Origin of the sequence: Streptomyces sp. NPDC007945, assembly GCF_042958885.1 — a bacterium.
Classification (GTDB): Bacteria; Actinomycetota; Actinomycetes; order Streptomycetales; family Streptomycetaceae; genus Streptomyces.
In genome coordinates this window covers 1114682-1165012 of sequence record NZ_JBIBJV010000002.1, presented here as the reverse complement: position 1 = coordinate 1165012, position 50331 = coordinate 1114682, and the positions used below count along the sequence as shown (strand labels likewise).

Here is a 50331-nt window from a genome sequence, read left to right as displayed (position 1 = left end):
CTGCTCGACCGGCTCGACGCCGCCGGCGTCGAAGCGGACGAACTCACCGTGCACACCCCGGACCTGGACGACGTCTTCTTCGCCCTCACCGACTCGACCGCCGCCCTCCCCGCCCAGCCGAAGGAGCCCGTCCGATGAGCACCCTGTCCCTCGCCGTCCGCGACTCGTCCACCATGCTGCGGCGGAACCTCCTGCACGCCCGCCGCTACCCGTCGCTCACCCTGAACCTGCTGCTGACGCCGATCATGCTGCTCCTGCTCTTCGTCTACATCTTCGGAGACGTGATGAGCGCCGGGACGGGCGGCGCGGACCGCTCCGCGTACGTCGCCTACCTGGTGCCGGGGCTGCTGCTCATGACCATCGGCTCCACCACCATCGGCACCGCCGTCTCCGTCGCCAACGACATGAACGAGGGGATCATCGCCCGCTTCCGGACGATGGCCGTCCACCGGCCGTCCGTGCTGATCGGGCACGTGGTCGGCAGCGTCCTGCAGTCGGTGGCGAGCGTCGTCCTCGTCGGGGCGGTCGGGGTCGCGATCGGCTTCCGCTCCACCGGCGCCACCGCCCTCGAATGGCTCGCCGCCTTCGGTCTCCTGGTCGCCTTCGCCACCGCGCTCACCTGGATCGCCGTCGGCATGGGCCTGGTCTCGCCGAACGCCGAGGCCGCCTCCAACAACGCCCTCCCGCTGATCTTCCTGCCGCTCATCTCCAGCACCTTCGTGCCGATCGAGCAGATGCCCGGCTGGTTCCAGCCCATCGCCGCGTACCAGCCCTTCACCCCGGCGATCGAAACCCTCCGGGGCCTCCTCCTCGGCACCGGGATCGGCCACAACGGGTGGCTCGCCCTCGCCTGGTGCGCCGGCCTCACGGTCCTCGGATACGTCTGGTCCACCAGGACCTTCGGCAAGGACCCCAAGTAGCGTTCCCGCCCCGCGCCCTCGCCCCGCACGCCCACGACCGAAGACGAAGCGGACCGGCCCGATCCTGTCGAGATCTGGCCGGTCCGCTGTTTTTCGGCCTTCCGCGCTCCTTGATCATTGAGGTGGGAACACGCCGCCGAGGAACGAACGGGAACGAGGGGGAGCCACATGGCCCTGGAGATGCGCGACCGCTGCGAGCGCTGTGGGGCGGCCGGGCTGCCCGCCGACGGCGACGCCCGGATCTGCTCGTACGAGTGCACCTTCTGCGTCCCCTGCGCGCAGGAGATGTCCGGCACCTGCCCCAACTGCGGCGGCGAGCTCCTGCCCCGCCCGCGCCGCCGGGCGCGGCAGGGTTAGCGGACCACGTCGAAGACCTGCTTCTGGATGCCGTTGGAGTACGTCTCGTGCTCCACGAGCCGCAGCTTCTGCGCGTCCTTGTCGGCGGTGCTGAAGAGGCGCTTGCCTGCGCCGAGGAGGAGCGGGAAGACCAGCAGGTGGTAGCGGTCGATCAGGCCCGCGTCCGCGAGGGCGCGGTCGAGGGTCGCGCTGCCGTGCACGATGATCGGGCCGCCCTCGGTCTCCTTGAGGGCGGCGACCTCGTCGAGGGTGCGCAGGATCGTGGTCGGGCCCCAGTCGGAGACGAGGTCGTCGTCGGTGAGCGTGGTGGAGACGACGTACTTCGGCATCTCCTTGTAGTCGGCGAAGTCCGCCATGCCGGGCCAGACCGGGCTGAAGGCCTGGTAGCTGACGCGGCCCAGCAGCATCGCGGTCGCCTCCTGCTGCTCGCGGCCCTTGATCTCGTACGCCTCCGGGACGAAGTCGATGTCCTTGAAGGTCCAGCCCGCGTTGCGGTAGCCCTCCTCGCCGCCGGGGGCCTCGACGACGCCGTCGAGGGAGACGAAGGCGGAGCTGATGAGAGTGCGCATGTCGGTGCCTCGGTTCTCGGAGTTCCTGCTGTCGTTTTCATGTTCCAGGACCGGGGGTGTCCGCGAAACTCATCGGCCACGCCCCCCGTTGTTTTCAAGCAAGCACGCTTGATTGTTTTCGCGATCGCTGCCATGCTCCGACTCCTCAGGCCCGTCCTCCCGAGGGGAGCGCACCGTGTCCGACCCCGCCGACGTTCTCGCCGATCTCCGTGCCGAAGGCGATGAACTCGACGCGATCGTCCGTGAGTCGAGCGACGAGCGGTGGCGGCTCCCGACGCCCGCGCCGCGCTGGAGCGTCGCCCACCAGATCGCCCACCTCGCCTGGACCGACCGGGCCGCGCTGCTCGCCGTGACGGACGCCGAGGGGTTCGCGGCGGAGGTGGAGAAGGCGCTGGCCGCGCCCGAGCGGTTCGTCGACGACGGGGCCGAGGAGGGCGCCGCGCTGCCGCCCGCCGAGCTGCTCGCGCGATGGCGGGAGGGGCGGAGGCTCCTCGACGAGGCGCTGCGGCAGGTGCCACCCGGCGGGCGGTTCCCCTGGTACGGGCCGCCGATGAGCGCCACGGCGATGGCGACGGCCCGGCTGATGGAGACCTGGGCGCACGGGCAGGACGTCGCCGACGCCCTCGGAGTCGTACGGCGGCCGACCGCCCGGCTGCGGCACGTGGCCTGGATCGGCCACCGGGCCCGTGACTACGCGTACCTGGTGCGCGGCGAGCAGCCGCCCGCCGAACCGTTCCGGGTCGAACTCACCGGCCCCGGAGGGGAGTCGTGGGCGTACGGCCCCGAGGACGCCGCCCAGCGGGTGAGCGGGGACGCGGTCGAGTTCTGCCTGCTCGTCACGCAGCGGGTGCACCGGGACGACACGGCGCTGCGCGCGGAGGGGCCGGACGCGGAGCACTGGCTCGGCATCGCGCAGGCCTTCGCCGGTCCGGCGGGACCGGGGCGCGGCCCCAAGGGGGCGGCGTCGTGAGCGTGTTGAGGATCGGGAACGCTTCCGGGTTCTACGGCGACCGGTTCGGCGCCGTCCGCGAGATGCTGACCGGCGGCCGGCTCGACGTGCTCACCGGCGACTACCTCGCCGAGCTGACCATGCTGATCCTGGGCCGTGACCTGCTGAAGGACCCGTCCGCCGGGTACGCCAAGACCTTCCTGCGGCAGATGGAGGAGGGCCTCGGGCTCGCCCACGACCGGGGCACGCGGATCGTCGCCAACGCCGGCGGACTGAACCCGGCGGGGCTCGCGGAGGCGCTGCGCGGCCTCGCCGGGAGGCTCGGCCTGCCGACGCGGGTCGCGCACGTCGAGGGCGACCGGCTGCCCGGCGAGGCGGGGGTGCTGACCGCCAACGCCTACCTGGGCGGGGCGGGCATCGCGGCCTGTCTGGAGGCCGGCGCGGACGTCGTCGTCACCGGGCGGGTGACGGACGCGGCGCTCGTCACCGGGCCCGCGCAGTGGTGGTTCGGGTGGGGACCGGAGGAGTACGACCGGCTCGCCGGGGCCGTCGTCGCCGGACACGTCCTGGAGTGCGGCGCGCAGGCCACCGGCGGCAACTACGCCTTCTTCCGCGAGCACGACGCGAAGCTGCTGCTGCGGCCCGGCTTCCCGCTCGCCGAGGTCCACGAGGACGGGTCGGCGGTGGTCACCAAGCACCCCGGCACCGGCGGGATCGTCGACGTGGGCACCGTCACCGCGCAGCTGCTGTACGAGACCGCCGGCGCCCGGTACGCCGGACCCGACGTCACCGCCCGGCTCGACTCGGTGCGGCTGACGCAGGAGGGGCCGGACCGGGTGCGGATCGACGGCGTGCGGGGCGAGGCGCCGCCGCCCGCCCTCAAGGTCGGGCGCTGCCGGCTCGGCGGCCACCGCAACGAGGTCGTCTTCGTCCTCACCGGCCTCGACGTGGCGGCGAAGGCCGCGCTCGTCCGCGAGCAGATCCACGACGCCCTGGCGCAGGACCCGCCCGCCGACGTCCGCTGGGACCTCGCCCGCACCGACCGGGAGGACGCCGGCACGGAGGAGACCGCGAGCGCGCTGCTGCGGCTCGTCGTCCGCGACCCCGACCCCGAGAAGGTGGGGCGGACCCTGACGGGGGCGGCGATCGAACTGGCCCTCGCCAGCTACCCGGGCTTCCACGTGACCGCCCCGCCGGGCCGGGGCGCCCCCTACGGGGTCTTCGAGACGGCGTACGTGCCCGCCGGGGACGTCCCGCACACGGCGGTGCTGCCCGACGGGACCCGTGTCGCCGTGCCCGTACCGAAGGCGACCCGCGCCCTGGAACCCGTACCCCCGCCGGACCTTCCCGAGCCGCTGCCGCCGGGGCCCACCGTCCGCGTGCCGCTGGGGCGGATCGCGGGGGCCCGCAGCGGCGACAAGGGCGGGGACGCGAACGTCGGGGTGTGGGTGCGGACGGAGGCGGAGTGGCGGTGGCTCGTCCACACGCTCACCGTCGACCGGTTCCGCGCGCTGCTGCCGGAGACGGCGGACCTGGCCGTCACCCGGCACGTGCTGCCGAACCTGCGGGCGGTGAACTTCACGGTCGCCGGGATCCTCGGCGAGGGCGTCGCCTCCCAGGCCCGCTTCGACCCCCAGGCCAAGGCCCTCGGCGAATGGCTCCGCTCCCGGCACGTGGACGTACCGGCGGAACTCCTGCCGGCCCGGCGCACCGATGCGCGGGAGGGGCCTCGGGCCGCCGACCCGGAACTCCTGCCGGCGGCCGGCGGCCCCGGAGGCCCGGACGTTCCGGCGGGGCCTTCGTCGGCGGGCCGGACCGAAGTCCCGGCGGGCCGGACCGAAGTCCCGGTGGAGCCTCCGCCGGTCCGTCCTCCCGGCGACCCGGAAGGACTTCCTGCGGGCAGCGGCCCCGGAGGCCCGGAAGGACTACTGGCGGACAGCCGTCCCGGCGGCCCGGACGGGCCACCGCCGACCCACCCCGACCTCCCGGAGGGACCCGCGTGACCGTCCTCGCCTCCGCCCTCGACACCGGCGGACCCGACTACCAGGAGCATCGCGCCGCGATGCTGGAGAAGCTCGCCGCGCTCGACGCCGAGCACGCCAAGGCGCTCGCCGGCGGCGGCGACAAGTACACCGCCCGGCACCGCGGGCGCGGCAAGCTGCTCGCCCGCGAGCGGATCGAGCTCCTCGTCGACCCCGACTCGCCCTTCCTGGAACTGTCCCCGCTCGCCGCCTGGGGCAGCTCCTATCCCGTAGGGGCGTCCCTGGTCACCGGCATCGGGGTCGTGGAGGGCGTCGAGTGCCTGATCACCGCCAACGACCCGACCGTGCGCGGCGGCGCCTCCAACCCGTGGACGCTGAAGAAGGCGCTGCGGGCCAACGAGATCGCGTACGCCAACCGGCTGCCGGTGATCTCGCTCGTCGAGTCCGGCGGCGCCGACCTGCCCTCCCAGAAGGAGATCTTCATCCCCGGCGGGGCGCTCTTCCGCGACCTCACCCGGCTCTCCGCCGCCGGGATCCCGACGGTCGCGGTCGTCTTCGGGAACTCGACGGCCGGCGGGGCGTACGTCCCCGGCATGTCCGACCACACGGTGATGATCGAGGAGCGGTCGAAGGTCTTCCTCGGCGGCCCGCCCCTGGTGAAGATGGCGACCGGCGAGGAGAGCGACGACGAGTCCCTCGGCGGCGCGGCGATGCACGCCCGCGTCTCCGGCCTCGCCGACCACTACGCCGTCGACGAGGCCGACGCGATCCGGCAGGCCCGCCGGATCGTCGCCCGCCTCAACCACCGCAAGCACCACGCGGACCCCGGCCCGGCGGAACCGCCGAAGTACGACGCCGAGGAACTGCTCGGGATCGTCCCGGGCGACCTGCGGACGCCGTTCGACCCGCGCGAGGTGATCGCCCGGCTCGTCGACGGTTCGGACTTCGACGAGTTCAAGCCGCTGTACGGGGCGTCGCTGGTGACCGGATGGGCGCGGCTGCACGGCTACCCGGTGGGGATCCTCGCGAACGCGCAGGGGGTGCTGTTCAGCGCCGAGTCCCAGAAGGCCGCGCAGTTCATCCAGCTCGCGAACCAGCGGGACATCCCGCTCCTCTTCCTGCACAACACCACCGGCTACATGGTCGGCAAGGAGTACGAGCAGGGCGGCATCATCAAGCACGGCGCGATGATGATCAACGCGGTGTCGAACTCGAAGGTCCCGCACCTGTCCGTCCTCATGGGGGCGAGCTACGGCGCCGGCCACTACGGCATGTGCGGGCGGGCCTACGACCCGCGGTTCCTGTTCGCCTGGCCGAGCGCCAAGTCCGCCGTCATGGGGCCCCAGCAGCTCGCAGGCGTCCTGTCCATCGTGGCACGGGCGTCGGCGGCGGCGAAGGGGCAATCGTACGACGACGCGGCCGACGCCGGGCTGCGGGCCATGGTCGAGGCGCAGATCGAGTCCGAGTCGCTGCCGCACTTCCTCTCCGGCCTGCTCTACGACGACGGGGTCATCGACCCCCGCGACACCCGCACGGTCCTCGGGCTGTGCCTGTCCGCGATCCACACGGCACCGGTCGAGGGCGCACGCGGCGGCTTCGGCGTCTTCCGAATGTGAGGCCACTGATGACCAGGCCACTGACGACGAGGCCACCGATGACCAGGCCACCGATGGCGAGGCCCCTGATGATTTCGACCGTCCTCGTCGCCAACCGCGGCGAGATCGCCTGCCGCGTCTTCCGCACCTGCCGCGAGCTGGGCATCGCGACCGTCGCCGTGTACTCCGACGCCGACGCGGACGCCCTGCACGTGCGGGAGGCGGACGCGGCGGTACGGCTGCCCGGGGCGGCGCCCTCGGAGACGTACCTGCGCGGCGACCTGATCGTGGCCGCGGCGCGCGCGGCGGGCGCGGACGCCGTTCACCCCGGCTACGGCTTCCTCTCCGAGAACGCCGGCTTCGCCCGGGCCGTGACGGAGGCCGGACTGCGGTGGATCGGCCCGCCGCCCGAGGCCATCGAGGCGATGGCCTCCAAGACCCGCGCCAAGGAACTCCTCGGCATCGCGCCGCTCGACCCGGCGGCCGTCACCGCCGCCGACCTGCCCGTCCTGGTGAAGGCGGCGGCGGGCGGCGGCGGCCGCGGCATGCGGATCGTCCGCGAACTGCACGACCTGGAAGGTGAGTTGAAGGCCGCCTCGGCCGAGGCGGAGAGCGCCTTCGGGGACGGCGAGGTGTTCGTCGAGCCGTACGTGGAGGACGGACGCCACGTCGAGGTGCAGATCCTCGCCGACACGCACGGCACCGTGTGGGCGCTGGGCACCCGCGACTGCTCGCTGCAGCGGCGGCACCAGAAGGTCATCGAGGAGTCGCCGGCGCCCGGTCTGCCGGCCGCGCTCGTCGAGGAGCTGTACGGCGCCTCGGTGGCGGCCGCCGAGGCCGTCGGGTACGTGGGCGCGGGCACGGTGGAGTTCCTGGTCGCGGACGGGCGGGCGCACTTCCTGGAGATGAACACCCGCCTCCAGGTCGAGCATCCGGTGACCGAGGCTGTCCACGGCGTCGACCTCGTCGCCCTCCAGCTCGCCGTCGCCGAGGGCCGCGCCCTGCCCCCGGAGCCGCCCGCCGCCCGGGGCCACGCCGTCGAGGCCCGCCTCTACGCCGAGGACCCGGCCGCCGGGTGGGCCCCCCAGACGGGCCGCCTGCACGCCTTCGCGGTGCCGGGAGGAGGCGGCGGCACCTGGCGCGGGAGCGGTGCGCCGGGGGCGGACGGCGTGCGGGGGGCGGGCGATGTACCGGGTGCGGGTGCGGGTCACATGCCGGGTGTGGGTCGTGTGACGGACGCGTCCGCCCTCCCCGCTCTCCCCGTCCTGCCCGGTGTCCGGGTCGACACCGGGTACGCCTCCGGGGACACCGTGCCCGTGCACTACGACGCCATGCTCGCGAAGGTCGTCGCCCACGCGCCGACGCGCGCCGAGGCCGTCCGCAAGCTCGCGGGCGTCCTGGAGCGGGCCGTGATCCACGGCCCGGCCACCAACCGGGACCTCCTCGTCGCCTCGCTGCGGCACGAGGAGTTCCAGGACGAGGGCCGGCTCGACGCCGGCTTCTACGACCGGAACCTGGACGCGCTCACCCGGCCCGCCGAGGGCGGGACGGCGTACGCGGCCGTCGCCGCCGCCCTCGCGGAGGCGTCCCGCAACGCCGGCCGCTTCGGCGGGGGTTGGCGGAACGTCCGCTCGCAGGACGAGATCCGGACGTACGAGGACGGCACCGAGGTCCGCTACCGGCCCACGCGGGACGGCGGTTTCGAGGTGCTCGCCCCGGAGGGGGTGCGGGTCGTGAGCGCGGCCCCCGACCGCGTGCGCCTCGAAGTCGCGGGCGTGGTCCGGGACTTCGTGGTGGCGGCGTACGGCGACGGCACCGTCCACGTCGGCCACCACCGCCTCACCCCCCGCCCCCGCTTCACCGACCCGCGCGAGCGGACCCTCCCCGGGTCGCTGCTCGCGCCCATGCCCGGCACCGTCGTCCGGCTCGCGGACGGCCTCGCCGTCGGCGGCCGGGTCGAGGCCGGGCAGCCGCTGCTCTGGCTGGAGGCGATGAAGATGGAGCACCGCGTCACCGCTCCCGCCTCCGGCACGCTCACCGCGCTCCACGCCGCCCCCGGCCGCCAGGTCGAGGTCGGTGCCCTGCTCGCCGTCGTACACACCGAAGACGTACCGACCGATGCACAGGAGGACCCGACCGTATGAGCACCGACATCGAGCCCCGGGAGCACACCGAGCTCCGCGCCGCCGTCGCCGCGCTCGGCCGCCGCCACGGTCCCGGCTTCGACCGGGCCGCGCTGTGGGCGGAGGCCGGGAAGCTCGGCTACCTGGGCGTGAACCTGCCGGAGGAGTACGGCGGCGGTGGCGGCGGCATGGCCGAGCTGTCCATCGTCCTGGAGGAGGCCGGGGCCGCCGGGGCGCCGCTCCTGATGATGGTCGTCTCGCCCGCGATCTGCGGCACGGTCATCTCCCGCTTCGGCACCGACGGGCAGAAGGAAACCTGGCTGCCCGGGCTCGCCGACGGGTCGAAGACGATGGCCTTCGGCATCACCGAGCCCGACGCCGGCTCCAACTCCCACCGCATCACCACCACCGCGACCCGCACCGAGGACGGCTGGGTCCTCAACGGCCGCAAGGTCTTCGTCTCCGGCGTCGACATCGCCGACGCGACCCTGATCGTCGGCCGCACCTCGGACGCCCGCACCGGCAACCTGAAGGCGTGCCTCTTCATCGTCCCGCGCGACACCCCCGGCTTCGGGCGGCGGCACATCGAGATGGAACTCGACGCGGACGAGAAGCAGTTCGAGCTGACCCTCGACGACGTGCACCTGCCGGCCGACGCGCTCGTCGGCGACGAGGACGCGGGCCTGCTCCAACTCTTCGCGGGGCTCAACCCCGAGCGGATCATGACGGCCGCGTTCGCGATCGGCATGGGCCGCTACGCCCTCGAACGGGCCGTCGGCTACGCGAAGGAGCGACAGGTCTGGAAGACGCCGATCGGCGCCCACCAGGCCATCGCCCACCCCCTCGCGCAGGCCCACATCGAGCTGGAACTCGCGCGCCTGATGATGCAGAAGGCCGCGCGGCTGTACGACGCGGGCGACGACTTCGGCGCGGGCGAGGCCGCCAACATGGCGAAGTACGCGGCGGCCGAGGCGTGCGTGAAGGCCGTCGACACGGCCGTGCACACCCTCGGCGGCAACGGCCTCACCAAGGAGTTCGGCCTCGCCCGGCTGGTCACCGCCTCACGGGTGGCACGGATCGCCCCGGTCAGCCGCGAGATGATCCTGAACTACGTCTCCGCCCACACCCTGGGCCTGCCCAAGTCGTACTGAACGGACACCGAGGGAGGGGCCGCCTCACCGCTCCGGGAGGGCGGGGCCCCGGGAGGGCGGGGCCCCGGGAGGACGGAGCCCCGGCCGGTCCGGCGGCCGACCGGCCGGGCGCCGCCGCCCACGGCTGCTCATCGGCCAGGGGGTGGGATTCCGCCCACGGGCGGGGTTCCGGTGACAGGCGCGGTCGCGGCGGCGGAGGGGATTCCGGCGACCGCCTGACGGTTGTGAAGGTCCTGTGTACGATCCGGGCCCACGGCACCCCGCTCGGTGCCGCCCTCCCCGTAGGCCCCTGGAGCCGCGCGTGTACCCGCAGCAGAACCCGTACCAGCCCGCCCCGGCATGGCAGCCGCCCCGACGCTGGTGGCAGCACCCGGCGCTGATCATCACCCTGCTCGTCGTCTTCCCGCCTGCGGGCATCGCCCTGGTCTGGCTCTCGCGGTGGACGAACCGGGCGAAGATCGTGTCGACGATCGTGTCCGCCCTGTGGTTCGTCGTGGCACTGTCCATGGACCCGCCGGCGGAGAAGAACACGGACGACCCGAAGCCGGCGGTGACGGTGACCGTGACCGTCACGCCGACCCCCACGCCGACGGTGGAGCCGACGCCGACACCGACGCCCACCCCCACGACCCCGGCCGAGCCGACGACGCCGACTCCCACGCCGGAGCCGACGACCGAGCCCCCGACGACGGAACCCCCGGCACCCACCAGGCAGGCCCCCAAGCCGACCACGCAGGCCCCGAAGCCCACCACCCAGGCCCCGAAGCCGAAGCCCACGCAGGTGACCCAGCCCCCGGAGACGGCCGAGCCCGAGCCCGACCCGGAGCCGTACTACGCCAACTGCACCGCCGTACGCGCCGCCGGCGCCGACCCCATCCGCCGAGGCGACCCCGGCTACGGCAGCCACCTCGACCGCGACGGCGACGGCATCGCCTGCGAGTGACCCGCACCGGGCCGCCCCGGCCCGGTCAGCGGGATCAAGGGGTCCAGACCCCCGTCGCGGCCGTGGACCTGACGTACTCCGCGAAGTCGCGGGGCTCGCGGCCGAGCGCCCGCTGGACGCCGTCCGCGAGCTCCCCGAAGCGACTGTCGGCGATCCACTCGAAGAGCAGGTTCAGGAGCGCGGTGAAGTCCTCCGGCAGCCCCGCACGGTCGGCTCGGGCAGCGAACTCCGCGGGGGAGAGGGGCCGGTAGCCGATCGGCCGACCGGTCGCGCGGCTCAGCTCCTCCGTCACCTGGTCAAGGTCCAGCAGCCGCGGGCCGGTGAGCGCGTACTCCGCGCCGGCGTGGCCGTCCTCGGTGAGGGCGGCCACCGCCACGTCGGCGATGTCGTCCGCGTCCACGTAGGGCTCGACGCCCTTCCCGGCCGCCCACGCCACCTCGCCGTCGAGGACCTGGCCGCGGAAGAAGGCGTCCTCGCTGAAGTTCTGCGCGAACCAGGCCGGCTTGAGCAGCGTCCAGGCCGCCCCCGACTCGCGCACGGCCCGCTCGCAGGGCAGCTTCTCCTCCCCCTCGGGCACGACCCACTCGCGGTGCGAGAGCAGCACGAGCCGTTCCACGCCCCGGTCCGCCGCCAGCTTCGCGAACTCCCGCATCAGCTCACCGGCGTCGGCCGTCATCGAGTCGACGAGATAGGCCGCGCCGACGCCGTCGAGCACGGGCTCCCAGGTGTTCCGGTCGTGCCAGTCGAAACGGGCGGGGCCCTTGCGAGAGGCGACGCGGACGGGACGGCCGCGCCGGCGGAGGCGCGAGACGACGCGGCGGCCGGTCTTGCCGGTGCCGCCGAGGACGAGGAGGGGCCGGGTGTCGGTGTGGTGGTCGATCGTCATGCGACCAGTCAATCCGGGGCGGATGAGCGCCGGAATGGTCCAGGAGCGCAGGGGGATACGCGTCCGTCTCACGCGGTGGTGACGGGTCGTGACGGGATCCCTAGACTCGCCTCCATGGACCCGCTGACCAGCCTTCTCCAGGAAGTCCGTTCCTGCGGCGCCGTGTTCGGTCGCAACCTGCTGGAGCCGCCGTGGGCCGTCCGCTTCGCCGACCAGGGGGCCCTGACCCTGGTGACGCTGCTCAGCGGGGAGGGCTGGATCGTGCCGGAGGGCCGGCCGGGGCGGGAGGGACTGGAGGGCCCGATGCCGGAGCGGGGGGTGGTGCCGGTGTGGCCGTCGGACTCGATCTCGGCGACGGCGACTGCGACGGCGTCTGCCCCGGTCTCGGCGTCCGCGTCCGGATCGGCGTCGGTGCGGCTCGGGCCGGGAGACGTGGCGGTCGTGACGGGGCCCGAGCCGTTCTCGGTCACGGACGATCCGGCCGCCGGGACCCCACCGCTCTTCGTCGTCCACCCGGACCGCTGCACGACGGCCGACGGCTGCGACATCGGCGAGGAAGTCATCCTGGGTTTGCGCACCTGCGGCAACAGCGAGGACGGGCCGACCGTCCTGCTCACCGCCTCCTACCAGGCCACGAGCCGGGTCTCCGAGCGGCTGCTCGGCGGCCTGCCGCGTACGCTCGTCGTCCCGCGCGACGCGCCCGACCCGGTCCTGGAACTGGCCGCCGTCGAGACCGGACGGGACGCCCCGGGACAACAGGCGGTCCTCGACCGGTTGTTGGACCTGCTCCTGCTCTCCACCCTCCGCGAGTGGTTCGCCCGCCCCGAGGCCTGCCCGCCGGGCTGGTACCGGGCCATGGGCGACCCCGTGGCGGGCCGGGCGCTCCGGCTGATCCACGCCCGGCCGGAGCGCGCGTGGACGGTGGACGCGCTGGCGGCGGAGGCCGGTGTCTCGCGCGCGACGCTCGCCCGCCGCTTCACGGCGCTCGTGGGCCGACCGCCGATGGCGTACCTCACCGAGTGGCGGCTGACGCTGGCGGCCGACCTGCTCGCCCGCACCGACGCGACGGTCGCGTCGATCGCCCGCCAGGTCGGCTACCGCACCCCCTTCGCGCTGAGCGCCGCGCTGAAGCGGGTCCACGACACGCGCCCGGTGGAGCTCAGGACGGCGGCCGGACGCCGATAAACCAAGCACGCGTGCTTGATTGTTTCACGGGGGGCTGACAAGGTCTCCCCAAGCGCTGACGGGGCACCCGACCGGGACGGGTCCGGCGGTTCCGCGCGGGACCGGTGGACTCGGCTGATCCGTTGGTTCCGGTGGGGCCAGCGGTTCCGGTGGTTCCGGTGGTTCCGTGCGGGGCTTCGGTCTCGTCCACGGGGCTTCGGTCTCGTACGGGGGCTTCGGTCTCGTACGGCCCGGGGGCTCCCCAAGGGGTGTCCGCGGCAGCGATCCTGGCGACCACCTTCCACCCACCTCTCCAGGGGGCCACGCATGGTGTTCCACAGCGAGTACGAGCCCGTTCCCACCCTGTCCCTCCCCATCCACGACGCCGTCCTGGGCCGGGCCGCCGCGTACGGGGACGCGCCCGCGCTGGTCGACGGGGCCGGGGAGCTGACCCTGTCGTACGCGCAGGTGGACGCCTTCCACCGGCGGGTCGCCGCCGGGCTCGCCGAGGCCGGGGTGCGGAAGGGCGACGTACTGGCCCTGCACAGCCCCAACACCGTGCTGTTCCCGGTCGCGTTCTACGCCGCCACCCGCGCCGGCGCCGCCGTCACCACGATCCACCCGCTCGCCACCCCCGAGGAGTTCGCCAAGCAGCTGCGGGACTCGGCGGCGCGCTGGATCGTCACCGTCTCGCCGCTCCTGCCGGCCGCCCGCGCCGCCGCCGAACTCGCGGGCGGCGTCGAGGAGATCTTCGTCTGCGACGCGGCCCCGGAGGGGGACGGGGCGCGGTCGCTCCAGTCCTTCCTGGCCTCCACCGCGCCCGAGCCGGAGGTCGCCGTCGACCCCGTCGAGGACGTCGCCGCGCTCCCGTACTCCTCCGGCACCACCGGCGTCCCCAAGGGCGTGATGCTCACCCACGCCTCCATCGCGACGAACCTGGCGCAGCTGGAGCCGTTCATACCGATGGGACCGGGCGACCGGATTCTCGCGGTCCTTCCCTTCTTCCACATCTACGGCCTCACGGCCCTGATGAACGCGCCGCTGCGGCAGGGCGCCACCGTCGTCGTGCTGCCGCGCTTCGAGCTCGACACGTTCCTCGGCGCGATCCAGAAGCACCGCATCAACGGCCTGTACGTGGCTCCGCCGATCGTCCTGGCGCTCGCCAAGCACCCGGCGGTCGCCGCGTACGACCTGTCGTCGCTGGAGTACATCGTCAGCGCGGCCGCCCCGCTCGACGCGGCGCTCGCGGAGGCGTGCTCGGCGCGGCTGGGGCTGCCGCCGGTACGGCAGGCGTACGGCATGACCGAGCTGTCGCCGGGCACGCACGTCACGCCGCTGAGCGCCGAGAACCCGCCGCCCGGCACCGTCGGCAGGCTGCTGCCCTCCACCGAGATGCGGATCCTCTCGCTCGACGACCCGTCGAAGGACGCGGCGGCGGGGGAGGAGGGCGAGATCGCCATCCGCGGGCCGCAGGTGATGAAGGGGTACCTGGGGCGGCCGGAGGCCACCGCCGAGATGATCGACGCCGACGGGTGGGTGCACACCGGCGACATCGGACGGGTCGACGCGGACGGCTGGCTGTACGTGGTCGACCGGGTGAAGGAACTGATCAAGTACAAGGGCTTCCAGGTCGCCCCGGCCGAGCTGGAGGCGCTCCTCCTCACCCACGACGGGGTCGCCGACGCGGCCGTCATCGGGGTGACGGACGCGGAGGGGATGGAGATCCCGAAGGCGTTCGTGGTGCGGCAGCCGGACGCGGCCGGGCTGACCGGCGAGGACGTCATGGCGCACGTGGCCGCGCGGGTCGCCCCGTACAAGCGGGTCAGGGCCGTCGAGTTCATCGACGCGGTCCCCCGAGCGGCCTCCGGGAAGATCCTGCGGCGCGAGCTGCGGGCCCGCTGAACCCCGGAGAGCCGAAACCGAAGCAGGACGTCGAGCCGAGGCCGGGCGCCGAGCTGAGGCCGGGCGTCGAGCCGAGGCCGCGCGTCGAGCCGAGGCAGGACGCCGAGGTGAGGCCGGGCGTCGAGCCAAGCCGGGCGTCGAGCCGAGGCCGGACGTGAGCTGAAGCCGGGCGGGAAGCCGAATCCGGGCGTGCACCCGAGGCGGACGGGAAGCCGAAGGCGGATGGGAAGCCGGAGGCGGACGGGAGGCCGAGCGGGCTTCACGCCGAAGGCGAGTGCTGACGAGTCGAGAGAGTCAAGAGAGTCGAGGAAACCCCATGAGCCTGATCGCCGTCACCGAGGAGCGAGGGGTCACCACCCTCGCCCTGGACTCCCCTGACACCCGCAACGCCCTCTCGGCCGCGCTCGTCGCCGAACTGGCCGAGGCGCTCGCGTCGGCCGGGAAGGACCCGACCGTGCGGGCGGTGGTGCTCACGCACACGGGCTCCACGTTCAGCGCGGGCGCGGACCTGAAGGCGCCGCCGAGCCCGTACGCCTTCGTGGACCTGCTCCGGCAGGTGGTGGAGCTGCCGAAACCGGTCGTCGCACACGTCACGGTCGGCGGCCGGGCCCGCGCGGGCGGCCTCGGGCTGCTCGGCGCCTGCGACATCGTGGTGGCGGGGGAGGGGGCGGACTTCGCGCTCACGGAGGTACGGATCGGGGTGGCGCCCGCGGTGATCTCGCTGACCCTGCTGCCGCGGCTGGAACCGCGCGCGGTGGCCCGCCACTACCTGACGGGCGAGCGGTTCGGCGTCCCCGAGGCGCGGGCGATGGGTCTGGTCACCGCAGGGGAGGAGGAACTCGGGGCGATCCTCGACGGACTGCGGGCGGGTTCGCCGCAGGGGCTGCGCGAGTCGAAACGGCTGGTCACCGCTAAAGTCCTGGAGGCCTTCGAGTGCGACGCGGAGGAGCTGGTGCAGCGATCGGCGACGCTCTTCGCCTCCGCCGAGGCGCGCGAGGGCATGACGGCCTTCCTCGAACGACGGGACCCCGAATGGCGGCTGTGACCGCACCCCGACAGGACGGACCTCCGGACCGGGGGCCGAAGCAGGACCGCAGCCGGGCGACGCGGCAGCGGCTCCTGGAGGCCGCGGTGGCCTGCCTCGCCGAACACGGCTGGGCGGGGTCGACGGTGGCCGTGGTGGCCGAACGGGCGGGAGTCTCGCGGGGCGCGGCCCAGCACCACTTCCCGACCCGCGAGGACCTGTTCACGGCGGCGGTCGAGTACGTCGCGGAGGAGCGTTCGCAGGCACTGCGGGCGCTGCCCACGGACGACCGGGCGCAGACGGTCGCCGCGCTCGTCGGCCTCTACACCGGCCCCCTGTTCCGGGCCGCCCTCCAGCTGTGGGTGGCGGCCTCGAACGAGGAGCAGCTCCGCGCCCGCGTCACCGAACTGGAGGCGCGGGTGGGCCGCGAGTCCCACCGGATCGCGGTGGAACTGCTCGGCGCCGACGAGACGCGCCCCGGTGTCCGCGAGACCGTCCAGGGCCTCCTGGACATGGCCCGGGGCCTCGGCCTCGCGACCCTCCTCACGGACGACACGACCCGCCGCGCCCGGGTGGTGGCCCAGTGGGCCCGTCTGATCGACGAGGCACTGGGGGACGGCCGGTAGGCGCCCCTCCCCGGGCAGCGCGCCCCGGGCAGCGTGCCCCCTGGGAAGCGCGCCCCTGGGAAGCGTCCCCCGGCGTGGCGACCCGCCGGTCCTCGGGACGCGGCGGGCCCGACCCCAAGAGACTGCGGGGGCCTCAGGACACGCGGGGTCTCAGGACACGCGGGGTCTCAGGTCCCGCGGGTCCTCGGGACGGACGCGGCGGGTGTCGGGTGCGACAGTCCTCAGGGCACACGGGACACGCGGGCACACGGGACACGCGGGCACACGGGACACGCGCGCCCCCAGGACGCGTCGGGCGTCAGACGCCGGGGATCTCCCGCGCCCGGAAGGCGGCACGCACCGCGGCCTCCGCGTCGGCGCCGTACATCCGCCGGGCGGTCTCGACGGTCGTCCGCGCGGCGGCCTCGAAGGAGGTGTCGGGGGCGAAGCCGAACTGCGCGTTCACGATGATCCGGTCGGCGGTGCGGGCGCCGAGGGACGTGCGGATGTCGAGGAGGGCGCGGGACCAGATCTCGCCGTCGGCGTGGACCTCGCCCTCGCGGTCGGCGTAGGTCTTGGTGCCGTCGAGGCGGCGCAGGCAGTGCGGGGCGGCGGAGTAGCCGGTGGCGTCCCAGTCGGCGACGCACGCCTCCTCGGCCTTCATGGGCCAGCCGTACTTCCGGATGGCGTGGTTGCCGACGGCGACGGCGAGGTAGTCGCCGAAGGCCTCGCCGATGGCGCCGGCCTCCGCGGAGGTGCCGAAGCCGGGGACCTGGGCGTGGTGCACGGCGTGGCCGTACTCGTGGAGGACGACCTCCGCGTCCTCGGCGTCGTCGACGCCGCCCTTGCCGAAGCGGATCTCGGCCTTCTTGTCGGTGAAGTAGGAGTTGTCGGCGCCCCACTGGTTGAGGCGGACCGGCTGGACGCGGTCGTTGGCGCCGGGCAGCTCGGTCCCGAAGCCGAGGCTCTGCAGGTACTCCTGGCCCTCGTTGACCCAGAAGTACGCCATGACCTGCTCGAACTCGTCGTCGGAGCGGTCGTACGAGGCGGCGTCCGCGACCGACGCGGGCTTGCCGGTCTCGGAACGGACGCTGACCCACTTCCCGGACAGCCCGCCGCTCGCGTCGAGGTTCCGGAGGGTCGCGAGGGCGTAGGCGGAGGCGGGGACGTCACCGGCCGCGTCCTTGTGATCGGCGAGGCTTTGATCGCCGGTGGCCTGCACGGGGTTGACCATGAACACCCGCCCCTGCGGCGCGGACGCGGCGGTGGCACCGGGCGAGGGGACCAGCGCCCCGGCGACGGCCAGCGCGCCGACGGCGGCGGCGAGGAGGCGGCGGGGCGTGCGACGAGCGGTCTTGGGCATCGGGACATCCTCCTGCGCGCGGGCGCGACAACGAGACGATTGGCATGCGCGTGACACGCAAGGCGCCGATCCTCGCGCACCCCCCACCCCCCTGAACACCCCCCGCACCCCTGCACACCCATGTGACGCACCCCACACGCGCCCCTACGGGCGCCGCCCCCCTCCCGACAGGCCACCGCGCCCCTGAGGGCGGGCGCGCCCGCCGTCCCTGTGGGCAGGTGTCCCGCAGGGAGATGGCCCGCAACGGCGCGGCGGGTGGACACCCACGACAGAACGGCTTGGGCGCCCACGGCGGAACAGCGCGGGCGCTCCCGGCAGAACGGCGTGGGCGCCCCCGGCAGAACGGCGCGGTCGCCCCCGGCGGAACAGCGCGGTCGCCCCCGGCGGAACAGCGCGGTCGCCCCCGGCAGAACGGCGCGGGCACCCCCGGCGGAACAGTGCGGGCGCTCCCCACAGCACCGTGGGCCGTCGCCCCGTGTGGTGCGGGCCACAGGCGAATGGGGGTGGGCGCAGTACGCTGGTCGCATGCTCCTGCTCGTTCGCCGCCGCCACGTGGACTTCGTCCGCGTCACGAGCATGAGCTGTCGCCGCGCCGCCTGACCCCAGGGGCACTCACCCTTCCGCCCCGCGGGGTCCCCATCCGACCCCTGTCGACCGGCACCCGCGGCCCCCGCCCCACCCCGGCGGCCGCCCCGGGACCCGTACACCCGCGGACGCACCCATGAGCCTCAGCGCCACCACCGCCCCCGTCACCACCTCCTACGCCTCGCAGCTCCCGATCGTCGACCTCTCCGCCGCCGACCGCGGCCCCGACGCCCGCCGGCTGCTCCACGCCCAGCTGCACTCCGCCGCCCACGACGTGGGCTTCTTCCAGCTGGTCGGGCACGGCGTGACCGAGCGGGAGACCCGGGCCCTCACCGACGCCATGCACGCCTTCTTCGCCCTCCCCGAGGCGGACCGCCTGGCGATCGACAACCTGAACTCGCCGCACTTCCGCGGCTACACCCGGGTCGGCGACGAGCGCACCCAGGGCGCCCGCGACTGGCGCGACCAGCTCGACATCGGCGCCGAGCGCCCCGCCCGCGCGCCCGCGCCGTGGGAGCCGCCGTACTGGTGGCTGGAGGGCCCCAACCAGTGGCCCGAGGCCCTGCCGGAGCTGCGTACGGCCGCCCTGCACTGGATCGACCGGCTCAGCGGCGTCGCCGAGAAGCTGCTGCGCGAGCTGCTCGCCTCGATCGGCGCGCGCGAGGACTTCTACGCCGACATCTTCGGGCCCCGCGCCCACCCGCACCTCAAGCTGGTGCGCTACCCCGGCAGCAGCGGCGAGGGCGACGACCAGGGCGTCGGCGCCCACAAGGACTACGGCTTCCTGACCCTGCTGCTCCAGGACCACGTCGGCGGGCTCCAGGTGCAGCGGGAGGACGGACGGTTCCACGACGTGCCGCCGCTGCCCGGTGCCTTCGTCGTCAACCTCGGTGAACTCCTCGAAGTCGCGACGAACGGCTACCTGATCGCCACCAACCACCGGGTCGTCTCCCCGCCCGGCGCGACGGAACGCTTCTCCGTCCCGTTCTTCTACAACCCGCGGCTCGACGCCCGGATCGCCCCGCTCGACTTCGCCTACGCGGACCGCGCGCCCGGCGTGACGGTCGACCCCGCGAACCCGATGTTCGCCGAGTACGGCCGCAACGAGCTGAAGGGGAAGGTCCGCGCGCACCCGCTGGTCGCCGCGCGTCACCACGCGGACCTCCTCCTCCACGGCCAGGACCTCCCGGCCTAGGTCGGTCAGCCCGTGATGTCCGCGTAGCCCTCGATCTCGCGCGGGTCCCGTCGGCCGGGGCCCGTGTAGCGGGCCGAGGGGCGGACCAGGCGGCCGGTGCGCTTCTGCTCCAGGATGTGCGCCGACCAGCCGGCGGTACGGGCGCAGCTGAACATCGACGTGAACATGTGCGCCGGGACCTCGGCGAAGTCCAGCACGATCGCCGCCCAGAACTCGACGTTCGTCGCGAGGATCCGGTCCGGGCGGCGGTTGTGCAGCTCCTCCAGGGCGGCCTTCTCCAGCGCGGCGGCCACCTCGTAGCGCGGGGCGTCCAGCTCCTTCGCCGTACGGCGAAGGACTCGGGCACGGGGGTCCTCGGCGCGGTAGACGCGGTGGCCGAAGCCCATCAGACGCTCGCCCTTGTCGAGGGCCTGCTTGACGTACGCCGTCGCGTCGCCGGTCCGCTCGATCTCCTCGATCATGCCGAGGACGCGCGAGGGCGCGCCGCCGTGCAGCGGGCCGGACATGGCGCCGACGGCGCCGGAGAGGGCGGCGGCCACGTCGGCGCCGGTGGAGGCGATGACGCGGGCGGTGAAGGTGGAGGCGTTCATGCCGTGCTCGGCGGCCGAGGTCCAGTACGCGTCGACGGCCTTGACGTGCTTCGGGTCCGGCTCGCCGCGCCAGCGGATCATGAACCGCTCGACGACGGACTCGGCTTTGTCGATCTCGCTCTGCGGCACCATCGGAAGGCCCTGGCCGCGCGCGGACTGGGCGACGTACGAGAGGGCCATGACGGCGGCGCGGGCGAGGTCGTCGCGGGCCTGGTCGGCGGAGATGTCGAGGAGGGGCTTGAGGCCCCAGACGGGCGCGAGCATGGCGAGCGCGGACTGCACGTCGACCCGGATGTCGCCGGAGTGGACCGGGATCGGGAACGGCTCGGCGGCCGGCAGACCGGGGTTGAAGGCGCCGTCGACGAGGAGGCCCCACACGTTGCCGAAGGAGACGTGGCCGACGAGGTCCTCGATGTCGACCCCGCGGTAGCGGAGCGCGCCGCCTTCCTTGTCGGGTTCGGCGATCTCGGTCTCGAACGCGACGACTCCTTCGAGGCCCGGTACGAACTCGGACATCAGGCGGCTCCTTCTATCGATGATCGATCAACCGAACGGGGGCGGCTGGAGAAACTCAACAGTCGTCCGACCGAAGAGTCTGTACGGTTCCGATGATGCGGGGAAGCGTGACATCCGGCACACTGCGCCGAATCGGCGACGAAGGATTGGCGCCCCGCCGTGGTGGGCACACTGCGCCGCTGCGGCAGGATGGGCCCGTGACCGACGCCCTGGACCCCGCCGCCATGCGCGAGCAGTACCGCACCAAGGAACTGACCGCGGCCGATCTCGCCCCCGATCCGATCCGGCAGTTCGCGTCCTGGTTCAAGGAGACCGCCGCCAGCCCGGCGATCCACGAGCCCAACGCCATGGTCGTCTCGACCGCGACCCCCGACGGCCGCCCCTCGTCCCGCACGGTCCTGCTCAAGCACTACGACGACGCCGGCTTCGTCTTCTTCACCAACTACGGCTCGCGCAAGGGCACCGAGCTGGCCGCCAACCCGTACGTCTCGCTGCTCTTCCCCTGGCACCCCCTGGCCCGCCAGGTCATCGTCACCGGCCGCGCCGCCCGCACCGGCCGCGACGAGACCGCCGCCTACTTCCGCACCCGCCCGCACGGCTCCCAGCTGGGCGCCTGGGCGAGCGAGCAGTCCTCCGTCATCCCCTCCCGCGAGGAGCTGCTCGCCCGGTACGAGGAGTTGGCCGCCCGCTACCCCGACTCCGAGCAGGTCCCCGTCCCACCGCAGTGGGGCGGCTTCCGGGTCGTCCCGCAGACCGTCGAGTTCTGGCAGGGCCACGAGAACCGCCTCCACGATCGCCTGCGGTACGTCCGGGAGGACGGCTCCTGGCGCGTGGAACGCCTGGCGCCCTGACCGTCGCCCGTAAATCCCTTGTGGCCCTCCCGGAGGGTTCGTAGGGTGGTGGCACACGCGAAAGGAGGTGATCCGAAAACATGGTTTCTTTTCGGACTCGTGAGGTGACTGCGGGCTAAGGCCTGCCGTCGCACGATGTGCACCTCGGCAGGCCAGCTGCCGAAACCCAAGCAGTCACCCGACCCGTGGGCCGCCGGTAAGTCCGGCCGGCTCCCGTCCGAACCTAGGCGGACGGGACCAAGGCCCACGGGTCGTCTGCGTGTCCGGCCCTCCGCGGCCCGCCGCCCTCAGGCGTCCCGCCGGCGCATCGCCCCCCATCCGGCGAGCAGCGCCGCGGCCGTCCACAGCGCCGTCACCCCCAGGCCCGTCCACGCCCCGAGCGTCCCGAGCGGCTCCTGGAAGAGAATCTGCTGCCCGGCCCGGTCCGGGAGCCAGGTCGCGGCGCCCTCGGAGACCCCGCCGATGACGAAGGACACGATGAGGATGAACGGGATGAGGATGCTCAGCACCGCCACCGCACTGCGCAGCAGGAACGTCAGTCCCATCGAGAACAGCGCGATCAGCGCGAGGTAGAGCCCGGCGCCGAAGCAGGACCGCAGCGCACCCGGGTCGCCGATGCCTATCGCGTACTTCCCCAGGAACGCGTTGGCGGTGAAGAACATGACGAACCCGGCCACCACGCCCATGCCCAGCGCGGCCGACCCCACGACCGCCACCTTCGCCCCGTAGAGCAGGCTCCGCCGAGGCACGGCCATCAGCGAGTTCCGCAGAGCCCCGTTGAGGAACTCGGAGGAGGCGGCGGTGGCGCCGAAGGCGATCGCTGCGATCTGCACGAAGTTCACCGGGTAGTAGATCCAGAACAGCGGGTCGATCTCGCCGGTCTCCGCCTCCGGTTGTCCTATGGCGGGGAAGACCGCCAGGGCGATGCCCAGCGCGGCCACGACGACGGCCAGCAGCGAGCCGAAGCTCGACCGGATCGACCGGATCTTGATCCACTCGGAGTGGAGCACGGCGGTGGGGGAGAGAGCGGACACGTCAGACCTCCTGCGGGGTGAGGGCGGTGAACTCGGCGGCATCCGAGGTGAGGGCCAGATACGCCTCCTCCAGCGAGGCGCGCTCGTCGGCGAGCTCGAAGACCGGGATGCCCTCGCGGGCGGTGACAGCGCCGATCTCCTCGGCCGAGGCGCCCTCCACCATCCACCGGCCGTCCCGGTCGGCGGTCTCCCCGACCGCCCACCCCCGTGCGAGCAGCGTCGCCTTGAGCCGTATCGGATCGCCCGTCCGCACCCGCACCCGCGCACGACTGTGGGCGTCGATGAACTCCCGCATCGGCACGTCCGCCAGGAGCCTCCCCCGGCCCAGCACCACCAGGTGATCGGCGAAGGTCGCCGTCTCGTTCATCAGATGGCTGGAGACCAGGACCGCGCGGCCCTCGTCGGCCAGCCGGCGCAGCAGCTCGCGGATCCAGACGATGCCCTCCGGGTCCAGGCCGTTGGCCGGCTCGTCCAGCATCAGCACCCCCGGGTCACCGAGCAGCGCGGCGGCGATGCCGAGCCGCTGCCGCATGCCCAGCGAATAGCCGCGTATCCGACGGCGGGCCGCCGGCGCCAGACCCGTCTCCTCCAGCACCTCGTCGACCCGGCGGGCCGGCAGGCCGTTGCTCGCGGCGAGGAAGCGGAGGTGGTCGCGGCCGGTCCTGGCCGGGTGCGCGGCCTGCGCGTCGAGGAGCGCGCCGACCGTCCGCAGCGGCTCGTCGAGCGTCACGTACGGCCGGCCGCCGATGGTGGCGGTGCCCGACGTCGGCCGGTCGAGGCCGAGGACGAGCCGCATCGTGGTGGACTTCCCCGCCCCGTTGGGCCCGAGGAAGCCGGTGACGCGCCCCGGCTCGACACGGAACGTCAGCCCGTCCACGGCCCGCGCCGCACGCCGACCGCCGTATTCCTTCGTGAGGTTCGTGATGTCGATGCTGGTCATGGCTCAAGACTCGCGGCCCGGCCGCTCCCTGCCATCCCCTGCCCGAGGGGACCGTCTCCCCCGTGCGGGGGAGCCGCGTCAGGTCCGCCGCTGCGAGGATGGCGGGATGTTCCTGCGACCCCTCATCCGGGCGGTCACGTACACGCGATGGCTGCATCTGGCGATCGGCGCGATCGTGCCGATCGCCGCCGGACTCGTCTACCCCGGCCTGTCCTCCCCGTCCCTCCTCGACTGGCTGATCGCCGCCGCGCTGCCGATCCCGCTCGTCGCGGCCGTCGCCCTCATACCGTCCGCCCGCCGCGCCGAGGGGCTGCAGGCGCGCCTCATGCTCTTCCCCGGCAAACACGCCAGGGTGCGGAGCGCCGCGCACGCCGAGGGCGCGGCCACCGGCATCTCGGCGGCCCCGTCCACCTCCTGGGCGGACCGGGGCAGGACCGCCCTGTGGCTGGTCTTCCGCATGGAAGCGGGCCTGGTGGCCTGGCTGCTGACGATCTGGCTGCTCCAGTGCACGCTGACGCTCCTCGACACATCGGTGGAGGAGCCGGTGATCGGTTCCCTGACCCCGCCACAGGGCCTCGGCTCGGTGGCCCTGGCGCCGCTGCCGCTGCTCGCCCTCCTCACCGTGATCGTCGGGGGCGGCCGGCTCGGCACCCGGGTCTCCCTCCGCCTGCTCGGTCCGTCGGTGAAGGAGCGCATGACGGCCCTGGAGGAGCGGACGGAGCGCCTCCTGGAGCGGAACCGGATCGCCCGCGAGCTCCACGACTCGCTGGGCCACGCCCTCACCCTGGCCGTGGTCCAGGCGGGCGCCGCCCGCGCGGCGAAGGACCCCGCGTTCACCGACCGCGCCCTCGCGACCATCGAGGAGACCGGCCGCGCGGCCCTGGAGGACCTGGAGCGGGTCCTCATGCTGCTCCGCGAGACCGGCCGCCGCCCGGCCGGGGCGAGCCCCGGCCTCGACGAGGCCGCGCGCCTCCTCGACTCGGCCCGCTCCTCCGGCGCCCGGGTGGAGGCCGAGATCACCGGCCCCGTCGAGGAACTCCCGGGACCCGTCTCCCGGGAGGCGTACCGCATGCTCCAGGAGGCCCTGACGAACGCGTTGCGGCACGCGGGCGAGGTCCCCGTCGCCGTCCGCGTCGCGGCGGAGCGCAGCCGGCTGCGCCTCCGGGTCACCAACCCCCTGCCCGAGGGGAGACCCCCCGCCGTCCCCGGCTCCGGCAGCGGCCTGCGCGGCATCCGCGAGCGGGCCGCCCTCCTCGGCGGTGAGGCCAAGTCCGGTGTCAAGGACGGCGAGTGGCGCGTCTCCGTGGTCCTCCCGCTGCGCTGAGCGGCCTGGCTCCGACCCCTAGGCTGACCGGATGACGATCAAGGTCCTCCTCGTAGACGACGAACCCCTCGTGCGGGCCGGCCTGCGGGCCGTCCTGGAGGCCCAGCAGGACATGGAGGTGGTCGGCGAGGCCGCGGACGGCGCCGCCGTCGTCCCCCTCGTCCGCAGCCTGCGCCCCGACGTCGTCGCGATGGACGTCCGCATGCCGCTGATGGACGGCATCGAGGCCACCCAGGCCGTCCTGCGCACGGTCGACGACCCGCCCAAGATCCTCGTGGTGACGACCTTCGAGAACGACGAGTACGTGTACGGGGCGCTGCGCGCCGGCGCGGACGGGTTCCTCCTCAAGCGGGCCCGCCCGGCGGAGATCGTCCACGCGGTCCGCCTCGTCGCGGAGGGCGACTCGCTCCTCTTCCCGGCGGCCGTCCGCGCCCTGGCCGCCTCCTACGGTCAGGAACGGCCCGCCAACGAGGCCCACGAGGCCCTCGTCCGGGCGAATCTGACGGACCGGGAGGAGGACGTCCTCCGCCTCATGGCCCGGGGCCTGTCCAACGCGGAGATCGCGGGCCGGCTGATCGTCGGCACGGAGACCGTCAAGTCCCACGTGAGCGCCATCCTGGCGAAACTCGGCGCCCGGGACCGCACCCAGGCGGTGATCGCCGCCTACGAGTCGGGCTTCGTCTCCCCGACCTGACCGGCGCCGCCCCGGCCCGCCCCACCCGACCCGGCAGGACAGGACCCCACCCGACTCGGCCGGACTCGACCTGGCTGGACCCGACTCGGCCGGACTCGACCCGCGCCAACCCGGCCGGACCCGACCCGCCCCGGCCGGACCCGCCCCGGCCGGACCCGCCCCGGCCGGACCCGCGCCGCTCCGCCCGAGCGGCCCGCGCCGACCCGACCCGCGCCCGCTCCGCCCGAGCGGCCCGCGCCGACCCGACCCGCGCCCGCTCCGCCCGAGCGGCCCGACCCGACCCGACCCGTCCCGCGCCAGCCCGGCCCGCCCGCCTGGCTTGAACCGGCCTGTCTCCTCGGATCCGTTTCGTCGAACCGGGTGTGTTCTGAGTCACGTTCCAGTTGAATGGCCCCCATCAGGGGGTTACCGGGGGGAGTGCCAGGTGAGTGCCTTCACGGGGTCCACGCGGGACACCGCTTCCGTGCCGAGCGAGGACGGCGATCTGCTCGCCGCGCTGCTCGACGGCATGGACGCGGCGCTGTGCGCGCTGGACGCGGACGGGACGGTGACGCACTGGAACCGCGAGGCCGAGCGGATCCTCGGCTGGCCCGCGGCGGAGGCCGTGGGGCGGCGCGGGTTCGACGGCTGGGCGGCGCGCAGCGCCGACGCGGAGGAGACGCTCGCCCGCCTCATGGGGGCGATGCGGACCCCCGGACGGCAGGTGCACGAGCTGGCGCTGCTCCGCAAGGACGGTGGCCGGGTCCTGGTCCGCAGCCAGTCCGCGGGGGTGCGGGGCGCCGACGGGCGGCCCGCCGGCGTCTACTGCGCCTTCAGCGAGGTGCACGCGCAGATAGACCTGGAGCGGTCGATCGCGCTGAGCGAGGCGCTCTTCGACGACGCGCCCTGGGGCGTCGTCCTGATCGACGCGGACCTGCGCCCCGCGGTGGTCAACGGCTACGCGGCGAAGGCCATCGGCACGGGCCGGACGACCCTGCTCGGCCGCCCCCTCGGCGACGTCGTCGCCCGCGGCGTGGAGGAGCTGGAGGGCGCGCTCCAGCACGTGCTCGCGGAGGGCGCCCCGCCCGCCCCCGCCGATCTGTGGGTGACGCTCGCGTCGACCTCGGGCGCCGGGGCGGGGGAGCGCCGGCGGTGCTGGCGCAGCGGCTTCGTACGGCTGTCGTCGCCGATGACGGAGGAGCCGGCGCCGCTGGGCGTGGCGTGGCTGTTCCAGGACGTCACGGCGGAGCGGCTCGCGGCCCGGGAGGCGGACCGGACCCGCTTCCGCTGGAGCCAGCTGCACCGGGCGGGTGTGGCGGCGGCCGAGTACGCGGATCCGGCGGAGGCGGTGGCCGTCCTCCTCGACTTCGCGCTGGCCGGCTTCGCCGACCACGGCTTGGTGGACCGGGTGGCCGGCGACCGGCGGCTGACGCGCGCGGTGGCGTCCCCCGCCGGCGCTCCGGACGGGGACGGCCTCGGTGGCGGTTTCGAGGGCGGTTTCCCGCAGCGCTACGGCACCGATCATCCGGCCCTCCAGGCGTGGGACCGGGCGGGTTCGGTGCGGGTCGACGCGGGCAGGGACGCGGCGGAGTGGGCGGCGGCCCGGCACTGGCCCGCGGACACCGCGCACGCCCTGTGCACGGCCCTGCGGTCCCGGGGCCGTACCGTCGGCGTCCTCACCTTCCTGCGCACCGCCGCCCGGGGCGCCTTCGACCGCCAGGACGCGCTCTACGCGGAGACGGTCGCGGCCCGGGTCGCGGCGGCACTGGACGTACCGCCGCTCGGCTGAGGCGCGGGCCCGGCCCCCGCCGCGGCCGCGCGGGCGTCAGTGCCGGTAGAAGATCCGGTCCGCGTACTCGGTCATCACGCGGCCGTTCCACTCGTGTCCGCCGTCGACGTTCCCGGAGCGCAGCAGCGGCGGCTCGATGCCGCGCCGGACGAGCTCCTCGGCGGCGGCGGCCATCGTCGCCTGCATGAGGGCGCTGGTGACGACGGTGGAGGCGGGGGCGAACGGCGCCTCGATGCCCTCGTGGGCGAGTTCCGCGTCGCCGACCGCGATCCGGGAGTCGAGGACGATGTCGCAGTGGTCCTTGAGGTACGTCCCCGAGACGTGCCGCGACTTCGTCTCCGTGGCGTACGCCACCGAGGTGACGCCGATGACGGTGAGGCCCAGCGCGCGGGCGTTCATGGCCATCTCGACGGGCAGCGCGTTGCGGCCGGAGAGGGAGATGATGAAGAGCACGTCGCCGGCGGAGGCGGGGGAGGAGTCGAGGACGGCCCCGGCGAGCCCGTCGACGCGTTCCAGGGCGGAGCCGAGCGTCGCCGGCATGACGTCGACGCCGACGACGCCGGGGACGACGAGCAGGTTCATCAGCGCGAGCCCGCCCGCCCGGTACACGACGTCCTGGGCGGGCAGCGAGGAGTGCCCGGCGCCGAACGCGAAGAGGCGGTTGCCGTTCGCGACGGCCTCGGCGACCGCCGCGCCGGCGGCGGCGATCTCGGCGGAGTCCCCGTCGCGCACCTCCTGCAGCAGGCCGATCGCGGCGTCGAAGAACTGTCCGGCCAGCTTGCTCTCGCCCATGTGAGGAAGCTCCTTCTCGTCGAGGTCGCCGATCACGGTGCGGTCTGGACCATTGCTCTGTCAATACCGCCTCCGCCGCCCCGGTGCCCTCAGTTCTCCCGCTCCGGGGCGGGGGCGGCCCGGTTGTCGCCCCGATGCGCAAGAATTGGTGCAGGGCCAGCGCACGACTCATCGAGGGGCACGAATGTCCGGACTGATCGACACCACGGAGATGTATCTCCGCACCATCCTGGAGCTGGAAGAGGAAGGTGTGGTCCCGATGCGTGCCCGGATCGCCGAGCGGCTCGACCAGAGCGGCCCCACGGTGAGCCAGACGGTCGCCCGCATGGAGCGGGACGGCCTGGTCGCCGTGGCGAGCGACCGCCATCTGGAGCTGACCGAGGAGGGCCGCAAGCTCGCGACCCGCGTGATGCGCAAGCACCGCCTCGCCGAGTGTCTCCTCGTCGACGTGATCGGCCTGGAGTGGGAGCAGGTCCACGCCGAGGCGTGCCGCTGGGAGCACGTGATGAGCGAGGCCGTGGAGCGCCGCGTCCTGGAGCTGCTGCGCCACCCGACGGAGTCGCCGTACGGCAACCCGATCCCGGGCCTGGAGGAGCTGGGCGAGAAGGCCGAGGCCGAGGCCTTCCTCGACGACTCGATGGTCTCGCTGGCGGACCTGGACGCGAGCGGGGGCAAGACGGTGATCGTCCGCCGCATCGGCGAGCCGATCCAGACGGACGCCCAGCTCATGTACACGCTCCGCCGCGCCGGCGTGCAGCCCGGTTCGGTGGTCTCGGTCTCGGAGTCGGCGGGCGGCGTGCTCGTCGGCAGCAGCGGTGAGGCGGCGGAGCTGGACGCGGAGGTCGCGGCGCACGTCTTCGTCGCGAAGCGCTGAGTCTTCGCCGCGAAGCGCTGGTTCCACCGCGGTACGAAGCGCTGTCCACGGCGCTGAGCGCCACTGGATTCCACCGCGGTACCCGGGGCGGGGCGGGCCGGGCGTGCGGGAGCGCGCCCGGTCCCGCCCCGCCCCGCCCCCGTGTGGGTCCCGTCACACGTAGGGGGCGAGCGCGCCCCACAGGCCGAGGGCGAGGATGCCCCCGAGGGCCAGGAGCCCCAGGGCGTGCTTCACGACGGTCGCGTAGGTCGGCTCGGAGGCGGCGTGACGGCGCGAGGGGGCCTCGGGGTCGTACACGACGTGGATCTCGTCCGTGGCCCGGCCGGAGCCGTAGTGCGTGGTCAGCGCGTTGCCGCTGACATCCGTGAACCCGTAGTGGCCGGCCCGTCTGCCGTTGGGGTGGTACGCGCGCCGGGCGACGACCGTGACGCCCCTGCGGGCCAGCAGGACCCGGTCCGTGGCGCTGCGGACGACGACGGCGACACCGAGGCCGCCGACCAGTAGGCCGGGGACCGCGGCGAACGCGGCGGAGCCCATGCCCGGGCCGTGCGCGGCGCCGGTCAGCCACACGTACGCCGTGTAGGCGCCGAGGAAGCCGACGACGCCCAGCCAGACCGCCCACTGGGGGATCCAGGCCGGGCCGTCCTCTGTGGTGAGGAGGGCGCTGCCGGCGGGGTCGCGCCGCTCGGGCAGTGCCTCGTCCAGGGCGGTGTGGAAGGCGGGCGTGGAGTACGCGTTCCCTTCCGGGAGCGGGCGGGTGACGCCGTCGGTGAGGACGAGCGTGAGGGTGGTCGTGCCGGTCCGCCGGACCTCCTTGATCGCGGCGAGCGGCACGGTGGTGACGACCCGCCGCTGCTCGATCGTGAGGTGACCGTCTCTCAGGATCGCGATGTGGTCGCCTTGGGCGAGGACTTGGGGACTGCGCATGACCGTGTCGACCAGCGGGGCGGGGGACCGGTTGTGCGGTCGGCGGTTACGAATGGGCCACGGTCGGGCGACGGGTTCGGCATGCGCCCCGTTTTACGCCGGAATGGCCCCGCGCGTGCCCTCGGCGTGCCAGGCTGGAACGAGCTGCGTGCGCTGCGTGATGCGCGGAAGGGGTGGGGCCGTGGGAACGACGGGGGCCGTATGCCGACCGACGCGCGTGCGGAGGACCGCTTCTGACGATGTGTCCGGCATGGGCCGGCCCCGGGCAGGAGCGCTCGGGGCGAGGCCGTCGCGGACGCGGGTGTCCGGGGCTCGGGGGTCTGAGGTGCGGGTGTGCGAGGTGCCGGTGTGCGAGGTGCCGGTGTCCGAGGTGCCGGCGCCCGGTGCGTCGGCGCCCCGAAAGGCAGAGGGCCCCGGCGCCTCGCGGCGCCGGGGCCTGTCCTCCCCTGTTCCGACCTGGAGCCCCGAGCTCTCAAGGTCGGTCCCTTCGGACCGTTTTCCCCGAGCGGTCCGCCTCCCGATGAAGATCTCCCCTCGGCCGGGCGCGTCAATCCTTGAGGCCTGTCACTCGAACGAGGGGTGTTGGGTGGCAGAAGCGCATTTTCGAATGCGAGTTCGATAGTCTGGCGAGGTTCGACAGGAAAGAGGGGGTGCCAGACATGGCGCGACGACTCGACGTCACCGGAGCCGACGGCATCCGGTTGACGGCCTGGGACTTTACGGCGGAGGGCGCGGCCCGCGACGCGACCGCGCCCGAGGTCCGTGCGTCCACGCGTACGCCCGGACGTACGCCCACCGTGAGCATCACCCGCCAGCCGACCGGCCCCGAGGACCGCGCCACCGTCCGCCGCTCCTCCGGCGCCCCGGTCTTACTGCTCCACGGCCTGATGGGCCACGCGGGCCACTGGGCCCGGGCCGCGGGCCTCCTCGGCGGCGGACACCGCACGATCGCGCTCGACCAGCGCGGCCACGGCGCGAGCGAGAAGCCGCCCGCCGGGCCCTTCACGCGCGAGGCGTACGTGGCGGACGCCGCGGCCGTCATCGAGCGGCTCGGGCTCGGCCCCGTCACCCTCGTCGGCCACTCCATGGGCGCGCTCACCGCCTGGCAACTGGCCGCCGAGCGGCCCGAACTGGTCCGCGCCCTCGTCATCAGCGACATGCGGGCCTCCGCGCTCGGCGCGGCCTCGCAGCGCGCCTGGCGGGACTGGTTCGAAGGCTGGCCGATGCCCTTCCCGTCCCTGGAGGCGGTCCACCGCTGGTTCGGCGCGGACGATCCGTGGGTGGAGACGCCGAACCCGGCGCGGGGCGCGTTCTTCGCCGAGGTCATGGCCGAACACCCCGACGGCTGGCGCCCGGTCTTCGACCCCGCCCAGATGCTCACCTCCCGCGAGACCTGGGTCCACGACGCCCACTGGGACTCCCTCGCCCAGGTCCGCTGCCCCACCCTCGTCGTCCGCGGCCTCGACGGCGAACTCGGCCGCGCCGAGGCCCAGGAGATGGTCCGGGTCCTGCCCCACGGCGCGTACGCGGAGATCCCCGACGCGGGCCACCTCCTCCACTACACCCACCCGGAGGCCTGGGCCGAAGCGGTGGACCCCTTCCTGGCCGGCGTCCTGACCTCATAACCACCCCTCGGCGGTCCGCCCGTCCCGACACCCACACCGGCACCGACCCCCGCCACGGGGCCTGGCTTCCGCGCCCCGGCCCCGGGCCCCGGCCCAGGGTCCCGACCCGCCCCCTCCCGCCCCCACCACCCTGCGCCGCGCCCCGCCCCGCGCCCCGGCGCGGAGGGAAGGCGACCAACCGCTGCCGACACCCCCGCTGGAGGCGGCCGACCCCGGCGCGGTACGGTCCCTCCCGCGACGCGTCGAGCGGTACGTCTCCGCGCCGCCCCACCCCGAGGGCATCAGGTCCTGCGGGGGCAGGAACATCAGGGGAGTTCATGCGCATATCACTGCGTCGTTGCCTGGCCACCGCGGCCACGGCGCTCGGCCTCAGCACCTTCGGTGTCCTGGGCGTGGGAGCGGCCCCCGCCCAGGCGGCACCCGCGGACTGCCCCGCCGGGTACTTCTGCGGCTGGAAGACCGACGACGCCACCGGCACCATGTACAAGACGAACGTGGACGTGTCCACGCTCGGCACCTGGGACAACCAGTTCCGTACGGTCTCCAACCGCACCGGCAAGTTCGCCTGCCTCCACGACGAGGCGAACCACGGCTACGACGGCGACGTCTGGGCCATCGCCCCCAACCCGTCGGGCACCGAGTGGGGCGGCCCGGGCAGCACCAGCGTCAGCTCCGTCCGCCTGGTCGCCACCGAGCGCGAGTGCGGCGGCTACGAGCCGTACCCCTACTGGTACGCCAACCCGCAGACCGCCGCGCCCGCGTTCGGCGACATGAACGGGGACAGGACGGCCGACGCCCTGGTCCGCGACAAGGCCGGCCGCCTCTGGTTCCTCCCCGGCGACGGCAGCGGCACGATGGTCGGCTCCGGTGGCTGGAACGCCATGAACGCCCTGACCCGGCACGGCGACTTCTCCGGTGACGGCAAGGAGGACGTGATCGCCCGCGAGGCGTCCACCGGCAAGCTGTGGCTCTACAAGGGCGCCGGCACCGGCTCCGTCGGTTCGCGCGTGCTGATCGGCACGGGCGGCTGGAACGCCATGAACCACCTCACCGCCTTCGGCGACCTGTCCGGCGACGGTCGCTCCGACCTCCTGGCGGTCGAGAAGTCCACGGGCAAGCTGTGGCTGTACCCCGGGACGGGCAGCGGCCTCGGTGCCCGCAAGCTGCTCGGGTCGGGCGGCTGGAACAGCATGAACGCCCTCGTCGGCTTCGGTGACATGACCAAGGACGGCAAGGCCGACCTCCTCGCCCGCGAGCCCTCCACCGGCAAGCTCTGGCTGTACCCGGGCAAGGTCGACGGCCTCGGCTCCCGCGTCCTCATCGGCGGCGGCTGGAACACGATGGCCGGTTTCCTCGCGGTCGGCGACCACACCGGCGACGGCTACCCCGACCTGGCCGCCATCACGAACGGCAGCTACTCGTCGAACCTGGGCCGGGGCGCGGGCAACCTGGTCATCTACGGCGGCCGGTCCACGAACGGCTTCCAGACGGGCGCCCTGGAGAGCGAGTCGTGGCACGACCTGAACGGTCAGTTCTGACACACCGCGCATGAGGACCCTGGGTGGGAGGGGCGGCAGCCGCCCCTCCCACCCAGGGCTCGGGGAGGGGAAGAAATGCGCAAGACGATGAGGCGGGGCCTGGCGTCCCTGCTGGGCCTGGCCACCCTGGGCGCCCTGGGGGTGGCGACGGCCGGGCCCGCGCACGCGGCGAGAAGCGACTGCCCGACGGGCTACTTCTGCGCGTGGAAGACGGACGACAACACGGGGACGATGTTCAAGACGAACAAGTCCCTGCCGACCCTGGGCGCCTGGGACAACACGTTCAAGACCCAGATCAACCGCACCTCGAAGTTCGCCTGCCTCTACGACCTGGCGAACTACCGACTCGGCACCTACTGGTCCCTGGACCCGAACGAGGACCCGCGCGACGGCTACGGCATCGTCGGGGACCCGCACACCAGCTCGGTGAAGCTCGCCGCGACGGAACGGGAGTGCAGCGGCGAGGCGTACCCGACGTGGTACGCGGAGACCTCGCCGAAGGCGGCGGGCTTCGGCGACCTGAACGGCGACCGGAAGGCCGACGTCCTCGTCCGCGACAAGGTGGGCCGTCTCTGGTACCTGCCGGGCGGCTCCACCGGCCGACTGGTCGGTGCCGGCGGCTGGAACGCCATGAACGCCCTGCTCCGGCACGGTGACTTCAGCCGTGACGGCAAGGAGGACGTGGTCGCCCGGGAGGCGTCCACGGGCAGGCTCTGGCTGTATCCGGGCACGGGGACCGGCGGGCTCGGCGCCCGCAAGCTGATCGGCGCCGGGGGCTGGAACGGCATGTCCGGGATCGCCGCCGTCGGCGACCTCTCCCGTGACGGCCGCGCCGACCTCCTCGCGGTGGAGAAGTCCACGGGCAGGCTGTGGCTGTACCCCGGCACGGCCTCCGGCGGCCTCGGCGCGCGCAAGCTCGTCGGCTCCGGCGGCTGGAACTCCATGAACGCGCTGACCGGGCCGGGGGACACGAACGGCGACGGCCGCGTCGACCTCTACGCCCGCGAGGCGTCCACCGGCAAGCTGTGGCTCTACCCCGGCACCGCCTCCGGCGGCCTCGGCGCGCGCAAGCTGGTCGGCACGGGTGGCTGGAACGTGATGACCACGCTCCTCTCCGTCGGCGACTTCACCGGCGACGGCAAGCCCGACCTCGCGGCGATCGCCAGGCGGCCCGTTCTCGAACCCGAGCACGCGGACGAACTCCGCACCTACCGGGGCCTCGGCACCGGCGCCCTCGCGGCGTGGGACTACCTCGACCGCGACTGGTGGGGACTGAACGGCGCCTTCTGACGCAGCGGCCACACGTAGGGCCTCCGCCCCGGAGAGGGACGGAGGCCCTGCGCGCGCCGCGTCCCCTTCACCCGGTCGAGGGGCCGGCCGCGGAACTCATGCCTTCTCAAGCATGGCGCGCACGGCCTTCGTAGCGGCCGCCACGTCCTCCACGAAGGATTCCCGGCCCGCCGCGAGCGCCGCGTGGGAGGCGATCGCCAAGGCGTCGCGCCAGGGTCCCCCGAGGGTGGGCAGCAGGTCTTCGTGCCCGTCGGCGGCGCGGCGGACCAGGGAGTCGCAGATGAGATGGGTCTCCAGTGCGATACGCCAGGCCTCCGCGACGTGTCCCTCCCGCAGCAGCAGGTCCGCCACCGTCGTGAGCGCGGCCGCCTCCGGGGCGAAGGCGGTTCCGCTCCGCACCCGCACCGAGGCCGAGTACGACTCGTGCTCGGTCAGCTCCTTCCGCAGCCGCGCCGACTCCTCCGGCCGCAGTGGCGCGTCCTTGCGCTCCCGCAGCAGCGACTCACCCGCCGAGAGCGCCTGCGCCAGCGACGGCGGCAGCGGGAGGGCGGCCCGTTCCTCCTCCCGGGCCACCGAATCCGGCGCCACCTCCTCGGCCCGGGCCAGTACCGGCTCCGCCTGCCGGGCGCGGCCGGACAGGCGGAGGTGAAGGCCCTCCCTGGCCAGGGCCCGGCCCAGGTCGCCGACCCCCGCCTCGGCCGCCTCCCGCACCACCTGGTTCACCGCCAGCGCCGCGTCCCAGTTGCCGCGGGCCGCCTCAAGACGGGAGGCGGTGTCGCCCGCGGCGTCCGTCATGTAGCCGGCCTCCTCGCGGTCGAGGCCGCCCCGCTGCCGCGTCAGGTCCTGGTAGCGGGCGAGGGACTGGCGGGCGCAGGCCAGGGCCTGGTCGGCGTCCCCCACCTTCAGGTGCACCGTCGCCGCCAGCGCCAGGACCCGGGCGAAGTCCGGGAGCAGCGGGTGCGGTGACGCGTAGGCGCCCGCCTGCACGTACGCGCCGATCGCCCGGTCCACGTCGGCGAGGGCCGCCATCGGCCGGCCCGCCTCGCCGTACGCCCTGGCCCGGCGTATCAGGGCGTCCGCCGCCAGCAGGGCCGCGTCGGGGAGCCCGCTCCTTCCGTAGGCGTCCACGCAGGCGGTCAGGTCCGCCGTCGCCTCCTCGGGCCGGTCGAGGGCCAGCTGGGTGGAGGCCCGCGCGTAGAGCAGGGCGCCGCGCATGCGCCACAGCTCCGGGTCGTCGGGGGCCGTCGCCGACAGGTCGTCGAGACGGGCGGCCGAGCGGTCGAAGGCGTCGAGCGCCGCCCGTGCCCGGCTCGGCAGCACCTGGTGCCCGACGCCCTCCTCGTACGCCTCCCGCGCCAGTCGCTTCAGCCGCTCGGGGTCCGCGTCCGCCGTCCGCGCGATCGTGTCCGGCTGCGGTGCCGTCCTCCTCTTGTCCCGCCGGCCGAAGAACCCCATGCGAACCTCCCCCAGTCGTCACCGCCCGTGCCCTCACCCGCATCATGTCCCGCGGGGCCCGCCCCCGACACCCCTGTGGACGACGGCCTGTGGAAAACCCGTGGCCGCCGTTCACGACGGCCGGATACGTTGCCCGCCATGACCAGTCCCCGCCCGCAGGCCCGGCCGACGACGACCCTCTGGCGCCCCACCGGCCCCGAGGAGCTCGCGCTCGTCCGTGAGCTCGGGTGGCGTGCCTGGCCGCCCCGCCTCCCCGAGCAGCCGATCTTCTACCCGGTGCTCAACGAGGACTACGCGATCCGCATCGCCCGCGACTGGAACGTGAAGCACAGCGGCTCCGGCCACGTCACCCGGTTCGAGGTCGACTCCGCGTTCCTCGCCCGCTACCCCGTCCAGCAGGCCGGCGGCAGCACGATCCTGGAGCTGTGGGTGCCGGCCGAGGAGCTGGACGAGTTCAACGCGCACATCGTCGGGCCGATCACGGTCACCCACACGTTCGTCCGCGCGGACTGACGCGCGCGAACCAGCCTCCGCCGTACAACCTTTCGGATTCTCGCGTGTCCTAAGGGACGAGAGAGAAGCCCGCCCCGCGCCCGACTCGTTTTCCTCTGGAGGAAAAGAACGTGCTCCCGGTCCGTCCGCACCGCCGCCACCTCGCGGCAGCCGTCAGCACCGTCCTCGCCGCGACCGTCGGCGTCGGCCTGCTGGCCCTTCCCGCACAAGCCACTCCCGTCGCGGCCGGAGCGGTCGCCGCGGACGCGGTGGAGGCCCCTGTGCCGTTCCCCGAGAACGCCGAGCTGGTCGGCGCCGGGAACACCCACTTCCTCACCCGCGATGCGACGACGGACGGGTACGGGGTGAGGTCCTACAAGGACGGCACCGGCCAGGGCTACACCGGACTCACCCAGCTGCGGTCCACCCGGACCGACGACTACGTGATCCACGTCGGCCGCTCCTTCGTGGAACAGCGGAACGTGGACGCCGGTGGCCCGATGCAGGTCCCCGTGGGGGTGACGAACACCGGCATCGTCGAATACGCCGGTTCCGCCGGCGACGCCGTCTTCACGTCCGTCGAGACCGAGACGGGCACGGTGCTGCGGAAGCACACCGCCGCCGGCGGCACCACCGTCGTGACCGGTTTCCCCGAGGACTCCGTCTGGATGAGCGTCGCACCCGGGACCCCCGACCACGCCCTCGTCACCTTCTCCGACCGCACCGGCGCCAAGTGGGGCCTGCTCGACCTCGCCACCGGCGTCGTGGGGGAGATCCACGACCGTTCGGCCACGGCGACGGACGGCGACGTGGCGGTCTCCGAGACCCATGTCGTCTGGACCGAGGGCGTCTGGACCGAGGGCGACGGGGAGGACGAGCCCGACCTCCGGAAGGTCTTCGTCCTCGACCGCGCCACGGACAAGGTGCGGGAGCTCTCGGTCACGGCCGCGTGGTCGGACGAGCTCCAGGTCGGACTGCTCGACGGCTGGGTGGTGTACGGCTCGGCCGACGGTCTCACCTCGGGCACCACGAACCCGCTGCACTCGGTCACCGCGGTCAGCCTGACGGACCCCACCGTGGCCCCGGTGAAGCTCCTCGACCACCTCACCTCCTCCGTCGCCGCCCCGGACGGGAGCCTCTACGTGCGCGGCGGTCTCGTCGGCCGGGGCGAGGGCATGTACCGGATCGAGGACAAGGGCGGGGCGAAGCCGGAGGTCACCCTGGTGGCCACGACCGGCGAGCCCACCGAGGTCGCGATCGGCGCCGGCGGCCCGCCCGCGGTGGTCGACCTCGACAAGAACGGCGGGAAGGCGGTCTTCGGCTGGACCTTCTCCCGGACGTCCGTCGACATCGAGGTGACGCTGCGGCACACCCGCACCGGCAAGAGCACCGTGCTGACCGAGACGCACCCCTACGACCCCAAGGTGTCGTTCACCTGGGACGGCACCTTCGGATACGGCAGCGAGGCCGCGCCCAACGGCGCCTACACGTGGGCGGTCGAGGCCAAGCCGCTCAACGGCATAGGCCCCACCGCGACCGCCGAGGGAGCCTTCACGGTGACCCGCGCCACCCGGCCGCACGACTTCGACGACAACGGCTCGCTCGACCTCCTGAGCCGTGACTCGGGGGGTCGCCTGTGGCGCCAGGACTCCTACTACAGCCCGTACGCCAACGGCGGACAGCTCCTGGAGGCCGGCGCGGACGCGCTCGTCGGCGGTGGCTGGCAGGTCTACGACCGGATCGAGGCGGCCGGGAACCTCGCTGGTTCGGCGGTCGGCGACCTCGTCGCCCGGGACAAGGACGGCGTGCTCTGGCTGTACCAGGGCAACGGCACCGGTGGCTTCTCCACCCGTGTCCGGGTCGGCGCCGGCTGGCAGACCTACGACAAGCTCGCCGGCGGCTCCGACCTCACCGGTGACGGCCGCCCCGACCTCCTCGCCGCGGACAGGACCGGCGTCCTGTGGTTCTACAAGGCGACCGGCTCCGCCACCAGGCCCTTCGAGACCCGCAAGCGGATCGGCAGCGGCTGGCAGACCTACACCAAGCTCGCCGCCACCGGGAACATCGGCGGAGCCGCCGCGGGTGACCTCGTCGCCCGTGACAAGGACGGCGTCCTGTGGCTCTACCTTGGCAAGGGCGACGGCACCTTCACCGCCCGCAAGCGGATCGGCGGCGGCTGGAACGCGTACACCCACCTCGTCGGCACCGGCGACGCCACCGGCGACGGCCGCCCCGACCTCGTCGGCCTCAGCCCGACCGGCAACTGGCTGTACAAGGGCACCGGCAGCTGGAGCGCACCCTTCAAGAGCCGCGAAGTCATGGGACTGGGCTTCCCGGTGAACGGCTCTCAGCTCGTCTTCTGACCGCAGCCCCCCGGCACCTGAGAAGGGGCCGTCCACGCGCGCGTGGACGGCCCCTTCGTGGCGCTCGGTACGTCAGCCCTTGCTGACCGCCGCCAGGATCTCCGGGAGGCTTCGCGCCATCCGGCCCGACATCAGCCGCAGCGCGCCCCACAGGAGCAGCGCCCCGTACGTGACGCCCAGCGGCAGCAGCAGCCACAGCAGGCCGTGGTGGTCGGAGACGCGCAGCCACACGAGGAGGCCGATCAGCGGGCCGCACAGCAGCGGGCCGCCGAACATGCCGCCGAAGATCGCCGCGATCGCCATGCCGCCCTGGCCGGGCGCCACGTTGCGGCGCGACTCCTGGGGGATCCCGTACGGGTACCGCACCGAGGTGACCACGCCGAGCGCCAGCATCGCCCCGAGCAGGGCGAACGACAGGCCGAAGACCTCGGGAAGCCGGTTCCAGCCGCCGGTGGCCGCCGCCGTCGCCAGGGCCACGACGACCGTGAACGGGACGGTGATCGAGATCATCACGTACGCCCGGTCGCGCAGCTCCGCGTAGGCGTCCTCCGGCGACGAGATCGTCTGCGCCACCATCCAGAACGCCGACGAGTCCTGCCCGAACTGGTTGAACATCTGCACGCCCAGCATCCCCGACGCGAAGCACGCCCAGTAGACCGAGCCGTTCTCCTGGAAGGCGTTGAACAGCGGCACGAGCGCCCCGACCGCCAGCGCCGACACCCACGCCGCCTTCGTCTTCGGATCACGCCAGATGTAACGGAAGCAACGTTCCATCACCGCGCCCGTACGGCCTCCGGGCAGCAGCCGCGCGAGCAGCCCCCGCCCCGCCGCCGGGTCCTTGACCGCCTCCGGGGCCGCCCCGATCGTCGAGCCGTCCGGTTCGACCATCAGCCGCAGCAGGCTCCGCCGCCACCACCACAGCAGCGCCCCCAGGGCCGCCACGGCGAGCAGCAACCGCGCCGCGGCGAGCACCAGGTCGCCGTCGGCGGCGGCGCCGACCGCCGCCACCGCCGAGGCCGGCGGCAGCCAGCCCACCACCGACGCCGCCGTGTCGAGCACCGACAGGTCCTCCGCGCGGCCCAGCGCCTGGGCGCCGAAGTTGACCGCCTGGATGCCGAGCGCGATCAGCAGACCGCTCAGCAGCGCCATGTCCCGGCCCTTGCGGGAGGTCAGCAGTCGTACGTTCGCCGTGGCGATGGCCCGCGACAGCGCCACGCACACCATCAGCACCAGCGGCACCGCGAGCACCGCGGTCACCGTCGCCGCCGGCCCGTGCGCCACGGCCGCCACCGCGCCGACCGCCAGACAGAGCGTGAACAGCGGGCCGGTGCCCACCAGGGAGGCCACCAGGAGCGCCCGCACCAGGGGCTGCGGCCGCAGCGGCAGCATCACCAGGCGCGACGGGTCGAGCGTCTCGTCCCCGCTCGGCAAGAACAGCGGCATCACGGCCCAGCCGAGCCCGAAGACCCCGGTCGTCAGGACCGCGACCGCGCCGGCCGCCTCGTGCCCCCGCAGCAGGAGGAAGCCGAGCACCATGAAGGCGGCGATCAGCAGCACCACCACCAGGGAGGCGACGAACGCGGCCGTGCGCCCGCCGGACTGCCGCAGCCCGTTCCGCAGCAGCGACAGCTTCAGTCGGACGAAGATCGGGGTGAGCGACGGCTCGGAGGCGGCGGCCGAACCGCCGGCGGCGGCAGCGCCCGCGGTGACCGGGGCGCTCACGAGCGGTCTCCCCGGGCGCCGCCCAGCCAGTCCAGCGAGTCCCCCGCCGCCGCCCGGTCCTGGGCGCCCACCAGCTCCAGGAACGCCTCCTGGAGGGTCGCGGCCGAGCCCTTCACCTCCGCCAGCGGCCCCTGCGCACGGATGCGGCCGCCGGCCATCACGGCGACCCAGTCGCACAGCGACTCCACCAGCTCCATGACGTGGCTGGAGAAGACCACGGTCGCGCCGGAGGAGGTGTACCGCTCCAGGACGCCGCGGATGGTCTGCGCCGACACCGGGTCGACGCCCTCGAAGGGCTCGTCGAGGAAGAGCACGTCCGGGTTGTGCAGCAGCGCCGCCGCGAGCCCGATCTTCTTCCGCATGCCGGTCGAGTAGTCGACGACCAGCTTGTGCTGCGAACCCGCCAGGTCCAGGACGTCCAGGAGCTGGGTGGCGCGCTTGTCGACCTCCGCCCCGGGCAGCCCCCGCAGCCGCCCGCTGTACGCGAGGAGTTCACGGCCCGAGAGCCGCTCGAAGAGCCGCAGCCCCTCCGGCAGGATCCCGATCCCGGCCTTCACCCGCGCCACCGACTCGGGATCCCGCCACACGTCGTGGCCGGCCACCCGGATGCGGCCGGCGTCCGGCCGCAGCAGGCCGGTGATCATGGAGAGGGTGGTGGTCTTGCCGGCGCCGTTGGGCCCGACGAGACCGATGAACTTCCCCGCGGGCAGCACCAGATCGATCCCGCTCACCGCGATCTGCTGCCCGAACCGCTTCCACACCCCCTCCACCTGCACCGCGGGCGCCGCCCCGGAGTTCTCCGGTGCGGCGCCCGTCGGTTCGAACGTCCCGTCAAATGCCTGGTCGGGCATGGTCCGTCAACCCTTCGGTTGTCCCCTACGACGCCTGTTCGCGCCGTTCCGGCCACCCTAAGGGGCCGTCCGGGGAGAACCCCAGGTCACGGACGGCGCGACCGCGCCTCCGCCGCCTCACGCCCGCACGCGTACGCGAGCGCGCTGATCAGCTCCTCCGCGTCGGGCAGCCAGCGGTTGGCGTGCGTGGGGCGCCGCGCCCACTGCACGGCGCCCCGGCCGCCGATCCGGGTGGGCGGCGCGGCCACGTAGTGCCCCTCGCCGCGCGTGGCGAGGTCGAGCGCCGACGGGGCCCAGCCGAGCTTGCGGATCAGTTCGGGCACCTTGGCGGCGGCCCCCGGCAACACGAAGAAGAACATCCGGCGGTCCGGGGAGCAGGTCACGGGACCCAGCGTCAGCTCCATCCGCTCCATGCGGGCGAGCGCGAGGAAGCCGGCCGCCTCGGGGACCTCGATCGCGTCGAAGGTGCGACCGGTGGGGAGGAGGATCGACGACTTCGGCTGCTTCGACCACATGCGCCGGGCACCCACCCCGCTCCCGGTCGCCAGCGTCGCCCAGTCCGGCCTCACGGCGTGCCCGCCGGGCAGGGGACAGTCGGCGGTGCCGCAGGAGCAGCGCTCCCGGCCGTCGACGGCTTCCAGCCAGGTCCCCGGGAACACGTCCCAGTGCCGCTCCTCCGCATACCGCACGGCGCTGTCGAGCAGCTGCTCGCCTCGCTGCTTGGGGATCTGTGCGGCTTCCGTCGTGACTCCGATGGTCTCATCCACGTCGAAGACAACTCCCCCCGTCACCTGGGGTTACGGGCGGGGCGGCGCCGGGAGTGAGGCATCGATCCTGCATGCGGGGCGCATGGGTGCACGCGCGGGGGCGCGCGGGGGACCGGGGAGCGGGGGAGGGGTACAAGAGGGCGGGGCGGACACGGCACGGAGCGGGGCGGGGTGCCGCGGACCGCCCCCGTCGTGTCCGGTTTCGCGTGTTCACATCGGCATTGGCCGGATATTCCCCGGGCAGTGATCCCTTCGTTTCCGTACCCGTCCCTTCTGGGGGTTCCACTCATGGCAGCCAGGCCACTCGTGCCGCGACAGACCAATGAACGGCTCCAGGCGCTCATCCAGGAGGCCGCCTGCTCCAACGCCGGTCTCGCCCGCAGGGTCAACATGGTCGGCGCGGAGCGCGGTCTCGACCTGCGGTACGACAAGACCTCGGTGGCGCGCTGGCTGAGAGGGCAGCAGCCGCGAGGCCGGGCGCCCGGCATCATCGCCGAGGCCCTCGGCCGCAAGCTGGGGCGGACGGTGACGATCGACGAGGTGGGGATGGCCAACGGCCGGAACCTCGCGGCGGGCGTCGGCCTCCAGTTCGCGCCGACGGTGCCCGGCGCGATCGAGCAGGTCTGCGAGCTGTACCGCAGCGATGTCGGCCGCCGGGAGTTCCTGACCGGGTCCGCGGTCGCCGCCTCCGCGCTCGTGGAGCCCAGCCGCGACTGGCTGATCAGCGGCGTCGACGCGCAGGTGGCGCGGGCGGCCGGGGCGCGGGTGGGGCGCGCGGACGTGGCGGCGGTACGGGAGATGACGGCGGCGCTCGTCGACCTCGACCGGCGCTTCGGCAGCGGCCACGTCCGCCCGGTGGTGGTCCACTACCTCGACAGCGTGGTCTCCGGGATGCTGTCGGGCTCCTACCGGGAGGAGGTGGGGCGCGAGTTGTTCGGCGCGGTGGCGCGGCTGACGGAGCTGGCCGGCTACATGGCGGTGGACACGGGCGAACCGGGTCTGGCGCAGCGGTACTACATCCAGGCGCTGCGGCTCGCTCAGGCGGCCGGGGACCGCGGCTACGGCGGCTATGTGCTGGCCGCGTCGATGAGCCACCTGGCGGCGGAGCTCGGGAACCCGCGGGAGATCGCCCAGTTGGCGCGCGCCGCGCAGGAGGGGACGCGGGGCGGGGTGCCGCCGCGGGCCGAGGCGATGTTCCTGGCGGCGGAGGCGCGCGGGCACGCGCTGATGGGCGACGACCGGGCCTTCGAGTCGGCGGCGGGCCGTGCCGTACGCGCGCTGGAGGCGGCCGATCCGGAGTCGGGTGACGACCCGGTGTGGATCGCCCACTTCGACCAGGCCTATCTGGCGGACGAACTGGCGCACTGCTATCGGGACCTGGGGCGGGCGGACGCGGCGGTGCGGGCGGCGGAGGAGTCGCTGGCCGGGCATCCGGAGGGGAGGGCTCGGCGGCGGGCGATCGGGCTGGCGCTGCTCGCGCACGCGCGCGTGGAGCAGCGGGAGGTCGAGGAGGCGTGCCGCACGGGCACGCGCGCGCTCGAACTCCTCGGCACGCTGCGGTCGTCGCGCGGGGCGGAGTACCTGGAGGAGCTGAGGGAGCGCCTGGAGCCGTACGCGGGCGAGGCGGTGGTCCGGGAGTTCGAGGCCCGGCTGGAGATGCAGGCGGTGTGAGCGGACGGTTCGAGGGGCGGTTCCGTTCCACGGGGCGGGTGTTATCGGGCTCACACGTGTGTGCGGAGCCATGGACGCACCCGGTAGCGTGAGCCGACGATTCCGTAGGTCGGTCCATCAGTAGGAGTCCCGGTGACGCAGAACGGACAGGGTCCGGAGCAGGGGGGCGCGCAGGCGTGGGGTGGTGCCTGGGGCCCCGCGGGCGGCCCGCCCCAGCCCGGCGGGCAGCCGCTGCCCCCCGCGCAGCCGCTGCCGCCCGAGGCGCCGGCCGCCGGTGATCTCCAGGCCACGCAGTACATCGCGCCGGTCCCGGCGCAGCCCCAGGGCGCGCCGATGCCTCCGGCCGGTCCTCCGGCGGGGTACGGCTATCCGCCGCCGGTCGCGGCGTACGGCACGGACCCGGACGCGCAGGCGACCCGGCACATGGCCCCCGTACCCGGCGGTGTCCCGCCGCAGGGTCCGCCCGCCGGGTACGGCTACCCGCCGCCGGCCGCCGCGCCGGTCGCGGACCTGCAGGCGACGCAGCACATCGCGCCGGTGACCGGGGGCGTTCCGCCGCAGGGCGGTGCCGGGGGCGCGCAGACGCAGTTCCTGGGCACCGGGCGGCTGCCGCAGCCGCCCGCGGGGGCCTCGGACGCGACGCAGTACATGGCGCCCGTGCCGGGGAGCGGCGGTCCGGTGCCCGGTGGTCCGATGCCCGGTGGTCCCGTGCCGGGTGGTCCGGGGGCCGGTGGGGCGGGGCCTTCGCAGCCGCCCGCCGAGTTCGACAGCCTGTTCCGGGACGCGGCGCCCGCCCAGCCCGCGCCGCCCGCGTACCAGCAGCCGGCCCCGGCTCCGTACCAGCAGCGGCCCCCGCACCCCCACCAGCCGCCGCCGCAGCAGCAGTACGGCTACCCGGGCGGTGGCGGCCACCAGGCGCCCGGCGGGCCCCAGGACGGTTACTACGACGACGAGCCGGCGCCGCGCCGGAAGTCGCCGGTGGCGCTGATCGCGGCCGTGGTGGTGGGCTGCGCCGTCGTCGGTCTCGGCGTGGGCGCCCTGCTCAGCGGCGGTGACGAGGAGAAGGCGCCGACGGCCGGGACGAGCGCGGCCCCGAGCTCGGCGCCGTCGGCCGCGGGCGGCGACACCTCCCCGGCGCCGGTGGAGAAGGAGGACCCGGCCGAGCCGCAGGCGAAGGAGCTGGACAAGCTCCTCGCGACGAGCAACGACAGCCGGGACGCGGTGATCAGCTCGGTCGAGGCGATCAAGCAGTGCAAGAACCTCGACAAGGCGGCCGCCGATCTGCGGGGCGCCGCCCAGCAGCGGCGGGGCCTGGTGACCAAGCTGCAGACGCTGAGCATCGACAAGCTCCCGGACAGCGGGGCGCTGAAGGCGTCCCTCACGCGCGCGTGGCAGGCGTCGGCGTCGGCCGACGACCACTACGCGGGCTGGGCGGCGCAGATGAAGGCCAAGAACGCCTGCAAGGGCGGCCAGGCGAAGCAGACCAACCACTCCAAGGCGGCGAACGCGAAGAGCGGCGAGGCGACCGAGGCGAAGCAGGAGGCGGCCGGGCTGTGGAACCCGATCGCCGGGAAGTACGGACTGACGAAGCGGTCCGCCACCCAGCTGTAGGGGCGGCGGACCGGGAGCGGGGCCGGGGATGGACGGTCAGCCCCGGTTGGTGACGGTGGGGCCGACGTCGACGAAGCCGGGCTGCTGGGCGACGAGCCGGCCCTTCCTGACCACCTGGAACGTCACCTCGTGGTTGACGATCCTGGGGAAGTCGGGGGCGCCGAGCAGGTCCTCGTACATCCAGCGCAGCGGCGGGGTGAGGCCGCCGGTGTCCACGCGGGCGCCGTGGTCGAGGGCCTCGGTGATGCGCGCGCTGGTGATGACGTCGGTGTCCAGGGACTCGATGACCTGCTTGAGGACGGTGTAAGCGATCCAGGTGGTCTGCACGCCGGTGTCGGTCGGGTCGACCCGGTTGTCGGCGAAGGCGTGCTCCTTGACGACCTCGCGCATCGGCCCCCAGCTCTTGTCGTCCGCCTCCGGGTACCAGCCGGTGACGTAGGCGCCCTCGAAGGGGCTGCGGGCGCCGCCGGTGCGGTCGATGACGGGCTGGCCGACGCTGCCGAGGACGGACGAGATCCGGATCGGCGACCCGCCGTCGGAGTCCGAGGAGCCGGAGGGGCCGGAGCCCGTAGAGGAGTCGGCGTCGTCGGCCCGGGCGCCGCCGGCGGACGCCGGGAGCCGCCGGAAGGAGTCGAAGAAGGTCTGGGTCCGCTCGCCGAGGACGGCGGCGACGCAGCCGTCCTCGGTACCGGCCTTCTCCCGGGCGCGGGCGGCCTGGGAGGTGTACTCGGTGGCGTCCTCGACGGCCGGGATGTCGACGGCGCCGCGCTTGCTGGCCTTCTTCAGGCCGGCGTCGAGCAGCTTGGGCAGCCGGTCGCCGGCGAGGGTGTCCGGGCGCACCAGGGAGACCTTGTCGCAGTCCGCGGCGAGCTGCATGCCGTGGCCGGCGAGCAGGGCGGCGAGGCCGCCGTTGACGGGGTACGAGAGGGGGCTGGTGAACTCGTCCTCGGTGATGCCGTAGCCCCCGATGTAGGGGATGCCGGCGGCTTCGAGGGGGGCCATGAAGGCGCGGCCGTTCTGGCTGTACGAGCCCACGACGGCGACGGCCTTCTCGCGTACGGCGCGGCGGGCGCACGAGGCGGCGCCGGTGGGGGTGTTCTGCTCGTTGCAGGTGAGGACGCGCAGTTCGTGGCCGTCGATGCCGCCCTGGGAGTTCACCCAGCGGGCGAAGGTCTGGGCCATGGCGGGCATGCCGGGCATGTTGGTCGCGCGGGTCTGGTCGGGGGCCCAGGTCATCACCGTGACGGGCTCCCTGGAGCCCCCCGTGGCACCAGGGAGCACGCCACACCCGGTGAGGAGCGACGCGCCGGCCGCCGCGGCGGTGACGGACGCGAGGAGAGTGGACAGTCGCCTACCGGTCATGGACGCTCACGATTCCGCCTCACGGGTAACGCGGGAGTGTGAGCCGTTCAACGGAGGGTGACCTGAAGGTGAATTGCGGGGGACCGAGGGCCTAAGGGGAGGCAGTCAATCCGGTTGTCGGTGGGCGGCTCATCCGGTTGTCGGTGGGCGACCGTACGATCGGACGATGTCCAGTACCGCGTCCAGCACCGCCTCCAGTACCGCCCCCGGTTCGGCCGGCTCTTCCCGTCGCGGGCGTCGCTCCTCCACCATGGGCGGCATGCCGCTCAACGACATGCCGTGGTGGCGCTGGCGCACGAACGTGCGATCGGCGCTGCACATGCTCTCCGACCCCGCGTTCCACCAGTCCGTCTGGCTCGCCGGCCAGGAGGGGTACGGGGACGTCACCGACGCCGTCTACCGGCTCGTCGAGGACACCTGGCTCGACAACTGGTCCGCCGAGAAGTACGTCGGCGCGATCTTCCGCGACTCGGGGGAGGCGCAGCTCGTGGACGTCGCCGTCCTGCGGGTGCTGCGGATCCTGCACCAGGTCGGTCCCGACGCGCCCGTCTCCGCGTACCTGGAGCACCCGGGCTGGCCCGAGGCGGTCCGCGCGGCGCGCGAGGCGCACGTGCGCCTCGCGACGGCCGACGGGGACGACCCGGACGTGCCGCCGCGCTCGCTGGACGTGCTGCGGATCCTCACGCGCGCGTGAGCCCGGCCGACGGGGTGTTCCGGAGGACGGACGGAGTACGGGCGGGCGCGCGCGGTGTGGCACGCTGTCCGGATGACCGACCAGTACGTCCTCACCCTCTCGTGCCCCGACAAGCAGGGCATCGTGCACGCCGTGTCGAGCTACCTCTTCATCACCGGATGCAACATCGAGGACAGTCAGCAGTTCGGAGACCGTGACACAGGTCTCTTCTTCATGCGGGTCCACTTCTCGGCGGAGGCGCCGGTGACGGTGGAGAAGCTGCGGGCGAGCTTCGCGGCGGTGGGCGACTCCTTCCAGATGGACTGGCAGATCCACCGGGCCGACGAGCGCATGCGGGTCGTGCTCATGGTCTCCAAGTTCGGCCACTGCCTGAACGACCTGCTCTTCCGGTCGTCCATCGGCGCGCTGCCCGTCGAGATCGTCGCGGTCGTCTCCAACCACACGGACTTCGCGGAGCTCGCCGCCTCGTACGACATCCCCTTCCGGCACATTCCCGTGACGAAGGAGACGAAGGCGGAGGCGGAGGCGGAGCTGCTCGCGCTCGTCGAGGAGGAGAACGTCGAGCTGGTCGTGCTCGCGCGGTACATGCAGGTGCTGTCCGACGAGCTGTGCAAGCGGCTGTCCGGGCGGATCATCAACATCCACCACTCCTTCCTGCCGAGCTTCAAGGGCGCGAAGCCGTACCACCAGGCGCATGCGCGGGGTGTGAAGCTGATCGGGGCGACGGCGCACTACGTGACGGCGGACCTCGACGAGGGGCCGATCATCGAGCAGGAGGTCGAGCGGGTCGGTCACGAGGTGACGCCGGACCAGCTCGTCGCCATCGGGCGCGACGTCGAGTGCCAGGCGCTGGCGCGGGCCGTCAAGTGGCACGCCGAGCGTCGCATCCTCCCCAACGGCCGCCGCACCGTCGTCTTCACCTGAGCCCCCGGCGCCCCCCTGCCGCCCACCGGGGCGGCGGGGGTCGTGGTGGTCAGAGGTGGCTCAAGGAGGCGGCGGCCGCGAGGACGTCCTGGATGGCCTGGCGGTCGCCGGTCTGGCCGGCGGCGGCTTCTTCGGGGGTGATGTGGCCCGCCACCAGCTGGCAGAACTCGACGCCGTCCAGGGCGACCTGCGCGACCGTGTGGTCGGGGGAGCCGAGGGCCGCCGGTGAGTCCAGGGCGATGTACCAGTGGCCGCCGCCCGCGCCCTCCACCTCCAGGTGGAGCGAGCGCCCCGGCGCGCCCGCCGTGACGAGGTGGCGGCCCGGTGCCGCCCGGCCGGTGCGGCGGCGGTGGGCGACGGCGGCCGGCAGCTGGCGGGCCGCCAGGTCGATCATGCCGTGGAGGTGCGGGCCGCTCGGCGGGCCGTACGGGTAGGCCACCGCGTTCGCGATGTCGTCCGCGTGGAGCCAGCACTCGAAGGCCCGTTCCAGCAGGGCGTCCTTCAGGGGCAGGGCGAAGTCGCCGTAGGTGACGGTGAGGTCGGCGACCTCGCGGCCCGCGAAGGAGACCGTGCGGATCAGGGTGTGGCTCTGCTCCCGCCACGGGGCACGGAGGGAGCGGTTCGCCGGCCGGTCGAGGGACTCCCAGAAGGCCTCCGTCCGCTCGGCGGGGGTGAGGTCGGGGGAGACGCCGTCGCCCAGGGGGTCGGTGAGGCCCAGCGCCCCCGACACCAGGCCGTCCACCGCCAGGAGGTGGCCGATCACGCCCGCGACGGTCGACTTCCGCCGGACCTGCCGGTCGTCCTCGTACCACTTGAGCCGGACCGGCGCGTGCCACTCGGACTCGCCGATGTCCCGCAGCAGCGCGTCGAGCCGGGCGGTCTCCGCGTCGTACGGCGTCGCCCACGCCGGCACGGGGATGCGGGCCGGGCGGCGGCCCAGGCAGTTCTCCAGGACCCGGGAGCGCAGGAGCGGGTCCAGGTCGAGGTCGCGGTCCTCGTGGAGCAGCGCCACCGCGTCGCGCAGTCGCAGCGCCTCGTCCGCGCACGGCGCGCAGGCCGTCAGGTGGTCCTCCACGGCGCTCGTCTCGGCGGCGGAACACGCCGAGAGCGCCCACGCCCCGAGGAGGGACTTGAGCACGGTGTGGGAGAGGACCGGAGGTTCCGCGAGTGCGGCGTGGTCGTCGGCCGACTCCCTCGGAGCCGGTATCCACGGGGCGCGTGCGAGGTCGTCGCCCTCGCCGTTCGCCGCCGTCACAGCGCCCGTCCGTAGCCGCCCGGCGGTCCGTCCGGCGGGCGGGTGTTGGCCGAGGAGAGGAGCTGGAGGCCGAGCCGCAGCCGGCGCCTGGCCTCCTCGTGGCTGATCGACAGGTCGGCGGCGGTCTGGCGGTAGTCCCGCCGCTGGAAGTACGCCAGTTCGAGCGCCTTGCGGAGCGGGGCGGGCATGGAGGTGACGATGTAGTCGGCGCGGGCGGCGACGGAGGCCCGGCGCACCTTGGCCTCCAGCTCCTCCGCCGAGCCGACGCCGGTCTCCGCGTACGCCGTCGCCTCCGCCTGCCGCAGCCGGTGCACGGCCGTCCGCTGGGTCACCCCGGCCACCCAGGAGCGCAGGTTGCCCTGCCGGGGGTCGTACGCCTCGGGGTTCTCCCAGATGTAGCCGAAGACCTCCCGGGTGACCTGGTCGGCCGCCTGGTCGTCGTCGAGGACGCGGTGGGCGAGGCTGTGCACGAGGGAGGCGTAGCGGTCGTACAGCTCGCCGAGGGCCGCGGCCTCGCCGCGCGCCAGCCGCTGCTGCATCCTGCGGTCCCAGCGCGGTGGTGTGTCCGTCGCCATCCGAGCCCTCCGCCTTCCGCTTGCCGTGCCGTTCCGTGTCGCCCTGCCGCCGCCGGTTCCCGTCCCGTCCCGTCCGTCTTCGACCCAAACTAGTGCGAGGCACCGACGACGCACGCCTCTTTGCCGCAAGTGCGGCCTTCACGCAGGAGCGGATGGTAAGGAAAGCGTCATAGCGGGCGCCAGGGGTTTCGGCGGCGCCTCCCGGGGCAAGCGCCCGTCCGTGACGACGATCGAGGCCGACGAGGACGACCGCGGCGGGTGGACGGTGCTCCGCCTCCGCGGTGAGCTCGACCTGTTGACCTCGCCCCGGATACGCGAGTGGGTCCACGACGCCGTGGCCGCCGGCCGGCACGATCTCGTCGTCGACCTCACCGGGGTGCGGTTCTGCGATTCCAGCGGGATCGGTGTCCTCGTCGGCGCCCGTCGGCTGCTGCGCTCCTGCGGCGGACGGCTGCGGCTCGTCCTTCCCGGCGCGGGTGCGGGGCACGGCCATGTGACGCGGGTGTTCGCCGC

At 73.9% G+C, this 50331-nt stretch carries 42 protein-coding genes and 2 pseudogenes (1 of these 44 running past the window's edge); 29 read left to right on the top strand and 15 right to left on the bottom strand.

Translation table 11 applies throughout. The annotated features are described in order from the left end of the window. The 3 genes and pseudogenes from ACFZCF_RS10730 to ACFZCF_RS10720 all read left to right on the top strand — a co-directional run. Positions 1-138 (top strand): annotated as a pseudogene (locus ACFZCF_RS10730) (ABC transporter); the annotation flags it as partial. Beyond that, the gene (locus ACFZCF_RS10725) at positions 135-920 is read left to right on the top strand and encodes an ABC transporter permease (RefSeq protein WP_388438280.1); all 786 of its coding nucleotides are present in this window, start codon (positions 135-137) and stop codon (positions 918-920) included. The pseudogene ACFZCF_RS10730 and the gene ACFZCF_RS10725, both read left to right, overlap by 4 nt. Positions 921-1088: 168 nt before the next feature. Then, the gene (locus ACFZCF_RS10720) at positions 1089-1277 is read left to right on the top strand and encodes a DUF1272 domain-containing protein (RefSeq protein ID WP_388438277.1); all 189 of its coding nucleotides are present in this window, start codon (positions 1089-1091) and stop codon (positions 1275-1277) included. Here the strand turns inward: ACFZCF_RS10720 and ACFZCF_RS10715 are convergent. Beyond that, entirely contained in the window at positions 1274-1846 is a 573-nt protein-coding gene (locus ACFZCF_RS10715) for a dihydrofolate reductase family protein (RefSeq protein WP_391285952.1), read from the bottom strand. The genes ACFZCF_RS10720 and ACFZCF_RS10715 overlap by 4 nt on opposite strands. Positions 1847-2021: 175 nt before the next feature. Between ACFZCF_RS10715 and ACFZCF_RS10710 the strand changes: the two genes are divergently transcribed. The 6 genes and pseudogenes from ACFZCF_RS10710 to ACFZCF_RS10685 all read left to right on the top strand — a co-directional run bounded on the left by ACFZCF_RS10710 (position 2022) and on the right by ACFZCF_RS10685 (position 10589). Next, complete coding sequence (locus ACFZCF_RS10710; protein WP_391285950.1) at positions 2022-2816, top strand: TIGR03084 family metal-binding protein; 795 nt, start codon at positions 2022-2024, stop codon at positions 2814-2816. After that, positions 2813-4492 (top strand): annotated as a pseudogene (locus ACFZCF_RS10705) (acyclic terpene utilization AtuA family protein); the annotation flags it as partial. The gene ACFZCF_RS10710 and the pseudogene ACFZCF_RS10705, both read left to right, overlap by 4 nt. Before the next feature lie 302 nt (positions 4493-4794). Then, the gene (locus ACFZCF_RS10700; protein ID WP_391285948.1) at positions 4795-6393 is read left to right on the top strand and encodes a carboxyl transferase domain-containing protein; all 1599 of its coding nucleotides are present in this window, start codon (positions 4795-4797) and stop codon (positions 6391-6393) included. Positions 6394-6461: 68 nt separating this feature from the next. Then, positions 6462-8516 (top strand): biotin carboxylase N-terminal domain-containing protein, encoded by a 2055-nt coding sequence (locus tag ACFZCF_RS10695; protein WP_391285946.1) that lies wholly within the window; start codon positions 6462-6464, stop codon positions 8514-8516. Then, positions 8513-9646 (top strand): acyl-CoA dehydrogenase family protein, encoded by a 1134-nt coding sequence (locus ACFZCF_RS10690; protein WP_388438261.1) that lies wholly within the window; start codon positions 8513-8515, stop codon positions 9644-9646. The genes ACFZCF_RS10695 and ACFZCF_RS10690 overlap by 4 nt, the downstream gene beginning before the upstream one ends. Before the next feature lie 505 nt (positions 9647-10151). Continuing rightward, the gene (locus ACFZCF_RS10685) at positions 10152-10589 is read left to right on the top strand and encodes an excalibur calcium-binding domain-containing protein (protein ID WP_391286026.1); all 438 of its coding nucleotides are present in this window, start codon (positions 10152-10154) and stop codon (positions 10587-10589) included. Between the two features lie 34 nt (positions 10590-10623). Here ACFZCF_RS10685 and ACFZCF_RS10680 read toward each other — a convergent pair whose 3' ends face one another. Further along, positions 10624-11475 (bottom strand): SDR family NAD(P)-dependent oxidoreductase, encoded by an 852-nt coding sequence (locus tag ACFZCF_RS10680; protein WP_391285944.1) that lies wholly within the window; start codon positions 11473-11475, stop codon positions 10624-10626. A 114-nt stretch (positions 11476-11589) separates the two neighbouring features. Here ACFZCF_RS10680 and ACFZCF_RS10675 point away from each other — a divergent pair, with 114 nt between their 5' ends. The 4 genes from ACFZCF_RS10675 to ACFZCF_RS10660 all read left to right on the top strand — a co-directional run bounded on the left by ACFZCF_RS10675 (position 11590) and on the right by ACFZCF_RS10660 (position 16191). Further along, a complete protein-coding gene (locus ACFZCF_RS10675; protein ID WP_391285942.1) occupies positions 11590-12660 on the top strand; it encodes a cupin domain-containing protein in 1071 nt (356 codons plus the stop codon). Positions 12661-12966: 306 nt separating this feature from the next. Then, complete coding sequence (locus tag ACFZCF_RS10670) at positions 12967-14541, top strand: AMP-binding protein (RefSeq protein WP_391285940.1); 1575 nt, start codon at positions 12967-12969, stop codon at positions 14539-14541. A gap of 316 nt (positions 14542-14857) precedes the next feature. Beyond that, a complete protein-coding gene (locus tag ACFZCF_RS10665; RefSeq protein WP_391285938.1) occupies positions 14858-15586 on the top strand; it encodes an enoyl-CoA hydratase family protein in 729 nt (242 codons plus the stop codon). After that, the gene (locus ACFZCF_RS10660; RefSeq protein ID WP_388438112.1) at positions 15574-16191 is read left to right on the top strand and encodes a TetR/AcrR family transcriptional regulator; all 618 of its coding nucleotides are present in this window, start codon (positions 15574-15576) and stop codon (positions 16189-16191) included. Before ACFZCF_RS10665 ends, ACFZCF_RS10660 begins: the two co-directional genes overlap by 13 nt. A 298-nt stretch (positions 16192-16489) precedes the next feature. On the opposite strand, the gene ACFZCF_RS10655 is transcribed toward ACFZCF_RS10660, so the two are convergent. Beyond that, complete coding sequence (locus tag ACFZCF_RS10655) at positions 16490-17533, bottom strand: M4 family metallopeptidase (RefSeq protein WP_388438109.1); 1044 nt, start codon at positions 17531-17533, stop codon at positions 16490-16492. Positions 17534-18254: 721 nt separating this feature from the next. Here ACFZCF_RS10655 and ACFZCF_RS10650 point away from each other — a divergent pair. Next, complete coding sequence (locus ACFZCF_RS10650) at positions 18255-19313, top strand: isopenicillin N synthase family dioxygenase (protein WP_388438106.1); 1059 nt, start codon at positions 18255-18257, stop codon at positions 19311-19313. A 5-nt stretch (positions 19314-19318) separates the two neighbouring features. On the opposite strand, the gene ACFZCF_RS10645 is transcribed toward ACFZCF_RS10650, so the two are convergent. Continuing rightward, entirely contained in the window at positions 19319-20419 is a 1101-nt protein-coding gene (locus tag ACFZCF_RS10645) for a citrate synthase 2 (RefSeq protein WP_388438103.1), read from the bottom strand. 224 nt (positions 20420-20643) lie between these two features. Here ACFZCF_RS10645 and pdxH point away from each other — a divergent pair, with 224 nt between their 5' ends. Next, complete coding sequence (gene pdxH / locus ACFZCF_RS10640) at positions 20644-21270, top strand: pyridoxamine 5'-phosphate oxidase (protein WP_391286024.1); 627 nt, start codon at positions 20644-20646, stop codon at positions 21268-21270. Positions 21271-21557: 287 nt separating this feature from the next. Here the strand turns inward: pdxH and ACFZCF_RS10635 are convergent, their stop codons facing one another. Together ACFZCF_RS10635 and ACFZCF_RS10630 are read right to left on the bottom strand one after the other, a co-directional pair. Beyond that, entirely contained in the window at positions 21558-22346 is a 789-nt protein-coding gene (locus tag ACFZCF_RS10635; RefSeq protein ID WP_391285934.1) for an ABC transporter permease, read from the bottom strand. After that, on the bottom strand, positions 22306-23244 hold the full coding sequence (locus ACFZCF_RS10630) for an ATP-binding cassette domain-containing protein (protein WP_391285932.1): 939 nt from the start codon (positions 23242-23244) through the stop codon (positions 22306-22308). Before ACFZCF_RS10630 ends, ACFZCF_RS10635 begins: the two co-directional genes overlap by 41 nt. Before the next feature lie 106 nt (positions 23245-23350). Here ACFZCF_RS10630 and ACFZCF_RS10625 point away from each other — a divergent pair, with 106 nt between their 5' ends. From ACFZCF_RS10625 to ACFZCF_RS10615, 3 genes are all read left to right on the top strand, one after another. Next, a complete protein-coding gene (locus ACFZCF_RS10625) occupies positions 23351-24568 on the top strand; it encodes a histidine kinase (RefSeq protein ID WP_391285930.1) in 1218 nt (405 codons plus the stop codon). Positions 24569-24599: 31 nt separating this feature from the next. Beyond that, on the top strand, positions 24600-25262 hold the full coding sequence (locus ACFZCF_RS10620) for a response regulator (RefSeq protein ID WP_388438091.1): 663 nt from the start codon (positions 24600-24602) through the stop codon (positions 25260-25262). Positions 25263-25686: 424 nt separating this feature from the next. After that, entirely contained in the window at positions 25687-27030 is a 1344-nt protein-coding gene (locus ACFZCF_RS10615; RefSeq protein WP_391285927.1) for a PAS domain-containing protein, read from the top strand. A gap of 36 nt (positions 27031-27066) precedes the next feature. Here ACFZCF_RS10615 and ACFZCF_RS10610 read toward each other — a convergent pair whose 3' ends face one another. Next, positions 27067-27822 carry an SIS domain-containing protein gene (locus ACFZCF_RS10610; protein WP_169088106.1) on the bottom strand — a complete coding sequence of 252 codons (756 nt, stop codon included), beginning with the start codon at positions 27820-27822 and terminating at the stop codon, positions 27067-27069. A 184-nt stretch (positions 27823-28006) separates the two neighbouring features. Here ACFZCF_RS10610 and ACFZCF_RS10605 point away from each other — a divergent pair, with 184 nt between their 5' ends. After that, on the top strand, positions 28007-28696 hold the full coding sequence (locus ACFZCF_RS10605) for a metal-dependent transcriptional regulator (RefSeq protein WP_388438084.1): 690 nt from the start codon (positions 28007-28009) through the stop codon (positions 28694-28696). A 153-nt stretch (positions 28697-28849) separates the two neighbouring features. Here ACFZCF_RS10605 and ACFZCF_RS10600 read toward each other — a convergent pair whose 3' ends face one another. Next, positions 28850-29623 carry a hypothetical protein gene (locus ACFZCF_RS10600; protein ID WP_388438081.1) on the bottom strand — a complete coding sequence of 258 codons (774 nt, stop codon included), beginning with the start codon at positions 29621-29623 and terminating at the stop codon, positions 28850-28852. A gap of 659 nt (positions 29624-30282) precedes the next feature. Between ACFZCF_RS10600 and ACFZCF_RS10595 the strand changes: the two genes are divergently transcribed. The 3 genes from ACFZCF_RS10595 (at position 30283) to ACFZCF_RS10585 (ending at position 34076) form a co-directional block, all read left to right on the top strand. After that, the gene (locus ACFZCF_RS10595; protein ID WP_391285923.1) at positions 30283-31248 is read left to right on the top strand and encodes an alpha/beta fold hydrolase; all 966 of its coding nucleotides are present in this window, start codon (positions 30283-30285) and stop codon (positions 31246-31248) included. 317 nt (positions 31249-31565) lie between these two features. Continuing rightward, positions 31566-32786, top strand: coding sequence for an FG-GAP-like repeat-containing protein (locus tag ACFZCF_RS10590; RefSeq protein WP_391285921.1), 1221 nt, complete (start codon positions 31566-31568; stop codon positions 32784-32786). 75 nt (positions 32787-32861) lie between these two features. Further along, positions 32862-34076: an FG-GAP-like repeat-containing protein gene (locus ACFZCF_RS10585; protein WP_388438072.1), complete on the top strand. Its 1215-nt coding sequence runs from the start codon at positions 32862-32864 to the stop codon at positions 34074-34076. Between the two features lie 96 nt (positions 34077-34172). Here ACFZCF_RS10585 and ACFZCF_RS10580 read toward each other — a convergent pair whose 3' ends face one another. Beyond that, positions 34173-35531, bottom strand: a complete 1359-nt coding sequence (locus ACFZCF_RS10580) for a hypothetical protein (protein WP_391285919.1) — start codon at positions 35529-35531, stop codon at positions 34173-34175. Between the two features lie 138 nt (positions 35532-35669). Between ACFZCF_RS10580 and ACFZCF_RS10575 the strand changes: the two genes are divergently transcribed. Both ACFZCF_RS10575 and ACFZCF_RS10570 read left to right on the top strand, forming a co-directional pair. Beyond that, on the top strand, positions 35670-36044 hold the full coding sequence (locus ACFZCF_RS10575; protein WP_388438066.1) for a hypothetical protein: 375 nt from the start codon (positions 35670-35672) through the stop codon (positions 36042-36044). Between the two features lie 110 nt (positions 36045-36154). Then, on the top strand, positions 36155-38386 hold the full coding sequence (locus tag ACFZCF_RS10570; RefSeq protein WP_391285916.1) for an FG-GAP-like repeat-containing protein: 2232 nt from the start codon (positions 36155-36157) through the stop codon (positions 38384-38386). A gap of 72 nt (positions 38387-38458) precedes the next feature. On the opposite strand, the gene ACFZCF_RS10565 is transcribed toward ACFZCF_RS10570, so the two are convergent. The 3 genes from ACFZCF_RS10565 to ACFZCF_RS10555 form a co-directional block, all read right to left on the bottom strand. Further along, a complete protein-coding gene (locus ACFZCF_RS10565; RefSeq protein WP_391285914.1) occupies positions 38459-40108 on the bottom strand; it encodes a transporter in 1650 nt (549 codons plus the stop codon). Further along, positions 40105-40959 carry an ABC transporter ATP-binding protein gene (locus ACFZCF_RS10560; RefSeq protein WP_388438057.1) on the bottom strand — a complete coding sequence of 285 codons (855 nt, stop codon included), beginning with the start codon at positions 40957-40959 and terminating at the stop codon, positions 40105-40107. Before ACFZCF_RS10560 ends, ACFZCF_RS10565 begins: the two co-directional genes overlap by 4 nt. 86 nt (positions 40960-41045) lie before the next feature. Next, on the bottom strand, positions 41046-41726 hold the full coding sequence (locus ACFZCF_RS10555) for a bifunctional DNA primase/polymerase (protein ID WP_391285912.1): 681 nt from the start codon (positions 41724-41726) through the stop codon (positions 41046-41048). Positions 41727-42014: 288 nt separating this feature from the next. On the opposite strand from ACFZCF_RS10555, the gene ACFZCF_RS10550 reads away from it, so the two are divergent. Together ACFZCF_RS10550 and ACFZCF_RS10545 are read left to right on the top strand one after the other, a co-directional pair. After that, positions 42015-43397, top strand: a complete 1383-nt coding sequence (locus tag ACFZCF_RS10550) for a transcriptional regulator (protein ID WP_388438051.1) — start codon at positions 42015-42017, stop codon at positions 43395-43397. Between the two features lie 132 nt (positions 43398-43529). Beyond that, positions 43530-45008, top strand: a complete 1479-nt coding sequence (locus ACFZCF_RS10545; RefSeq protein ID WP_391285909.1) for a hypothetical protein — start codon at positions 43530-43532, stop codon at positions 45006-45008. 36 nt (positions 45009-45044) lie between these two features. Here the strand turns inward: ACFZCF_RS10545 and ACFZCF_RS10540 are convergent, their stop codons facing one another. Next, positions 45045-46370: an ABC transporter substrate-binding protein gene (locus tag ACFZCF_RS10540; protein WP_391285907.1), complete on the bottom strand. Its 1326-nt coding sequence runs from the start codon at positions 46368-46370 to the stop codon at positions 45045-45047. Positions 46371-46536: 166 nt separating this feature from the next. Between ACFZCF_RS10540 and ACFZCF_RS10535 the strand changes: the two genes are divergently transcribed. Further along, positions 46537-47064, top strand: a complete 528-nt coding sequence (locus ACFZCF_RS10535) for a hypothetical protein (RefSeq protein WP_381860818.1) — start codon at positions 46537-46539, stop codon at positions 47062-47064. A gap of 72 nt (positions 47065-47136) precedes the next feature. Further along, positions 47137-47988 carry a formyltetrahydrofolate deformylase gene (gene purU, locus ACFZCF_RS10530; RefSeq protein ID WP_388438043.1) on the top strand — a complete coding sequence of 284 codons (852 nt, stop codon included), beginning with the start codon at positions 47137-47139 and terminating at the stop codon, positions 47986-47988. 49 nt (positions 47989-48037) lie between these two features. On the opposite strand, the gene ACFZCF_RS10525 is transcribed toward purU, so the two are convergent. Continuing rightward, positions 48038-49243: a maleylpyruvate isomerase N-terminal domain-containing protein gene (locus ACFZCF_RS10525; RefSeq protein ID WP_391285904.1), complete on the bottom strand. Its 1206-nt coding sequence runs from the start codon at positions 49241-49243 to the stop codon at positions 48038-48040. Then, the gene (locus ACFZCF_RS10520) at positions 49240-49818 is read right to left on the bottom strand and encodes a sigma-70 family RNA polymerase sigma factor (protein WP_388438038.1); all 579 of its coding nucleotides are present in this window, start codon (positions 49816-49818) and stop codon (positions 49240-49242) included. The genes ACFZCF_RS10525 and ACFZCF_RS10520 overlap by 4 nt, the downstream gene beginning before the upstream one ends. Positions 49819-50038: 220 nt before the next feature. On the opposite strand from ACFZCF_RS10520, the gene ACFZCF_RS10515 reads away from it, so the two are divergent. Next, on the top strand, positions 50039-50331 hold the 5' portion of the coding sequence (locus ACFZCF_RS10515) for an STAS domain-containing protein (protein ID WP_388438035.1). The gene runs 172 nt beyond the window's last position; 293 of the gene's 465 nt are visible here — the first part of the coding sequence; its start codon is at positions 50039-50041; its stop codon lies beyond the right edge, outside the window.

What these genes read in the sequence shown, in the direction of transcription:
- ACFZCF_RS10725 (WP_388438280.1), top strand. Translation starts at nt 135, where the DNA reads ATGAGCACCCTGTCCCTCGCCGTCCGCGACTCGTCCACCATGCTGCGG.
- ACFZCF_RS10720 (WP_388438277.1), top strand. Translation starts at nt 1,089, where the DNA reads ATGGCCCTGGAGATGCGCGACCGCTGCGAGCGCTGTGGGGCGGCCGGG.
- ACFZCF_RS10715 (WP_391285952.1), bottom strand. Translation starts at nt 1,846, where the DNA reads ATGCGCACTCTCATCAGCTCCGCCTTCGTCTCCCTCGACGGCGTCGTC.
- ACFZCF_RS10695 (WP_391285946.1), top strand. Translation starts at nt 6,462, where the DNA reads ATGATTTCGACCGTCCTCGTCGCCAACCGCGGCGAGATCGCCTGCCGC.
- ACFZCF_RS10690 (WP_388438261.1), top strand. Translation starts at nt 8,513, where the DNA reads ATGAGCACCGACATCGAGCCCCGGGAGCACACCGAGCTCCGCGCCGCC.
- ACFZCF_RS10685 (WP_391286026.1), top strand. Translation starts at nt 10,152, where the DNA reads ATGGACCCGCCGGCGGAGAAGAACACGGACGACCCGAAGCCGGCGGTG.
- ACFZCF_RS10680 (WP_391285944.1), bottom strand. Translation starts at nt 11,475, where the DNA reads ATGACGATCGACCACCACACCGACACCCGGCCCCTCCTCGTCCTCGGC.
- ACFZCF_RS10675 (WP_391285942.1), top strand. Translation starts at nt 11,590, where the DNA reads ATGGACCCGCTGACCAGCCTTCTCCAGGAAGTCCGTTCCTGCGGCGCC.
- ACFZCF_RS10670 (WP_391285940.1), top strand. Translation starts at nt 12,967, where the DNA reads ATGGTGTTCCACAGCGAGTACGAGCCCGTTCCCACCCTGTCCCTCCCC.
- ACFZCF_RS10665 (WP_391285938.1), top strand. Translation starts at nt 14,858, where the DNA reads ATGAGCCTGATCGCCGTCACCGAGGAGCGAGGGGTCACCACCCTCGCC.
- ACFZCF_RS10660 (WP_388438112.1), top strand. Translation starts at nt 15,574, where the DNA reads ATGGCGGCTGTGACCGCACCCCGACAGGACGGACCTCCGGACCGGGGG.
- ACFZCF_RS10655 (WP_388438109.1), bottom strand. Translation starts at nt 17,533, where the DNA reads ATGCCCAAGACCGCTCGTCGCACGCCCCGCCGCCTCCTCGCCGCCGCC.
- ACFZCF_RS10650 (WP_388438106.1), top strand. Translation starts at nt 18,255, where the DNA reads ATGAGCCTCAGCGCCACCACCGCCCCCGTCACCACCTCCTACGCCTCG.
- ACFZCF_RS10645 (WP_388438103.1), bottom strand. Translation starts at nt 20,419, where the DNA reads ATGTCCGAGTTCGTACCGGGCCTCGAAGGAGTCGTCGCGTTCGAGACC.
- pdxH (WP_391286024.1), top strand. Translation starts at nt 20,644, where the DNA reads ATGCGCGAGCAGTACCGCACCAAGGAACTGACCGCGGCCGATCTCGCC.
- ACFZCF_RS10635 (WP_391285934.1), bottom strand. Translation starts at nt 22,346, where the DNA reads ATGCCGCCGAGTTCACCGCCCTCACCCCGCAGGAGGTCTGACGTGTCC.
- ACFZCF_RS10630 (WP_391285932.1), bottom strand. Translation starts at nt 23,244, where the DNA reads ATGACCAGCATCGACATCACGAACCTCACGAAGGAATACGGCGGTCGG.
- ACFZCF_RS10625 (WP_391285930.1), top strand. Translation starts at nt 23,351, where the DNA reads ATGTTCCTGCGACCCCTCATCCGGGCGGTCACGTACACGCGATGGCTG.
- ACFZCF_RS10620 (WP_388438091.1), top strand. Translation starts at nt 24,600, where the DNA reads ATGACGATCAAGGTCCTCCTCGTAGACGACGAACCCCTCGTGCGGGCC.
- ACFZCF_RS10610 (WP_169088106.1), bottom strand. Translation starts at nt 27,822, where the DNA reads ATGGGCGAGAGCAAGCTGGCCGGACAGTTCTTCGACGCCGCGATCGGC.
- ACFZCF_RS10605 (WP_388438084.1), top strand. Translation starts at nt 28,007, where the DNA reads ATGTCCGGACTGATCGACACCACGGAGATGTATCTCCGCACCATCCTG.
- ACFZCF_RS10600 (WP_388438081.1), bottom strand. Translation starts at nt 29,623, where the DNA reads ATGCGCAGTCCCCAAGTCCTCGCCCAAGGCGACCACATCGCGATCCTG.
- ACFZCF_RS10595 (WP_391285923.1), top strand. Translation starts at nt 30,283, where the DNA reads ATGGCGCGACGACTCGACGTCACCGGAGCCGACGGCATCCGGTTGACG.
- ACFZCF_RS10590 (WP_391285921.1), top strand. Translation starts at nt 31,566, where the DNA reads ATGCGCATATCACTGCGTCGTTGCCTGGCCACCGCGGCCACGGCGCTC.
- ACFZCF_RS10585 (WP_388438072.1), top strand. Translation starts at nt 32,862, where the DNA reads ATGCGCAAGACGATGAGGCGGGGCCTGGCGTCCCTGCTGGGCCTGGCC.
- ACFZCF_RS10580 (WP_391285919.1), bottom strand. Translation starts at nt 35,531, where the DNA reads ATGGGGTTCTTCGGCCGGCGGGACAAGAGGAGGACGGCACCGCAGCCG.
- ACFZCF_RS10575 (WP_388438066.1), top strand. Translation starts at nt 35,670, where the DNA reads ATGACCAGTCCCCGCCCGCAGGCCCGGCCGACGACGACCCTCTGGCGC.
- ACFZCF_RS10560 (WP_388438057.1), bottom strand. Translation starts at nt 40,959, where the DNA reads ATGCCCGACCAGGCATTTGACGGGACGTTCGAACCGACGGGCGCCGCA.
- ACFZCF_RS10550 (WP_388438051.1), top strand. Translation starts at nt 42,015, where the DNA reads ATGGCAGCCAGGCCACTCGTGCCGCGACAGACCAATGAACGGCTCCAG.
- ACFZCF_RS10540 (WP_391285907.1), bottom strand. Translation starts at nt 46,370, where the DNA reads ATGACCGGTAGGCGACTGTCCACTCTCCTCGCGTCCGTCACCGCCGCG.
- ACFZCF_RS10535 (WP_381860818.1), top strand. Translation starts at nt 46,537, where the DNA reads ATGTCCAGTACCGCGTCCAGCACCGCCTCCAGTACCGCCCCCGGTTCG.
- purU (WP_388438043.1), top strand. Translation starts at nt 47,137, where the DNA reads ATGACCGACCAGTACGTCCTCACCCTCTCGTGCCCCGACAAGCAGGGC.
- ACFZCF_RS10520 (WP_388438038.1), bottom strand. Translation starts at nt 49,818, where the DNA reads ATGGCGACGGACACACCACCGCGCTGGGACCGCAGGATGCAGCAGCGG.